The sequence below is a fragment of the Acidimicrobiia bacterium genome, assembly GCA_041394025.1.
In the GTDB taxonomy this organism is placed as follows: Bacteria; Actinomycetota; Acidimicrobiia; order IMCC26256; family JAOSJL01; genus JAOSJL01.
The window spans coordinates 511,157-568,827 of the sequence record JAWKJA010000004.1 but is presented as its reverse complement, the minus strand read 5'-3'; the positions used below and the strand labels follow the sequence as shown (position 1 = coordinate 568,827).

At 69.4% G+C, this 57,671-nt stretch carries 50 protein-coding genes, 2 tRNA genes and 2 pseudogenes (2 of these 54 running past the window's edge); 21 read left to right on the top strand and 33 right to left on the bottom strand.

All coding sequences use genetic code 11. The features are described from left to right. Window positions 1–8,743: the 5' portion of a right-handed parallel beta-helix repeat-containing protein gene (locus R3A49_14320; protein ID MEZ5171896.1), read on the bottom strand. It extends 1,598 nt beyond the left edge of the window; the window shows 8,743 of its 10,341 coding nt (coding positions 1–8,743); it begins with the start codon at window positions 8,741–8,743; its stop codon lies off the left edge, out of view. A 219-nt stretch (window positions 8,744–8,962) separates the two neighbouring features. Further along, window positions 8,963–9,036: transfer RNA gene (locus tag R3A49_14315), tRNA-Met, on the bottom strand. 155 nt (window positions 9,037–9,191) lie between these two features. Here R3A49_14315 and R3A49_14310 point away from each other — a divergent pair. Continuing rightward, entirely contained in the window at window positions 9,192–10,286 is a 1,095-nt protein-coding gene (locus R3A49_14310) for a hypothetical protein (protein ID MEZ5171895.1), read from the top strand. A gap of 24 nt (window positions 10,287–10,310) precedes the next feature. Here the strand turns inward: R3A49_14310 and R3A49_14305 are convergent, their stop codons facing one another. The 11 genes from R3A49_14305 to R3A49_14255 all read right to left on the bottom strand — a co-directional run bounded on the left by R3A49_14305 (window position 10,311) and on the right by R3A49_14255 (window position 20,347). Beyond that, window positions 10,311–10,715, bottom strand: a complete 405-nt coding sequence (locus tag R3A49_14305; GenBank protein ID MEZ5171894.1) for a type II toxin-antitoxin system VapC family toxin — start codon at window positions 10,713–10,715, stop codon at window positions 10,311–10,313. Further along, window positions 10,712–10,942, bottom strand: coding sequence for a hypothetical protein (locus R3A49_14300; GenBank protein MEZ5171893.1), 231 nt, complete (start codon window positions 10,940–10,942; stop codon window positions 10,712–10,714). Before R3A49_14300 ends, R3A49_14305 begins: the two co-directional genes overlap by 4 nt. A gap of 77 nt (window positions 10,943–11,019) precedes the next feature. Further along, entirely contained in the window at window positions 11,020–12,216 is a 1,197-nt protein-coding gene (locus R3A49_14295; protein ID MEZ5171892.1) for an endo-1,4-beta-xylanase, read from the bottom strand. Window positions 12,217–12,244: 28 nt separating this feature from the next. Next, a complete protein-coding gene (locus R3A49_14290) occupies window positions 12,245–12,568 on the bottom strand; it encodes a hypothetical protein (GenBank protein ID MEZ5171891.1) in 324 nt (107 codons plus the stop codon). 58 nt (window positions 12,569–12,626) lie between these two features. Then, window positions 12,627–13,493: a fumarylacetoacetate hydrolase family protein gene (locus R3A49_14285; GenBank protein ID MEZ5171890.1), complete on the bottom strand. Its 867-nt coding sequence runs from the start codon at window positions 13,491–13,493 to the stop codon at window positions 12,627–12,629. A 63-nt stretch (window positions 13,494–13,556) separates the two neighbouring features. Beyond that, window positions 13,557–16,169: a glycoside hydrolase family 31 protein gene (locus R3A49_14280; protein MEZ5171889.1), complete on the bottom strand. Its 2,613-nt coding sequence runs from the start codon at window positions 16,167–16,169 to the stop codon at window positions 13,557–13,559. Between the two features lie 70 nt (window positions 16,170–16,239). After that, entirely contained in the window at window positions 16,240–16,632 is a 393-nt protein-coding gene (locus tag R3A49_14275; protein ID MEZ5171888.1) for a type II toxin-antitoxin system VapC family toxin, read from the bottom strand. Beyond that, entirely contained in the window at window positions 16,625–16,852 is a 228-nt protein-coding gene (locus tag R3A49_14270) for a type II toxin-antitoxin system CcdA family antitoxin (GenBank protein MEZ5171887.1), read from the bottom strand. The genes R3A49_14275 and R3A49_14270 overlap by 8 nt, the downstream gene beginning before the upstream one ends. Before the next feature lie 63 nt (window positions 16,853–16,915). Next, window positions 16,916–17,791: a formyltetrahydrofolate deformylase gene (gene purU / locus R3A49_14265; protein ID MEZ5171886.1), complete on the bottom strand. Its 876-nt coding sequence runs from the start codon at window positions 17,789–17,791 to the stop codon at window positions 16,916–16,918. After that, window positions 17,788–18,810, bottom strand: coding sequence for a hypothetical protein (locus tag R3A49_14260; GenBank protein MEZ5171885.1), 1,023 nt, complete (start codon window positions 18,808–18,810; stop codon window positions 17,788–17,790). Before R3A49_14260 ends, purU begins: the two co-directional genes overlap by 4 nt. Before the next feature lie 7 nt (window positions 18,811–18,817). Beyond that, on the bottom strand, window positions 18,818–20,347 hold the full coding sequence (locus R3A49_14255; protein MEZ5171884.1) for a site-specific DNA-methyltransferase: 1,530 nt from the start codon (window positions 20,345–20,347) through the stop codon (window positions 18,818–18,820). Window positions 20,348–20,440: 93 nt separating this feature from the next. Between R3A49_14255 and R3A49_14250 the strand changes: the two genes are divergently transcribed. Continuing rightward, a complete protein-coding gene (locus R3A49_14250) occupies window positions 20,441–21,202 on the top strand; it encodes a class I SAM-dependent methyltransferase (GenBank protein MEZ5171883.1) in 762 nt (253 codons plus the stop codon). On the opposite strand, the gene R3A49_14245 is transcribed toward R3A49_14250, so the two are convergent. Genes R3A49_14245 through R3A49_14235 form a run of 3 tightly spaced genes read right to left on the bottom strand, consistent with a single transcriptional unit; the run spans window position 21,175 to window position 23,982 of the window. Further along, window positions 21,175–21,705 (bottom strand): DUF488 domain-containing protein, encoded by a 531-nt coding sequence (locus tag R3A49_14245; protein ID MEZ5171882.1) that lies wholly within the window; start codon window positions 21,703–21,705, stop codon window positions 21,175–21,177. The genes R3A49_14250 and R3A49_14245 overlap by 28 nt on opposite strands. Continuing rightward, window positions 21,702–22,022, bottom strand: coding sequence for a hypothetical protein (locus R3A49_14240; GenBank protein ID MEZ5171881.1), 321 nt, complete (start codon window positions 22,020–22,022; stop codon window positions 21,702–21,704). Before R3A49_14240 ends, R3A49_14245 begins: the two co-directional genes overlap by 4 nt. 10 nt (window positions 22,023–22,032) lie before the next feature. Continuing rightward, on the bottom strand, window positions 22,033–23,982 hold the full coding sequence (locus tag R3A49_14235; GenBank protein MEZ5171880.1) for an AAA family ATPase: 1,950 nt from the start codon (window positions 23,980–23,982) through the stop codon (window positions 22,033–22,035). Between the two features lie 201 nt (window positions 23,983–24,183). Between R3A49_14235 and R3A49_14230 the strand changes: the two genes are divergently transcribed. Then, window positions 24,184–24,660 carry a DUF4395 domain-containing protein gene (locus R3A49_14230; GenBank protein ID MEZ5171879.1) on the top strand — a complete coding sequence of 159 codons (477 nt, stop codon included), beginning with the start codon at window positions 24,184–24,186 and terminating at the stop codon, window positions 24,658–24,660. Window positions 24,661–24,710: 50 nt separating this feature from the next. On the opposite strand, the gene R3A49_14225 is transcribed toward R3A49_14230, so the two are convergent. The 5 genes and pseudogenes from R3A49_14225 to R3A49_14205 form a co-directional block, all read right to left on the bottom strand. Continuing rightward, window positions 24,711–25,247, bottom strand: coding sequence for a dTDP-4-dehydrorhamnose 3,5-epimerase family protein (locus tag R3A49_14225; protein ID MEZ5171878.1), 537 nt, complete (start codon window positions 25,245–25,247; stop codon window positions 24,711–24,713). A gap of 20 nt (window positions 25,248–25,267) precedes the next feature. Beyond that, window positions 25,268–25,744 carry a MauE/DoxX family redox-associated membrane protein gene (locus tag R3A49_14220; protein MEZ5171877.1) on the bottom strand — a complete coding sequence of 159 codons (477 nt, stop codon included), beginning with the start codon at window positions 25,742–25,744 and terminating at the stop codon, window positions 25,268–25,270. Then, complete coding sequence (locus R3A49_14215; protein ID MEZ5171876.1) at window positions 25,745–26,251, bottom strand: flavin reductase family protein; 507 nt, start codon at window positions 26,249–26,251, stop codon at window positions 25,745–25,747. Then, on the bottom strand, window positions 26,248–27,123 hold the full coding sequence (locus R3A49_14210; GenBank protein MEZ5171875.1) for an MBL fold metallo-hydrolase: 876 nt from the start codon (window positions 27,121–27,123) through the stop codon (window positions 26,248–26,250). The genes R3A49_14215 and R3A49_14210 overlap by 4 nt, the downstream gene beginning before the upstream one ends. Before the next feature lie 48 nt (window positions 27,124–27,171). Further along, a pseudogene (locus R3A49_14205) lies at window positions 27,172–30,005 on the bottom strand (aconitate hydratase). Window positions 30,006–30,158: 153 nt separating this feature from the next. On the opposite strand from R3A49_14205, the gene R3A49_14200 reads away from it, so the two are divergent. Further along, a complete protein-coding gene (locus tag R3A49_14200) occupies window positions 30,159–30,764 on the top strand; it encodes a class I SAM-dependent methyltransferase (GenBank protein MEZ5171874.1) in 606 nt (201 codons plus the stop codon). 146 nt (window positions 30,765–30,910) lie between these two features. Next, window positions 30,911–31,279, top strand: coding sequence for a hypothetical protein (locus R3A49_14195; protein ID MEZ5171873.1), 369 nt, complete (start codon window positions 30,911–30,913; stop codon window positions 31,277–31,279). Window positions 31,280–31,293: 14 nt separating this feature from the next. On the opposite strand, the gene R3A49_14190 is transcribed toward R3A49_14195, so the two are convergent. Together R3A49_14190 and R3A49_14185 are read right to left on the bottom strand one after the other, a co-directional pair. Next, the gene (locus R3A49_14190; protein MEZ5171872.1) at window positions 31,294–32,442 is read right to left on the bottom strand and encodes an aminotransferase class V-fold PLP-dependent enzyme; all 1,149 of its coding nucleotides are present in this window, start codon (window positions 32,440–32,442) and stop codon (window positions 31,294–31,296) included. 12 nt (window positions 32,443–32,454) lie between these two features. Continuing rightward, complete coding sequence (locus R3A49_14185; GenBank protein ID MEZ5171871.1) at window positions 32,455–32,961, bottom strand: MaoC family dehydratase; 507 nt, start codon at window positions 32,959–32,961, stop codon at window positions 32,455–32,457. Between the two features lie 66 nt (window positions 32,962–33,027). On the opposite strand from R3A49_14185, the gene R3A49_14180 reads away from it, so the two are divergent. The 5 genes from R3A49_14180 (at window position 33,028) to R3A49_14160 (ending at window position 39,506) form a co-directional block, all read left to right on the top strand. Next, the gene (locus tag R3A49_14180) at window positions 33,028–34,983 is read left to right on the top strand and encodes an ABC transporter ATP-binding protein (GenBank protein ID MEZ5171870.1); all 1,956 of its coding nucleotides are present in this window, start codon (window positions 33,028–33,030) and stop codon (window positions 34,981–34,983) included. 78 nt (window positions 34,984–35,061) lie between these two features. Further along, window positions 35,062–36,252 carry a hypothetical protein gene (locus R3A49_14175; protein MEZ5171869.1) on the top strand — a complete coding sequence of 397 codons (1,191 nt, stop codon included), beginning with the start codon at window positions 35,062–35,064 and terminating at the stop codon, window positions 36,250–36,252. Between the two features lie 99 nt (window positions 36,253–36,351). Then, complete coding sequence (locus R3A49_14170; protein ID MEZ5171868.1) at window positions 36,352–36,984, top strand: hypothetical protein; 633 nt, start codon at window positions 36,352–36,354, stop codon at window positions 36,982–36,984. 4 nt (window positions 36,985–36,988) lie between these two features. Next, complete coding sequence (locus R3A49_14165; GenBank protein MEZ5171867.1) at window positions 36,989–37,819, top strand: hypothetical protein; 831 nt, start codon at window positions 36,989–36,991, stop codon at window positions 37,817–37,819. 46 nt (window positions 37,820–37,865) lie between these two features. Then, the gene (locus R3A49_14160; GenBank protein MEZ5171866.1) at window positions 37,866–39,506 is read left to right on the top strand and encodes an acyl-CoA dehydrogenase family protein; all 1,641 of its coding nucleotides are present in this window, start codon (window positions 37,866–37,868) and stop codon (window positions 39,504–39,506) included. 20 nt (window positions 39,507–39,526) lie between these two features. Here R3A49_14160 and R3A49_14155 read toward each other — a convergent pair whose 3' ends face one another. From R3A49_14155 to R3A49_14145, 3 genes are read right to left on the bottom strand one after another with little or no spacing between them, the layout of a single operon-like run. After that, window positions 39,527–39,943: a PIN domain-containing protein gene (locus R3A49_14155; GenBank protein ID MEZ5171865.1), complete on the bottom strand. Its 417-nt coding sequence runs from the start codon at window positions 39,941–39,943 to the stop codon at window positions 39,527–39,529. Beyond that, window positions 39,925–40,155 (bottom strand): CopG family transcriptional regulator, encoded by a 231-nt coding sequence (locus tag R3A49_14150; GenBank protein ID MEZ5171864.1) that lies wholly within the window; start codon window positions 40,153–40,155, stop codon window positions 39,925–39,927. The genes R3A49_14155 and R3A49_14150 overlap by 19 nt, the downstream gene beginning before the upstream one ends. A 41-nt stretch (window positions 40,156–40,196) precedes the next feature. Beyond that, window positions 40,197–41,132, bottom strand: a complete 936-nt coding sequence (locus R3A49_14145; protein MEZ5171863.1) for a CoA ester lyase — start codon at window positions 41,130–41,132, stop codon at window positions 40,197–40,199. 29 nt (window positions 41,133–41,161) lie between these two features. On the opposite strand from R3A49_14145, the gene R3A49_14140 reads away from it, so the two are divergent. Continuing rightward, on the top strand, window positions 41,162–42,043 hold the full coding sequence (locus tag R3A49_14140) for an MBL fold metallo-hydrolase (GenBank protein ID MEZ5171862.1): 882 nt from the start codon (window positions 41,162–41,164) through the stop codon (window positions 42,041–42,043). Between the two features lie 15 nt (window positions 42,044–42,058). On the opposite strand, the gene R3A49_14135 is transcribed toward R3A49_14140, so the two are convergent. Next, window positions 42,059–42,751, bottom strand: coding sequence for a dienelactone hydrolase family protein (locus tag R3A49_14135; protein MEZ5171861.1), 693 nt, complete (start codon window positions 42,749–42,751; stop codon window positions 42,059–42,061). Between the two features lie 9 nt (window positions 42,752–42,760). Then, window positions 42,761–43,222 (bottom strand): PPOX class F420-dependent oxidoreductase, encoded by a 462-nt coding sequence (locus tag R3A49_14130; protein MEZ5171860.1) that lies wholly within the window; start codon window positions 43,220–43,222, stop codon window positions 42,761–42,763. An 87-nt stretch (window positions 43,223–43,309) separates the two neighbouring features. On the opposite strand from R3A49_14130, the gene R3A49_14125 reads away from it, so the two are divergent. Further along, window positions 43,310–43,792 (top strand): hypothetical protein, encoded by a 483-nt coding sequence (locus R3A49_14125; GenBank protein MEZ5171859.1) that lies wholly within the window; start codon window positions 43,310–43,312, stop codon window positions 43,790–43,792. Between the two features lie 8 nt (window positions 43,793–43,800). Here the strand turns inward: R3A49_14125 and R3A49_14120 are convergent, their stop codons facing one another. Further along, complete coding sequence (locus R3A49_14120) at window positions 43,801–45,198, bottom strand: class II fumarate hydratase (GenBank protein MEZ5171858.1); 1,398 nt, start codon at window positions 45,196–45,198, stop codon at window positions 43,801–43,803. A 114-nt stretch (window positions 45,199–45,312) separates the two neighbouring features. Here R3A49_14120 and R3A49_14115 point away from each other — a divergent pair, with 114 nt between their 5' ends. Further along, window positions 45,313–45,870 (top strand): hypothetical protein, encoded by a 558-nt coding sequence (locus R3A49_14115; protein ID MEZ5171857.1) that lies wholly within the window; start codon window positions 45,313–45,315, stop codon window positions 45,868–45,870. Here R3A49_14115 and R3A49_14110 read toward each other — a convergent pair. Beyond that, entirely contained in the window at window positions 45,860–46,894 is a 1,035-nt protein-coding gene (locus tag R3A49_14110) for a thioredoxin domain-containing protein (GenBank protein ID MEZ5171856.1), read from the bottom strand. The two genes, R3A49_14115 and R3A49_14110, sit on opposite strands and share 11 nt — an antisense overlap. 58 nt (window positions 46,895–46,952) lie before the next feature. Between R3A49_14110 and R3A49_14105 the strand changes: the two genes are divergently transcribed. The 7 genes and pseudogenes from R3A49_14105 to R3A49_14075 all read left to right on the top strand — a co-directional run bounded on the left by R3A49_14105 (window position 46,953) and on the right by R3A49_14075 (window position 54,036). Beyond that, window positions 46,953–48,539 (top strand): FAD-binding oxidoreductase, encoded by a 1,587-nt coding sequence (locus R3A49_14105; GenBank protein MEZ5171855.1) that lies wholly within the window; start codon window positions 46,953–46,955, stop codon window positions 48,537–48,539. A gap of 7 nt (window positions 48,540–48,546) precedes the next feature. Further along, window positions 48,547–49,188 (top strand): HAD family phosphatase, encoded by a 642-nt coding sequence (locus R3A49_14100; GenBank protein MEZ5171854.1) that lies wholly within the window; start codon window positions 48,547–48,549, stop codon window positions 49,186–49,188. 35 nt (window positions 49,189–49,223) lie between these two features. Continuing rightward, the gene (locus R3A49_14095) at window positions 49,224–49,844 is read left to right on the top strand and encodes a histidine phosphatase family protein (protein ID MEZ5171853.1); all 621 of its coding nucleotides are present in this window, start codon (window positions 49,224–49,226) and stop codon (window positions 49,842–49,844) included. Then, the gene (locus tag R3A49_14090; GenBank protein ID MEZ5171852.1) at window positions 49,841–50,605 is read left to right on the top strand and encodes a crotonase/enoyl-CoA hydratase family protein; all 765 of its coding nucleotides are present in this window, start codon (window positions 49,841–49,843) and stop codon (window positions 50,603–50,605) included. Before R3A49_14095 ends, R3A49_14090 begins: the two co-directional genes overlap by 4 nt. A gap of 61 nt (window positions 50,606–50,666) precedes the next feature. Further along, window positions 50,667–51,035, top strand: a pseudogene (locus tag R3A49_14085) (CBS domain-containing protein). Window positions 51,036–51,041: 6 nt separating this feature from the next. Then, entirely contained in the window at window positions 51,042–52,220 is a 1,179-nt protein-coding gene (locus R3A49_14080) for a citrate synthase/methylcitrate synthase (protein MEZ5171851.1), read from the top strand. 64 nt (window positions 52,221–52,284) lie between these two features. Then, window positions 52,285–54,036 (top strand): hypothetical protein, encoded by a 1,752-nt coding sequence (locus tag R3A49_14075; protein MEZ5171850.1) that lies wholly within the window; start codon window positions 52,285–52,287, stop codon window positions 54,034–54,036. Here the strand turns inward: R3A49_14075 and R3A49_14070 are convergent. Next, on the bottom strand, window positions 54,018–55,781 hold the full coding sequence (locus R3A49_14070; GenBank protein ID MEZ5171849.1) for a molybdopterin-dependent oxidoreductase: 1,764 nt from the start codon (window positions 55,779–55,781) through the stop codon (window positions 54,018–54,020). The genes R3A49_14075 and R3A49_14070 overlap by 19 nt on opposite strands. Window positions 55,782–55,940: 159 nt before the next feature. On the opposite strand from R3A49_14070, the gene R3A49_14065 reads away from it, so the two are divergent. Next, window positions 55,941–57,374: a hypothetical protein gene (locus R3A49_14065; protein ID MEZ5171848.1), complete on the top strand. Its 1,434-nt coding sequence runs from the start codon at window positions 55,941–55,943 to the stop codon at window positions 57,372–57,374. A 7-nt stretch (window positions 57,375–57,381) separates the two neighbouring features. On the opposite strand, the gene R3A49_14060 is transcribed toward R3A49_14065, so the two are convergent. Both R3A49_14060 and R3A49_14055 read right to left on the bottom strand, forming a co-directional pair. Continuing rightward, window positions 57,382–57,469, bottom strand: a tRNA-Leu gene (locus tag R3A49_14060). Between the two features lie 37 nt (window positions 57,470–57,506). Beyond that, window positions 57,507–57,671, bottom strand: partial view of a hypothetical protein gene (locus R3A49_14055; protein MEZ5171847.1) — the 3' portion only. 156 nt of this gene lie beyond the right edge of the window; only the last 165 of its 321 coding nucleotides appear in the window; its start codon lies off the right edge, out of view — the gene reads right to left on this strand; its stop codon occupies window positions 57,507–57,509.

Here is a 57,671-nt window from a genome sequence, read left to right as displayed (position 1 = left end):
TGCTCCCGTCGGGGTTGGTCGCCGTCGCGACCAGAGTCGATGCGTCGGACACGTCGGCGACGTCGAGGGTGATCGTCGCCGTGCCCGTGCCGTCGGGGTCGAGGGTGAGTGCTCCGTCGCCGAGGAGGCGGGCGCCCTCGCCGTGCTCCGAGGGGTCGCAGACCGGGCTGTCGTACACGTGGATCGCGTACGTCGGGTCGCCGTAGGAGGCGTCACTCTCGAGCGACACCTCGACCTCGAGTCCCGAGCCCGTGTCGATGAGTTGCTCCACGGTCGGGAAGTTCTGGAGGTCGTTCGACCCGCCGTCGGCATCGTCGGCGTCGTTGGGGGTCATGCCGTCGGCGTCGAGATCGATGCCGAGCCCGCCGTTGCCGTCGATGGAGTTGGCGGTGACCGCCACGCCGGTGGCACCCTCGACGATCTCGACCCCGGCGCCGCCGTTGTCGGTGATCGTGTTGCCCGAGACCTCGGCCGCACGCTTCGCCAGGACGCCCCTGTCGGTGTTGTGGCGGATCACGTTGTCGGTCACGCTGGGTGCCGAGCCGGTGCCCTCGAGGCCGACTCCGGTGTCGTTCGGCGCGGGCGTGCCCGAGCCGTCGACGCCGACCCGGTTGTGGGACACCACCGTCCCCTCGGAAGTGTTGACCGTCTCAACACCGGTGGTTCCGTTGCCGATCACGTTCCCCGTAGTGGGCGCGCCGCCGACGACGGTCCCGATCGAGGTACCGACATAGACGCCGCCGGAGCCGTTGCCGAGCGCCGCCCCACTCGACGAGAAGCCGACCGTGTTGCCCTCCACCCGCACGTCCTCCGCGCCCGAGGCGACGGTCACCGCCCAGAGATCGTTCCCGGCCAGGAGGTTGTCGTCCCCGATGAGCGTGCGATCCGCGTTCTCCACGGAGACTCCGTACTGGTTCGGCAGGGCGGCGAGGCCGTCGGCGGTCGTGCCGATGCGGTTGCCGGACACGACCGCGTCGTCGGCTCCCTGGTCGATCCGGATCCCGCGATCCGTGTTCCCCGAGATCACGTTGTTGGCCACGGTGTTGCCGTCACCGCCCTGGAGGCGCACGCCGTGCTGGCCGTTGGGCGCCGCTGTCGTCCCGTCGAGGGTGCCGGCCCACGTGCAGTGGACCAGGTTGTTGCCACCCTGTAGCCACACGCCGAACCAGGGGAAGTTGCCGATCGCGAGCCCGCGGATCTCGCTGCCCGCTCCAGCGCCCGTGACCCTCAGGCCTGAGCCCGATCCGCTGAGCGCGGACCCGTCGAGGCGCACGACGGGGCCCGCCTCGCAGGACGTGAAGTCGGGCTCGGTCGTGGCGTCGATCACCACCGGCGCCGTGATGTCGGGAAGCGGCGAGTCGACCGCGATCGTGTGCGGCCCTGCGCCCGGGATGTCGAACTCGACGCGGCCCCCGCCGCCGTTGACCTGTTCGATGGCCTCACGCAGGGTGCAGCCGGTGCCGTCGTCGGTGGTGGAGTTCACCGTGACCAGCGGCCCGGGCGTGCACTCGGCGGGCCCGGGCACCGCTCCGATCCCCAGCTCCCACAGGCTGGCGCTGGAGGTGAGCACCGTGAGGGAGACGTCGCCGTCGGGGAGGTCTTCCCGCGCGGAGACACACGGGTCGGGGTCGGCCGTGCCCGGTGTCCCCGTGCAGTCGGCGACCGGGATGCCATTGCGCAGCACGACCACGTCGGCCGCGGTCGTGCCGGCCGGGAGCAGCGAGGCGTCGACGGCGAACGTCAGCTCGAGCGGGTCGGCGACCGACGCCATGGGCGCAACAATCGACACGCGCCAGCCGAACAGCTGGAAGCCCTCGTTCGACGACTCGGCGCCCGGGGCCTCCTCGATCTGGATCTGGCCTGCGACGGGCGAGACGACGGTGGTCTCCACGGGATCGGAGCTGGTGGCGCCGTCGCCCTCGAGGTCGGTCGTCGCCGAGCCGCCCGCCGGAACGGACTGGTCGATCGCCTCGCCGAGATCGCCGGTCGACACAGTGCCGATCACCAGGCTGTGATTCACGCCGGCGGCGGCCTGCTGGGCACCGGTGACGCCGACAACCCGGGTCGGGCTCAGGTGCCGGACCGTCCCGCCGGTTCCCAACTGACCGTAGTGGTTGTGCCCCCACGCCCACACATCACCGTCGCCGTCCACCGCCAACGAGTGGTTGGCACCCGCAGCGACCGCCACCACACTCGACAGGCCCGACACCGGCACCGGCGACGTCCGCTGCGTCGTCGACCCGTCACCCAACTGGCCCGACGTGTTGTTCCCCCACGCCCAGACGTCGCCATTGCCGTCCACGGCCAAAGAGTGGTGGGCACCCGCAGCCAGGTCGGTGGTGATGCTCGGGTCATCGATCGCGTAGGCCACGGGCCGGTACACGAGCGACGCGTTGCCGAGCTCTCCGGAGGAGTTCTTCCCCCAGCCCCACACGCCACCGTCACCGTCCACCGCCAACGAGTGGTCGGCGCCCGCAGCCACCGCCACCACGCCCGAGAGGCCCGGCACCTGCACCGGCGACAACCGATCCGTCGTCGACCCGTCACCCAACTGGCCGTAGAGGTTTCTCCCCCAGGCCCACACGTCACCGTTGCTGTCCACCGCCAACGAGTGGGAGTCGCCCCCCTCGACCCCCGCCACGCCCGACAGCCCCGGCACCCTCAGAGGCGCGACCACCCGAGATGCCGTCGACCCGTCACCCACCTGGCCGTAGCCGTTGTTCCCCCACGCCCACACGTCACCAGTGCCGTCCACCGCCAGCGAGTGGAGCCTGCCGGCGGCCACCGACCCGACCTCCGACAGCCCCGGCACCTGCACCGGCGACAACCGCTGCGTCGTCGACCCGTCACCCACCGCGCCGTATCCGTTGTACCCCCACGCCCACACGTCACCATTGCCATCCACCGCCAACGAGTGGTAGCCGCCCCCCGCGACCGACACGATCCCCGACAGCCCCGACACCTGCACCGGCGACGTCCGATCCGTCGTGGACCCGTCACCCAGTTGGCCGTGGGGGTTCCACCCCCAGGCCCACACGTCACCGTCGCCGTCCACCGCCAACGAATGGTTGCCGCCCGCGCCGATCGCCACGATCCCCGACAGGCCCGGCACCTGCACGGGCGACGTGACCCTCGACGCCGTCGACCCGTCACCCACCTGGCCCTGGGTGCTGTTCCCCCAGGCCCACACGTCCCCGTTCTCGTCCACCGCCAGCGAATGACGATCGCCGACGGCCACGGCCACCACGCCCGACAGCCCCGGCACCTGCACCGGCGACAACCGCTGCGTCAGTGACCCGTCACCCAACTGGCCGTACCGGTTGGACCCCCACGCCCACACGCCACCGTTCTCGTCCACCGCCAACGAATGGTCGTAGCCCGCGGCCATCGCCGCCACCCCCGACAGGCCCGATACCGCCAGCGGTTCGACCGTCGACGGCACATAGCCGTCGCCCAGAGCTCCGAGGAGCGCGTCGCCGAACGACGCCGCCGGCCCCGACGGGAGGTTTCCGCTCAGCGGGTCGGTGCCGTTGGCCACCTCGGCGCCGTCGCCGATCCCGTCGTCGTCGGTGTCCGGGTCGAGGGGGTCGGTGCCGTGTGTGATCTCCTCACCGTCGGTCAGGCCGTCGCTGTCGGAGTCCGGGTCCAGCGGGTCGGTGCCATTGGCCACCTCGTCACCGTCCAGAACACCGTCGTCATCCGAATCGGGATCCGACGGATCCGTCCCGGCCAACACCTCGGCGCCGTCATCCAGACCGTCGTCATCGGAGTCGGGATCCAACGGATCGGTCCCGGCCAACGCCTCCTCACCATCGGTGAGGCCGTCGTCATCGGAGTCGGCGTCGAGCGGATCGGTTCCGAGGGTCGCCTCCTCGCCATCGGTGAGACCGTCGTCGTCGCTGTCGGCATCCAGAGGATCCGTCCCGGCCGTGACCTCGGCGCCGTCGTCGACGCCGTCGTCGTCGGTGTCGGCGTCGAATGGGTCGGTGCCGAGCAACACCTCCTCGGCATCGGTGAGGCCGTCACCGTCACTGTCGGCCGAGTCGATGGTGAGAAGCAGCGTGTCGCTGTCGTTGCCGGACACCGGGTCGCCGGTGGCCGCCGAAACCGTGGCGGTCGGCCCGTAGGTCCCCGCCGTGGTCGCCACCGCGCTCACGTCGGTCTGGAGCGTGCCGTCCTGGATCACCTCGTCGACCGTGCAGGTCACCACCCCAGCGCCGGCGGAGCCGTCGTGGACACACTCCGGGGCAGTGGCCTGCACGAACTCCATCTCCGACGGCAGCGTGATCGTGAGCACGACGTCGCGAGCGACATCGGGACCGTTGCTCGTCGTACCCGACGTCCAGGTGACGGTGTCACCCTCTACCGCCCCGTTCAACACGTAGTCATCCGACTCCAACTGCCACACGAACAGATCCACCGTCGCGTCGGCGACGAGTGGATCCGACCCGTTCGCCACCTCGTCGCCATCCGAGATCCCGTCGTCGTCGCTGTCTGCATCCAACGGATCCGTCCCGAGCAACGCCTCCTCACCATCCGTGAGACCGTCGTCGTCGCTGTCGGCATCCAGCGGATCGGTCCCGGCGGTCACCTCATCGCCGTCGAGCACACCGTCATCATCCGAATCGGGATCCAACGGATCCGTTCCCGCCACACCCTCGACACCGTCGGTCAACCCGTCATCGTCGCTGTCGGCATCCAGTGGATCGGTACCGTTCGCGATCTCCTCGCCGTCGAGCGCACCGTCGGCGTCGCTGTCAGCATCCAACGGATCCGTTCCCGCCAACACCTCGGCGCCGTCGTCCAGGCCGTCGTCGTCACTGTCCGCGTCCAGCGGGTCGGTTCCGAGGGTCGCCTCCTCACCATCGGACAGGCCGTCGCCGTCCGAGTCGCCGCCGAGCGGATCGGTGCCCGCAGTCACCTCGTCACCATCCGACACACCGTCGTCGTCGGTGTCGGCGTCGAGGGGATCGGTCCCGAGGGTCGCCTCCTCACCGTCCGTCAGGCCGTCGTCGTCGGTGTCGGCATCCAGAGGATCGGTCCCGTTCGCGATCTCCTCGCCGTCGAGCACACCGTCATCATCGGAGTCGTCGTCCAACGGATCCGTTCCGGCCAACACCTCCGCGCCGTCATCGAGACCGTCGTCATCGGAGTCAGCGTCGAGCGGGTCGGTTCCGAGTATCGCCTCCTCACCATCGGTCAACCCGTCGTCGTCGCTGTCGGCGTCCAACGGATCGGTCCCGGCGGTCACCTCGTCACCGTCGAGCACACCGTCATCATCCGAATCGGGATCCAACGGATTCGTCCCCGCCACACCCTCGACACCGTCGGTCAACCCGTCATCGTCACTGTCGGCATCCAGTGGATCGGTCCCATTCGTGACCTCGTCACCGTCGAGCACACCGTCATCGTCAGAGTCGTCGTCCAACGGATCCGTTCCCGCCAACATCTCGGCGCCGTCATCCAGACCGTCGTCATCGGAGTCAGCGTCCAGCGGATCGGTCCCGGCCACATCCTCCTCGCCGTCGGTCAACCCGTCGTCGTCGCTGTCGGCATCCAGAGGATCGGTCCCCAGGGATGCCTCCTCGCCATCGCTCAGCCCGTCGTCGTCCGAGTCGGCGTCCAACGGATCCGTGCCATTGGTGACCTCGACGCCATCGTCGACGCCGTCGTCATCGGAGTCGGCATCGTTCGGATCCGTGCCGAGCAACGCCTCCTCGGCGTCGGTCAGACCGTCGCCATCGGAGTCGGGCGAGCCGATCGCGAGGCACGCCGAGAACTCGGAGCTGTCTCCGGAAGCGTCGTCGACGGCCACCGCGGTCATCTGGTCGCCGAGCGGCGCGCCGATGGCTTGCGTCGAGCTGAAGCCGACGATGCCGGTTCCGTCGGTCGTGACTGACAGGTCGGTGAAGAAGGTGCCGCCCTCGCCATGGCCCGACGGGTCGCACGCCGTCGAGGTGAAGAGCTCGATTGTGTAGCTCGTGTTCGGCTCGGCCTCGAGCGTGCCCTCGACCGTCGTGGTGGTCGCTCCGTCGCTCTCCACCGACGTCAGCTCAGGGAAGTTCAGGAGGTCGTTGGCGCCCGAGTCCGTGTCGCCCGCGTCGTTGGCGGTCACACCGTCGTCACCCAGGTCGATCCCGAGATCGCCGTTCCCGTCGATCGAGTTGCGCTCGAATCGGTTGGCCGTTCCCGTCGCGACGACGATGCCGTCACCGCTGTTGTTCGAGATCGTGTTCGACCGGACGGTGTTGCCGGACGCGCTGATGGAGATGCCGTCGGCGTTGGGGCGCGGGAGGGTGCCACCAGCGTCGATGCCCACGTCGTTGCCCTCGACGATGTTGCCGGTGGCAGTGCCGGCGATCGAGATACCGGCGCCGCTGTTGCCGGAGACGACGTTCGCCTCTCCTGGGGCGACCCCGCCGACCTGGGCGTTCTCCGCTCCGGGCCACAGGGCGATGCCATCGCGGTTCGCCGAAACGGTCGTACCGTCGGCCCCGAGACCGACCGTGTTGCCGACAATGGTGACGCCAGACGTGGTCTGGCCCGCGTTGGCGGCGACGACGATGCCGTCGAACGTGCTGCCGGCCACGACGTTGCCCTCACCGCCAGCCGCTCCCCCGACTCGAGTGCCGACGGACTCGTCGACGTAGACACCCCAGTTGTTGCCGACCGCGCTGGTACCGGCCGCGTTCACACCCACATGGTTCCCGATGATCACGGTCTGGGCCGCGTCGTTGGTGACGCTCACACCGCGGTTGGAGTTACCCGAGATGACGTTCTCGGGCCCGACGGTTGTGTCGACCGACCCCCGAACGTGAACGCCGATTCCGTTGGGAACAGCGACGTTCCCGGTCGGCGTCGTACCGATGAGGTTGTTCTCGATCGTGTTGCCGGTGGACGGTGCGTTGGCCACGGAGACGCCCGTCGCCGTGTTGCCCGAGATGATGTTGCGGTCGTCGAACGTCGGACCGCCGATCACGTTGTCGGAGGAGTTCCCGACGAAGACGCCGAAGGCGTTCGGAGCGGCGGCGAGGCCCGCGTGGTTCGTGCCGAGGTGGTTGCACGTGACGGTGTTGCCGTCGGATTCCAGCTGGATCCCGGCGATCGGAAAGTTGCCGATGGCCAGACCGTGGATCGTCGACGAGCCACCACCGATGGTGAGGCCGTTCGCGGTGCCCGAGCCGACGCTCGCGCCGTCGAGCATCACGACCTTGGACGAGCCGCAGGTGGCCCATCCCGGCTGGGTCGACCCGTCGATCACCACCGGGTCGGTGGTCGTGGGAAGCGGCGAGGTCGGTGTCACCGTCCACGGGAAGCTGCCGGGCAGGTCGAAGCCGATGGTCTGGGTGCCCGCCGTGGCGTTCGACAGGTCGATCGCCTCGCGGATCGTGCAGCCGTTGCCGTCGTCCGCACCGGAGTTGACCGTGATGACGTCGACGTCGACGGAGCAGTCGGACGCGGGGACATCGGTGACGGTCACGTCGAAGGACCCGGTCGCTGTGTTGCCGGCCGAGTCGGTCGCGGTGCATTCGACGGTGGTCGTCCCGACGGCGAACAGCGATCCCGACGCCGGTGTGCAGTCGACCGGGAGGTCGCCGTCCTCGTCGTCGGTGGCGGTCGCGTCGAAGTCGACGACGGCGCCGTCCGGGCCGTCGGCCTCGACGGAGACGTCGTCGGGCAGCGAGAGGACCGGCACGGCGTCGACCTGCCACATGACCGCCCTGGGCGGGGCGCCCGCGCCCGAAGCCTCGCCGACGACGACGTCCTGGTCGTTGAGGCCGCGAGCGGTGCTCCACGGCCGACCCGGAAGACCCGGGAGTGCGACCACGGTGCCCGATTCCCAGATCACCGCACGCGACTCGGGGTTCGTCATGTCGCCGCTCTCACCGACGGTTCGACCGGCCTGGTTGATCGCCCTGGCCTGGCTGAGCGTGTGGCCGGGGAGCTCGCCGAGCGGCGTCGTCGACCCTCCCTGCCAGGCGACCGCGGTCAGCTGGCCAGGGCCCGACTGCACGCCGACGACGACGCCCGCGTCGTTGATCGCGTGCGCGGCACCCGGATCGAGCGCCGTCGGCGTGCCCCCGTTCCAGACGGCGGCGGCTTGGTTTGCGGCGCCCTGGTCGTACCAGCCGACGACCGTACCGGTCGTGTTGACGTCCAACGCCTCCGAGCTGCCGAACGGGTCACCACCGGTTGGGTGCAGATCCGTCAACGACCCCCCGTCCCAGACCACCGCGTGCTCAACCAGGCCCGAGAAGTTGTTGGACCCGACGATCACACCCGCGTCGTTGATCCCGCTCGCGCTTCCGCTGTCGAACGTGTCGAGCAGCTCGAGGGCGGTCATCGTGCCGTCGGGCGCCTCGGCGGTCCGCTCCCACAGGAAGGGCTCGATCTCGCCCGATGCCGCGGTGCTCCAGCCGACGACCTGGCCGCTCGCGTTGATCGCCGCCGCTGTGCTCGACGAGTTTCCCGGGTCGGCGCCGGGGAGAATGCCGAGGTCGGTCACGGTGCCGTCTTCCCAGAGGAACGCCCGGTACTGGCCGCCGGGAAGCAGGCGCTCGCCCACCACCTGCCCGGCGTCGTTCACGTCATTCGCTGTCGAGCCGTCGCCCAGGCCGAGGTCGACCGCCACCCAGGTGGGTTCGGCGCCCGCAGGGGCGGGCGCCGAGGGCCCCACCGGAGCAGCTGTTACCGAGGCCAGCGCGACCATCGTGACGACCACACAACGCGCCACCCGTGCCACGACGTCCTCCCAACCCGGCTACCGCGAACACTCGCAGGGAGCCGTGGCGACGGCATCCCCAATGTGTGCCAATTCGTGCTGAGCGACTGCTTCGCCCCGTCGGCTGCTACGGAGCGACCCACAGCCCGCCCCGGCCGTGCCGCGGGCCGCCTCGAGGCACGCCGGTCCCGGACGCAGCGAGGCCCCGCTCATGGCGGGGCCTCTGCTGTTGTTTCTGAGTGGCGGGGGCAGGATTTGAACCTGCGACCTTCGGGTTATGAGCCCGATGAGCTACCGAACTGCTCCACCCCGCAGGAAGAACCTACCACCGGCCTTTCGATCGTCGCCCACCGTGCAGAGTCCCCGGGGACGATCCGCAGGACATGGCGGCGCTCCACCGACCGCGCCCTCCCTGTCGTTCCACGACCAGGTCACCGCGGCAGCGAGCCCCGGTAGGATCCGCACGACCATGAGAGCTCCCAGGGTGCTGGTCGTCGTCACGGTCCTCGGAGTCCTCGCGGCCGCCTGCGACGGCGGAGGCAACGGGACCTCCGACGCGAGCGATGACGGCGGGTCTGTCCAGACGGCGTGTTCACCCGCCCGCGACGTGACACCGGGCAGCGAGACGAGAACGGTCGACCACGACGGCCTCGACCGCACCTACGTGCTGTCGGTTCCCGAGTCGTACGACGGCGAGGTGGCGACGCCAGTCATCGTGAACATGCACGGCCTCTCGTCGACCGCCGAGCAGCAGAACCTCCTGAGCGACATGCCGGACGCAGCCGGTGAGCGCGGCTACATCGTCGTTGCTCCTCAGGGAGAACCGGCCACGATCCCGTTCCCCTCCGGTGCCTTCACGACCAACTTCTGGAACGTGGCGGATGTCGTCGACTCGAGCGGTGTCGATGCCCAACTGGAGGGTGCTGTCGACGACATCGGATTCCTCGGTTCGGTCATGGACGACCTCGAACAGGAACTGTGCATCGACACGGACCGCGAGTACGCCACGGGCCTGTCGAACGGTGCGGCGATGGCGGTGGCACTGGCCTGTGTCGACTCCGAGCGGTGGGCAGCGATCGCCCCGGTCGCCGGTGCCAACTTCGTGACCGAGTGCGACCCGTCGACTCCGGTGTCGATGGTCAACATCCACGGCACCGCCGACATGCTCGCTCCCTACGAGGGTGGCGGAACCCTCGGCTTCGACCTCGGGCTGCCGGGCGTCGTGGACGAGACCGCCGGGTTCGCCGAACGCGGTGGCTGTGCCGCCGAGCCGACGGTGGAGCAGATCGGAGAGGATGTCGAGTTCCGGCAGTGGCCGGACTGCCGAAGCGGGATCGGCGTCGATCTGTACACGGTTCTCGAGGGTGGCCACACGTGGCCGGGTGCGGACGTGCTCGACGACGTGTCCGCCGGTGACGACGGATCCGTGTCCGACACCGTCGACCAGGACGTCCCGGCCGAGTTCGACCTTCCCCTCGATGAGATCATCGGCCACACGACCGACACGATCGCGGCAACCGACGTGATCCTCGACTTCTTCGACGCCCACACGCGCACGACCTGAAACGACCTCGGCGAGGACCTTTCGTCAGGTCGACACCGACTCGAGCAACTCGATTGCGCACCCGCTGCCGGGAGCCGAAGCGAGGCGTCGGTCGGCAGTCAGGAGAGTCGTAGCCAGGAGTTCGGCTGCGGCCACGTACGCGGCGTCATACACGGTCAGCTTCTCCCGTAGCTCCCAGCAGCGTGGGAGAAGCGGCCGGTGAGGGATGCGCTCGAGGCGAAGATCATGAAGGTCTCCCATTGCGAGGTCGGCGCGCCGCAGCTCGAGGTCCCCGGAACTCGTCAGGCGGCGCCACACGGACAGCACTTCCAGGTCGATGAGGTGCGGAGCGGCGAGGCTCTCCCCGCGCAGCCGATGCCGGGCGTGGTCCCCATCGGTCGTGTCGTCCGCCAACGCCGTGACGACGACGCTCGCATCGACGACGATCACCGGGCGTCGCGGTCCGATCGCACCGCGGCCACAGCCGTGTCGAGGCCGGCACGCCCACCGGCGCGCCCGCCGGCCCGGTCGAGAACCTCGTCGAGGGTCGGGGTACGGGCGTCTTCCACGAGACGCTCGAGCAGGTACTCCTGCAGGGACTGGCCGGCGGCCGCGGCGCGCCTGCGGTGAACGGCGTGGATGTCGTCGGGCACGCCCTTGACCTGGATACTGGGCATGCCACCACTGTAGCGCCAAAGTGGCGGGGAACCAAGTGATATGGCGCCACTCCATCCCTGCGCGATGCCGGCTCGGGTCAGCCTCCGCCCGTGTCGGGCCGGCCGGCGAGGAGGGCGTCACGGACGGCGAAGGACGCGGGCTTCGGTTTCCCGTCCGCGTCGAACAGCAGTGCGTCGGCGTCCTCGTACCCGATGAACCCGGCCGTGAGCGGGTGGTTCCAGAGGGGTCGCTCGTCGGCGACACCCCAGATGAGGATGTCGGTACAGCGCGAGACCGCCAGGCAGGCCTCGACGACCGCCCGGTAGTTGTCGGCCTGGTACTCGAAGCGGTCGGGCGTGCCCGGTTCCACGGGGTTGTCGAGTTCGGAGACCCACACGTCGACACCCAGGTCGGCCACCTCCTGCATCGTGGCGCGAAGCAGATCGATGTCGGGCTCGCGGTCGAGGAGCTCGGTGAACATCAGGTGCCCCTGGAATCCGACCGAGTCGATGGGCACGTCCTCGGCCACGAGATCGCCGACGAGATCCACCAGCGCCTCGGCCTTCAGCGGGAAGTACTCGACGTAGTTCTCGTTCAGGACGAGATCGACGTGGTCGGGAGCTTCCGCGTCGACGATCTCGAAGAGCTCCGCGATGTAGTCGGGACCGAGCACCTCGAAGAAGTGGTTCGGGTACAGGTCCGGTGACTGCCCGAGCGTCCAGAGCGGTTCGTTGATGACGTTGATCTTGTCGATCTCGGGATACCGCGCGAACAGCTCACGCGCTCGTATCCGGAGCACCTCCCGGAGCTCGTCAGGATCCGTCACCTCCTGCACCCAGCCGGAGTCGGGCAGGTCGTCGAGAAATTCCTGGTCCCACGCGAAGTGGTACGCCGCCTGGTCCAGATCGTTCTCCTCGGCGAAGCGGTACTGCTCCTCCGCCGCCTCCCAGTCCGGCTGATCCCGCTCGGGCCAGGTGTCGCGCCAGGACACGGCGTGGTTCGACGTCAGGTTCCCCTCGTCGAGGGCGATCCGGCGGACGGAGTCGGCCGAGTCGGCCGGGATGTGGAACCCGACGCCGATGCCGGCGATCTCGCCCGCCTGCCAGAGACGGCACTCACCGTCGGCACAGGCCTCCTCCGGCGTCTCGTCCGGGGTCGTCCCGGAGGCGTCATCCGTCTCGCCGTCGACCGAGCTGTCACACGCCGCAACGATCGCCAGTAGGAGCACGACAACCACGACGATGGAGCGACCGGCACAGCGACGCAGCCGATGGTATGCCGGCAGCTCGAACATGACAGCCGACCGTGACAACCCGAGTGGTTCAGTACGTGCCGAGGAGCTCGAACTCGGCGAACATCGCATCGGCGTTCGGAAGGTCGGCGAGCGTTCCGTACGTGGAGCACTCCTCGTGGCGTGCCCACATGGCGAGGACGTCGGGGTGCTCGTGCGCCTGCTGGATCGCGGCGGGGCTCTCCCACTCGAAGCTCTCGACGATGGTGCCGTCGGGAGCCCTCAGCGCCCGGGCCGGAGCGTCGGTCGCGAATCCGAGGCTCCGCAGGAGGGGAACGTGGCGCGCCGTCTCGGCCTCCAGATCGGCCTGCCTGCCGCTCCTGGGTCGGTACACCGCCAGCACGTGCACTCCCATCGCCGACCGGTCTACCCCACATCGTGAAGCGATGCCACACAACGAGGAGTCGTCCCGATCAGTCGACGACGCAGTGGTTGGTGAGCGAGCCGATGCCCTCGATGGTGACCGTGACGTCGTCGCCGTTGCGCAACAGCCGGGGGGTGTCACGCGAGAACCCGACACCCGCCGGCGTGCCGGTGGCGATGATGTCGCCGGGCTCGAGCGTGAGATTGCGTGCCACGTAGCCGACGAGCTCCCGGCAGCCGAAGACCATCTCGGCCGTCGAGCTGTCCTGGAGACGCTCGCCGCTCACGTCGCAGGTGATCGCCAGGCGCTGGGGGTCGGGGATCTCGTCGGCGGTGACGATCCACGGCCCGAGCGGGCAGAACGAGTCGAACGACTTGCCACGGGTCCACTGGCCGTCGCCGAACTGTGCATCGCGCGCCGACACGTCATTGGCACACGTGTAGCCGAAGACGGCGTCGAGCGGATCGGAGACGCCGTCGTCGGCGCCGCCACGGTCGATCCTGTCGCCCGACACGCGGTTGCCGATCACGATGGCGAGCTCCGCCTCGTAGTCGACGCTCGACGACTGGTGCCTCGACCAGTGGATCGGGTCGCCCGGGCCCCGGATCGTGTTGGGAGTCTTGGCGAAGAGCAGCGGCTTGTCGGGGACCTCCCCGCCGGTCTCGGCGGCGTGGTCGGCGTAGTTGAGTCCGACCGCGACGAGCTTGGAGGGCCGGATGACGGGGGCGAGCAGCGTGACGTCGCGCTCACCCACCGTCGCGTCGCCTCCGGCGCCGAGGTCGTCGCCGGCTGCAAGCGCCTCGCGCAACGCGTCGGCGCCCGGATGATCCGACTCCCGGCGGAGCAGCACCCAGCCGTCACCCTCGCCGCGGGCCAGGTGCACGGCGTCGCCGTGGCGCACCCGGGCGATCCTCACGTGCGGTGCTCCATCGCCGCCGAGCCTACCGGTGCCCCGCTGCCACGACCCCGTGACCGCCGGCTACACGAACACACGCATCGTGTAGGTGCGCTCGAGCGGTGCGCCGTCGATCGACAGGGTCGCCTCACCGCCGTCGGACCCCGTGATCGTGAGGTCGGCGCTGCCGAGCTCGCCCGTCTCGATGACGTGCGCAGCGTCGTCGTCGGTGCCACGGATGCTGTCACCGTCGATCGACACCGTGAGGTCGCCGGCGATGTCGTGGTCCCCGGAGAGCTCGAAGCGGGTCCCGTCGGCCAGCTCGAAGGTGCCGTCAGCACCGAGGAAGACGTCGACGACGAGGCGATCCTCCACGTCGGTCTGGTCGACGACGTCGGGGTCCTCGGTGGGAACGAGCGTCTCGACACCGTCGGGGAGCCGGGGCACGATCGCACCCGCCGGTGAGAAGACGGGGATCTCTCCCGGTGCCGCCTCGGCAATGACGGTCGTGGGGCCCTCGAACCTCTCCCCGGTGGTGATGTCGTACCAGTCGCCCTCGGGGAGGTAGACCGGCCGGCTCGTCGCCCCCGCGTCGACGATCGGGGCCACGAGGAGGTTGTCGCCGAGCAGGTACTCGAACATCTCGTCGGTCGGGCGACCCGCCTCGGCGAAGGTGTCCCACTCCGCTCCCTCGGGGATGCCGCGCTGCACGTTCGGGTCGTCGGGATAGCGCAACAGCAGGTGGCGCATGATCGGCAGGCCCCGCTCCACCGACTCCTCCGCGTACGCCTTCTGGTACGGGTAGAGGGCGATGTGGGTGGAGGCGAGCTCCTTCCACGCCTGGAGCGTCTCGGGATCCTCGATCGGCTCCACCGGGTTGTCGGGGTCGGGGGCGCCCTCGAAACTCCAGTTCTCGCCGTAGGCGCTGCCGTGGTGCGTGCGCATCATGGGCGTGTAGGCACCGAGGGCGGCCCACCGCAGGAACAGCTCCTTGGTGGTGGGGACGTTCGACACACCCTCGATCTCGAAGGCCGAGTACCCGGCGATGTCGGACCCGAAGAACGACACGCCCGACAGGCCGAGGTTCGTGCCCATCGTGACGACACTGCCGAGGCCGTCGAGGCGGTCGAAGGTCGTGTTCTGGTCGCCACCCCAGAAGGCGGGTGCGTGCTGCTGTGAGCCCGTGTAGCCCGAGCGCACGTAGAAGAGGTAGTCGCCGTCGGGACGTGCGTCGTCCCAGAACTCACGATTCGCCTCCTGCCAGAGGAGTGGGTACTCGTTGTGCACCTCGGCGCCGGTGCGGCCGTCGTCGAAGACGGCGTCGAAGGGGACCCATTCACCGAAGTCGGTCATGGAGCCGTCGACGCCCAGCTCCTCGGCGTCGGCGAGCCACCCCTTGTACCACTCCACGGCCTCGTCGTCGGTCAGGTCGAGGCCCGCCCCGCCGGGATTCACGAACGGGGGTGTGAGCATCAGGTACGGCTCACCCTCGGGGTCGTGGAAGAAGTAGTCGCCGGCGAGAGCCTCGTTCCACTTCTCCTGGTTGTGGGGCTGGAGCACGATCGGGTTCCCGTCGGAATCGACGCTCGGGCCCCCCGGCGTCGTGTCCTCGTGCGGGATGAACGGGCTGAAGTAGCCGAGGAACCGGAAGCCCTCCTCGTGCAGCTCACCGGTCATCGCCGCCAGGTCGGGGTACTCGGTCTCGCTCACGTCCCAGTCGTGGCTCAGGCGGAACCCGGTGACCTGCGAGCCGATGCCGATCCAGTCCTCGGTCCACATGACCGACGACGGAATGTCGTTGTCGCGGATCTTCTGCGCCACGCGCAACACGTTCTCCTGTCCGCGCACGGCGTCGTTCATCGGCGCGAAGAACCAGTCGGCGGGCACCGTCGCGGGTCGGCCCGCGATCGACGTGTAGCGCTCGACGAGATCGACCGGCTCGGGCCCGGTGAACACGAAGAACGACAGCTCGTCGTCCCAGACCTCGACCCGCCAGGAGTCGGGATGCTCCTCGGTGCACATCTCGAAGGTGGAGTAGTTCGTGGTGTCGAGCGAGATGCCGTAGCCCTCCGAGGAGAAGAAGTACGGGATCGGGATGTAGGAGTCGTAGGGCTCTCCCATCACCGACGGGGCGGGCAGGGGCGTCTCGGGCGTGATCTTGCCGAGGCCCTGCTCGACGACCCAGATGGGAACGGTCTCGCCGCGGTGCTGGGTGGCCCACGTCTGCGAGCCGAACCCGTAGAAGCGCTCGTCGTCGGCGCACGCGAACGACAGGGAGAGCTGCGTGGCCTCGTCGGGCGCCTCGACCGTGACGCGGGCGACGCCGTCGCCGACGTCCTCCACCGTGGTCGGCGCGGTGTCGCCGGAGGCGGCCTTCGAGTCGGCGGGGGCCGGGGTGACGGGCGTCCACGGGATCTCGCTGTCGTCGGGGGTCGAGAGCAGCTCGTGGCCGAGATAGGCGTCGCCTTGCTTCGAGACGACCTCGTAGGGGGCGTCGCGCCACGACACGGGCGCCTCCCGACCGTTTCCGTCTGCCGGGTCCACGAGCGTGTCGCCGTCGGACGTCACGACCAGCCCGGCCGGCGTCACCTCCACCTCGACCGGTGGCGCGTCGGACACCTCGGAATCGCCGGAGCTGCCGTCGTCGCCGTCACCGGTGCATCCAGCGGCCACGAGCGTCGCGACCACGAAGGCCATCCCCGCTGTCCGTACCCCTACGCGCATCCCACCCCCCTCGACCGAACGGACGGTACCGGACGTCGTCACGTCACGGTTGGGGAAACTCGGCTCCGTCGTAGGCACGGGCGAGTGCCGCATCGGTGGTGACGAGGACAGCCGAGAGCCGCTCTGCGAGCGCAACATAGAGCGCATCCACGAGGCGAAGGCTCTCTCGGCGTCGCCAGACGTCCGTGAGCAGGAGTGGCAGCGAATGGCGCTCGATGGGCGCCGCTGCGAGGTAGTCCAGGTTCTCGGAGACGTCTGGCGCCGAGATCTCCCCGGCGCGGTGCAGACGACCGAAAGCCGAGAGAACCTCGGAGTCGAAGTGCGCCGGGGAGTGGAGCTCGAGGGAGCTGAGCCGATCGTGCACGGCCGCCGCGCGCTCGTTGTCGATCAGCACATCGACCATGGCCGACGCGTCGACGACGGCGGAATCAGTCAAGACCCTCCAACTCGTCCTTGGCGGCTCTGATCGCCTCATCGACCGCGGCGGCGGTCACGCCCGTCGGTGGGCGCGACCGGACCTCGTCGAGCCAGGCGTTGGTACGCGCACCGGCGAGGGCGGCACGCACCGCCTCCTGGGTGAGCTTCGACACGTTGAGGTCGGCCGTGCGCGCCTCGGCGGCGAGGTCGTCGGGCAGGTAGACGTTCACGCGTGCCATACACACAGTATACACACACCACCGGAGGCCCTTCCCGCGCAAAGGATCCGGCCGTGAACGGTTCTAGTCGAAGACGACGGTGCGGCGGCCGTGCACGAGGACGCGGTGGTCGAGGTGGAGGCTCACCGCCTTCGCGAGCACGGTCTTCTCGATGTCACGTCCTTTGCGCACCAGGTCGGAAACGGCGTCGCGGTGGCTCACCGGGATGACGCCCTGGGCGATGATCGGCCCTTCGTCGAGGTCTTCGGTCGCGTAGTGCGCCGTGGCCCCGATGACCTTCACGCCGCGTTCGTGCGCCTGGTGGTAGGGCCGGCCACCGGCGAAGGCCGGCAGGAAGGAGTGGTGGATGTTGATGATGCGGTCCTGCCACTCGCTGACGAACTCGCCGCTCAGGATCTGCATGTAGCGGGCGAGCACGACGAGGTCGACATCCTGTTGCGCGAGCAGCGCCCGGACCTGCGCCTCCTGGTCGGCCTTCGTGGCCGGCTCGACCGGCAGGTGGTGGTACGCCACACCGAAGTAGGCCGCGAGCTCCGCGTGGTCGGGATGGTTGGAGACCACGAGCGGGATGTCGGCGTTCAACTCGCCCGTCCCCCACCGTGCCAGGAGGTCGTGCAGACAGTGCGGTTCGCGTGACGCCAGGATCGCAACCCGCGGGGCCGGGTCGGAGAAGTCGACCTCGGCCTGCATGCCGAAGCGTTTCGCGATGCCGGAGAACGCAGGAGCGATCTCGTCACGGGCCAGGGCGAAGCCATCGAGCTCGAACTCCACCCGCTGGAAGAACACGTTCTCCTCGAAGTCGGTGTGCTGCTCGGCGTGGACGATGTTGCCGCCGTTGTCGGCGATGAACTCAGCGACCGACGCCACGAGGCCGGGCTGGTCGGCACACGACAGGCGCAGCACCGCGGTCTCGGAGCGGGTGTCGGGTCGCGGCGTCACAGGGGCTCCCCACCGGGGAGTGTGAAGTAGCCCGGAACCCGGTGGTGCAGCGTGTCGAGATAGACCTTGGCCTCGGGGGGCTTCGCGAAGCGGCCGTGCGACCACCGCACCTCGACGTGGCCGTCGACGGGGACATCGCTGTCGGTCTCGTTGTCGCGTATCGACGCCTGCCACCGGACCGTGGGCTGGCCCGCTTCGTCGCCCCACACCTCGAAGCTGCGGAGGTCGTAGCGCTGCTTCCAGTCCCACGGCGTTGCGATGCGCAGCCGCAGCGTGCGCCCCGCCGACGCGCCGAGCACGAAGTAGGGCGCGTTGGCGATCCGCAGCAGCCTCCACAGCATCTGCTCGCGATCGCGCTTGCGTGCCAGTTGCTCCCGCCACCGTGCGGCCGATACGCGAGCCACCTCGGCGGCGAACTTGCGCGCCACGAGCGCCGTGGAGGACGACCAGTCGCCCCGGAGGTGCTCCCGCAACGTTGCCCGGTGCTCGCGCGACAGATCGGCCACGAAGGGGGGAAGCCCGAGGTCGCCGGGGAGCTCACGGCGCACCGTGTCGTAGAGCTCCTGGTAGGCGTCGGCGGCCGCTGTGAGGTACCAGTCGGGCGACGTCGCCTCGGGAGCCCGCCGCAGCGCGTGGTCGAAGAGCGACACGGGCGAGGCGTTCACGAGGATCTTCGAGAGGTACTTGCAGCTCACGAGGTAGACGTGGTCGATGCGCAGGTCGGCGGGCACGGGATCCTCCCCCGGGACACGCTGGTTGCCCTTCCACTCGACGATGCGCGGGTGACGCCCCGCCAGGGCGTCGGGACTGGTGAGCAGCGCCCGGCCGTTGGCCCATGCCGCCTGGAACTCGGCGGCGTACTCCCCCGCCGCGCGGAGCCCGGTGAGCCGGGACCACACGTCGCTGCCGACGTTGACCAGTTGGGCCGGCTGCGATGTGAGCGCCTCGTCGAGCGTGGCGGAGCCGAGGGTGGCCAGACCGGTGACGACCTCGGTGATCTCGGTGCGCTCGGCCGGCACGAGTTCCCTACGACACGCCGGTGGGGCGCGACGGATCGAGGAGCTCCCCGACCGGGCGACCGTCGCTCGCACCCGTGGCGTACTCGGCGAGGCGGCCACGTCCGGCCGGAGAGAGCAGCTCCACGGCATCGACGATGAGCTCGCCGCGCGCCTTGCGCAACGCGGCTCCTCCCGCGCTGGCGGGCACGGGCAGGTCGGTCGTGAGCAGGATCAGGGGAGCGGTGCCACCGTCGGCGAGGCCCATCACGGCGGCACGGCCGAGGGCGTTCCAGAGCACGTCGGAGCGGCGGAGCCCGCCGTGGCCGGTGGTGAACCCGCCGGACAGGTCGAAGTGCCACGTGCGTCCCGCGGCGTCGCGTGCCTTGAGATCGGCGGTCGTGCCGGGTGCCTGGCGGCGGGTGACGACGACGTCGTCGAAGCCGGCGACCCGGAGGAGTTCCTCGGCCACCTCCTTGGCGGCGCGCCCCTCGCGCACCATCCGGGCGATGGGATCCTCGTGTGCATCGAGGGGCGTGGGGACCGCCGGGAGCTCCACTCTCTCCCGATCGAGCTCCGGTGCCTCATGGGCCCGCGACGCGACCTCGTTGCGCACGCGCTCACGCGCCGCCGCGACGTACTCGCCGTCGGTGTCGTAGCCGACGTAGTGGCGGTCGGTGCGCACGGCGGCCACCGCGGTGGAGCCCGAGCCCATGAACGGGTCGAGGACGAGATCGCCGCGGTATGTGTAGAGCTCGATGCAGCGCTGCGGCAGCTCCACCGGGAACGGCGCCGGGTGACCGACCCGCGTGGCGCTCTCGGCGGGGATCTCCCACACGTCGGTGGTGGCCTCCATGAACTCGTCCTTCCAGATCGAGTCCTCCGAGGGGAGATCGGCAGCGGAGCGCTCCCGCCGGTTCTTCGCCCGGTCGAAGCGGCCCTTGCTCGCCACGATCACCCGCTCCGTGAGGTCGCGCAGCACCGGGTTGGCGGCACTCTGGAACGACCCCCAGGCGCAGCTCCCGGCCGCACCCCTGGCCTTCATCCACACGATCTCACCGCGCAGGAGCAGGTGGAGCCGGTTCTGGAGGATGTCGATCACGTCGGCGGCGAGCGAGCGGTACGGGCGCCGCCCGAGGTTGGCGACGTTCACGGCGATGCGCCCACCCGGCTCCAGCTTGTCGACGCACTCGGCGAACACGGCCGTGAGCATGTCGAGGTACTCGAGGTAGCTGGCGGGGACGTGGCCCTCGCCCATCGCCTCCTCGTACTCCTTGCCGGCGAAATAGGGCGGTGACGTGACCACGAGCGCCACCGACGACGGCGCCACGGCATCCATCGACCGTGAGTCGCCGACGATGATCGTGTCGACCTCGCGTGGCGTCACGACGGTGTCGTCGTCGGAGATGTCGGGCTCGGAGAACCGCTCGTAGAAGGCCGAGGCGTCGTGTGCCTCCCGCCGACTCGCGCCGAACGAGGACGTCGAGGTGGGGCGGCGGACACGGGCGCCATCGGCGCCCCTTGCCTCCACGGATTCGAGTTGTCCGTCCGGTGCTGCCATGCCCGCCCCGCGTCGCGTGGTCCGATGTTCGCACACGGCCCCGGAGGGCCGTGCCATGGACACCCTCGCGGCCGGGTGTGACACTCTCCCGCTGTGGCCGACACTCCCCGTGGCAGCGAGTCACCCGAGTACTACGACCAGATCTACGGTGAGAAGGACTACGCCGGCGAGGCAGCCCGGATCGTTGATCTCATCGAGGCACGGGTGCCCTCCGCCACCACACTGCTCGACGTGGCGTGCGGCACCGGGCGCCACCTGGAGCACCTCTCGACGCGCTTCACCTGCGAGGGCGTCGACGTCAGCCCCGACCTCCTCGAGCGGGCACGGCACCGATGCCCGGACGTCCCGTTCACCGTCGGGGACATGGCGACCTTCGACCTGCAGCGAACCTTCGACGTCGTCACGTGTCTGTTCTCCGCCATCGGCTACACACGAACGCCCGACGGTCTCCGGGCGGCGGTGTCGGCGATGGCCCGACACGTCGCGCCCGGTGGTCTGCTCGTCGTCGAGCCGTTCGTGCAGCCCGACGAGTGGAACGACGGGCGGGTGTCGGCAGAGACACCGGTCAACGACGGTGACCGGGCACTCGTCCGCCTCGTCACGAGTGGGCGCGACGGCGACATCGCGATCCTCGACATGCACTACCTGTCCGCTCGGGGCACCGACGTGTCGTACTCACATGAGCGTCTCCACATCGGGCTGTTCACGTGGGACCAGATCGTCGAGGCCTTCGAGGAAGCCGGGCTCGATGACGTGACGCTCGACACCGAGGGCCTCATCGGCCGCGGGCTGGTGGTGGGTTCGCGACCGCAGCACCGAACGCCGGCTCACAACCCGAGTGTTCCCCCGTCGTAGACGACGTTCCCCTCCTCGACGCGTGCCTCCGCCAGGGGCGGGTGCTCGGTCACCGTTCCGGTGTGCATGATGTGGAGGACATCGACGCCGTGCACCAGCACGAGGTGGTCCGCCAGCAGGCGCCGGTGGCACCGCCACCACACCGACTCGCTGCACATGACCACCACCGTGTCCTGCGCGGCGACGATCAGCAGATCGTCGACCCCGGCCCGGAAGGCGTCCGTCTCCATGTAGTCGGCGTAGGCGCGAAACGCCGGATGGCGCAGCGCAGGGTGGCGCGACGGCGTGGTGCCCTTGCGCCGCCCACCGAGGCGCTCGTCCCACGTGTAGGCGATACCGGCCTCGGGGAGCCACCGCTGCATCTCGGTCCGTCGGTACTGCGGGTTGTGACGGCTCCCCGGATAGGACCGGATGTCCACCGCGTGGTCGACGTCCCGGTCGCGGAGCAGACCGGTGAACTCGTCGGCCGGCAGCGTCCCGTGGCCGATCGTGTGGACCCTCATCCGTCAGGGTAGATCTCGGCCACCATCTCGACGAGCGCCGCGGCGTCGGTCGGGTCATCGGGATCGCCCACGAAGGCCACCGCCACCGGTGCGCAGCGACCGGTGGCACCGCCCGCCGTCGTGTCGGAGGAGTCCGAGGCCGTGGCGTGGATCTCCGCAACGGTGGCCGCCGCGGCGTCGGCGTCGATGTCGACCGCCACGACGGCCGCACCCTCGCGGGCGAGTGCCACCGCGCCGGCGCGCCCCTGAGGTGTGCCCGTTCCGGTGACGACCACCACGCGACCGGACAGGCGGCCGGTGTTCCGGTTGTGGGACATGCGCCCGAGACTAGAGGTCGCCGCCCACGTCGAGCCCGAGTTCGTGGGCCGCGTCCGCCTCCTCGAGGACGTCGATGATCTCGTCACCGATCAGCTCGTCACGCACGAGCAGCTCGTCACGCAGCGCGGCCACGAGGTGCCGGTTGCGGTCGAGCGTGGCGCGCACGGTCTCCTTGGCCTGGTCGAGGAGGCGCTCGACGGCGCTGCGGGCCTGCTTGTCGGCCAGCACCTTCGACACGAGGCCCTGGGAGATCGGCCCACCCTCGACCGCCTCGAACGACACGAGCGACCCCGACATCCCGAGCGCTCCGACCATCACGGCCGCGATTCGAGTCGCCGTGGACAGGTCGCCGCCGGGCCCGGTGCCCGACTCGCCGAGGAAGATCTCCTCGGCGGTCATTCCCCCGAGCGCGATCTGGATCTGCGAGGTGAGCTCGCTGCGGGTCTTGGTGAAGCGCTCCTCCAGGTCGGAATGTGCCAGGAGGCCCAGCGCGTCGCGCCGTTTGATGATCGAGAGCACCTCGAGCTTGCGGTCGACGCCGACGAGGTGGGCCATCACCGCGTGTCCGGCCTCGTGGGTGGCGATGGACCGCTTCTCCTCGTCGGTGTACTCCACGGGCTGCTTGAGGCCGATCTCCTCGGTGAACTTGGCCTGCTGGATGTCACCCCAGTCCATGGCGTCGCGGTCGTCGCGCAGCGACCACACGAGTGCCTCGTCGAGGAGGTGCTCGATCATCACCGGCGAGTACCCGAAGGTCATCGCCGCGAGCTGGTCGCGGCGTTCCTCCTTGTCGAGCTCGGGAACGTGCGCCTTCCTGTCGAGGTAGTAGTCGACGATCTCGCGCCGCCCCGACCGGCCGGGGAGATCGAAGTGGATGGATCGGTCGAAGCGGCCCGGACGCAGCAGCGCCGGGTCGAGATCGGACGCCCGGTTGGTGGCACCGATGACGAGGATGTTGGAGCTCGTGGGTGGGCGCCGGCGGATCTGGCGGGACTCCGGCAGCCACCGGTTCACGGCGTTCACGAACGCACCGCGGAACCGCTGCCCGCGTGTGGGCTCGTCGAACGACTGGAGCTGCACGAGCAGCTCGTTCACGACACCGCTGATTCCCTCGCGCTGGGCCGATGCCTCGACGCTCTGTCCGCGGACCACGCTCGTGTCGGAGCCCTCGAGCGCGCTCCGAATCGACGCGTCGACGCCGTCGGGGAGAGGTGCGGCCCGCATACCACTGCGCGCACCGGCGATGGCGTCGATCTCCTCCAGGAAGCCGATCGCACCGCCCTCCTTGCGAGCCGCCTTGCGCAGCTCCTTGAAGAAGGAACGGATCTTGCGGTTGGTCTGGCCGTAGTACATCGACTGGAACGAGCTGGCGGACGCGAACATGAACGGCACGCCGGCCTCGGCCGCCATGGCCTTGGCCATGTAGGTCTTGCCCGTTCCGGGAGGGCCCTCGAAAAGGATGGCGCGTCGCGGTGTCCCACCCATCCGGTCGCGGAACGTCTTGTAGGCGAGGAACAGGTTGAGTGTCTTGACGACCTCCTCCTTCACGATGCCGAGGCCGCGCACGTCGTCGAAGCGCACGTCGATCTCCGACGGGCGGTACGTGATCGCCGGGGAGCGCCCGGCGAAGAGCATGGGGACGGCGAGGACACCGACGAGGATCGTGCCGAGCACGATGACGGGCAGGTACTCGGGAAGCCACTCGGGCGCGCTCGGGAGGCCGAGTTCCACGGGACGCCCGAAGGCCCAGCGCAGGTAGACGAACGCGGTGACGGCGCCGAGCGCGACGAGCACGGCCACCAGGCGGTTCCGCCGGTGTCGCTCGCGATCGCTCGAGACGTCGGCGCGCCCGCGGAGCACTTCTGTCTCGCGCAGCGCCGCCGTCTCGTCGACGTCGTGTGCCGACGTGTCGACGGACGTGTCGGCGGACGTGTCGTTGGTCGGATCCAGGGCACTCATGGTGATCCTTCCGATGGCTGGTGACCACAGAGAGTAGTCGATGTGACCGGGCTCGTTCGACCCTTTTGCCGGGTTTCCTGGATGGTCTCCCGGGACGACGGTCGGCGGTGCCCGACGGACGGGTCCGGGAACCCCCGGGCAGGGGACGATCAGGGCACGAAGATCGAGAAGACCGGCCGTGCCCCCTTTACGATGGGGACGGTGACGGCACCGCACGACCTCCAGCCCCGCGGCCCCCGGTGGCGCCGTGGACCACTCGACGCTCCCCGTCCGATCGATGCCCGCGGCCCACGATTCACCCAGAGCGTGCTGGCCGTCGTGCTGCTCGCCGGGTTCGTCTTCCACGGCGACATCGTGATCCCGGTCCTCGCCGTCGTGCTCTTCCCCGCCGCCGCGTTCGGCCCCTCGTTCGACCCACTCCAGGCCCTGTTCCGTTTCGTCATCGCGCCACGGCTCGGCCCGACAACCGAGATGCAGGACCCCCGACCCCAACGTTTCACCGCGGCGCTCGGCGTGGCGTTCCTCGCGGTTGCCACCGTCGCGCTCGCCGTCGGGCTCGTGGCCGTCGCCTGGGTGTTCGCGCTCGTTGTCGCGACGACGGCCGCACTCTCGGCCACGACGGGAATCTGCGTCGCGTGCGAGATCTACCTCCGACTCCGGGACCGTCGGGTGGAGTGAAGCGCGCGATCGTCGACGCTGTCGCTCCCCTCGGGGACGGACTCGACGATCTACGCCGGCCGGAGATCGTCGGGGATGTCGGCGCGCATCGGGTTGGCCTGATCCCGCTCGGACAGCACGGGTGAGTCGTTCGGCCAGTCGACCTCGATCGCCGGGTCGTTCCACGCCACCCCGAGCTCGTCGTCGGGGTCGTAGTAGCCGTCGACGAGATAGGTGATCGTGAGATCCGTCATGGCGTAGAAGCCGTGTGCCACGCCCTTCGGGATGTAGACGCCGCGGTGGTCGTGCTCGCCGATCTCGAGCGAGAGGGTCCTGCCGTCGGTGGGCGACGACTCACGCAGGTCGTGGAGCACCACGAGCGCCCGGCCGAACGGCACGTACCAGTAGTCGGCCTGTCGGCGGTGGTAGTGGAGCCCGACGAGCGATCCCTCGGTTCGGTCAGCGCGGTTCGCCTGGATCATCGGCTCCGCACCCGGGATCCACTCGTGACGCCACGACTCGAGGAAGAACCCGCGGTCGTCGGAGAAGATCTTCGGCTCGACGATGAAGACGCCGTCGATGACATCGGATGCTGTGACGGTGGCCATGGTCATGAAGCCTGACCTCCTCAGCCGAGCGCTCGCAACACGAGAAAAGTGACCGCTCCGAGAACCGCGGTGAGCGCGGCGACGGCGAGGCCCGTGGCGCCAGCGACCGAGCCGGTTCCGACGATGCCCAGCGCGACGAGCCAGGCGTTGCGCACGATCGTCCGGGCCGAGATCGGCTCGGCGGACGCCCCGCCGAAGCACGCGCATTCAACCTCGACACCGCGGGAGAGCGAGGAGGCGACGATGATGGAGAAGAGCACGAGCAGCCCGAGCGCCACGCACACCGGGATGAGCGACGACGTCCACGCGACGAGCCCGACCGCCACGACCAGTTCGACCACGGGCAACGCGACCGTCACGGACGGGACGGCCTCGCCCGGAATTCCCAGCGCGTGGAGGCGCGCGGGCATGGCCTCGCGGTCACGCAACTTGGTGACCGCCGCGGCGACGAGGACGCCCGCCAGCACGAGCCGGGCGGCCCATGCGAGTGCGGCCATTCAGGTCGCGAGTCGGGGGTACACGCCGCGGTGGAAGAGGAGCGGGGGAAGCTCCTCCTGGAACTGCCCGAGCTCGACAACGCGCCCGACGACGATGGTGTGGTCGCCGGCGTCGTGCTCCGCATCGATGCGGCAATCGACGAACGCCACGGAGTCACTGAGGATCGGTGATCCCGTCGCCGCCGTGTGGAACGCCACGTCCCGGAACCGCTCCCCGGAAGGCGCCGTCGCGAAATTACGGCAGACCTCGGCCTGGTGCTCCCCGAGGATGTTGACGGCGTAGGAGCCCGTCGTGTGGATCTTCGGCCACGTGGAAGACGACTTGGCCGCGCAGAAGAGCACGAGCGGGGGGTCGAGCGAGACCGACGAGAACGCGTTGGCGGCCATGCCCACGGGCTCGTCGTCGACCATCGCCGTGACGATGGTGACACCGGTGGCGAAGTGCCCGAGGATCCTGCGGAACTCGTCGGGGTCGACGACGGGATGGTCCTGAACGGTGTCGGTCACGACGTGGCTTCCTCGGTGAGATCGATGCTGTATCCCTCCGAGGCTGCCAGAACGCGGTCGACTCGGCGAGTCGAAGCCAGCTCACGTGTGTAGTCGAGGAGCCGGTCGACCGTCGGATCATCGTGGTAAGGGTCGTGGTGGAACATCGTGAGGCACGTCGCTCCCGCCTCGGAGGCGACGTGGACCGCGTAGTCGACCGTCGAGTGTCCCCAGTCGCGCCGTTTGGCGAACTCGGCCGCCGTGTACTGCGCATCGTGGATCAGCACGTCGGCGCCGTCGGAGAGCTCCAACACGGCGTCGGGGATGAAGTCGTCGGGGAGGTCGGGCGTGCACCCCGGCCCGTGGTCGGGGATGTAGGCGACCGTGCAGCCCCCCTGCTCGACCCGGAAACCCAGCGTGGGCCCGTTGTGGCGAACCCAGCGCGACCGCACCTTGGCGCCACCGACCGCGAAGTCGTCGTCGCCGATGTCGTGGAAGTCGACGGTGGAGCGCAACTGCTCCGTCGTGATCGGGAAGAACGGAGGCCCCATGAAGCGTGCGAACACGTCGACGAGCCTGCCCTCGCTCTGGCGCGGCCCGTAGATGTCGAGCCCCCTCCCCGAGTGCAGCGGCGTGAAGAAGGGCAGGCCCTGCACGTGGTCCCAGTGGAGGTGCGTGAGGAGCACGTTGGCGTGGTAGTCGGAACACTCCTCGATCTCCTCACCGAACGACTTGACGCCGGTGCCCAGGTCGAGAACGAGCGGTGGCTCACCGGGTGACGACAGCTCCACGCACGACGTGTGGCCGCCGAATCGCTCGAAGCGCGCTCCCTCACACGGCGTCGACCCCCGCACGCCGTGGAACCGAATCGACAGTCCCCCCTCGGACTCCATCGCCCGTGAGGTTACCGGCGGATCACCTCCGGGGAAACGGGGGGCGGATCAACCGACCTGTGCTCCCGTCGTAGCGAGGTCGCGCAACACGTAGTGCAGGATCCCACCGTGGCGGAAGTAGTCGGCCTCCATCGGGGTGTCGATGCGGACTGTGACCGTGAACTCGACAGACGTTCCGTCGTCGTCCTCGGCGCGCACCGCCAGCTCGTCGGGGAGGTCGTCCTCCTCGCCGACGTCGCCGAGGCCCGCGATCGTGTAGCGCTCGGCGCCGGTGAGGCCGAGCTCGTCGGCACACTCACCGTCGCGGAACTGGAGCGGCAACACACCCATGTCGAGCAGGTTCGACCGGTGGATCCGCTCGAAGCTCTTGGCAATGACGGCCCGGACGCCGAGGAGCATCGTCCCCTTGGCGGCCCAGTCCCGTGACGACCCCGAGCCGTAGTCGGACCCGGCGAGAACGACGAGGGGAACGCCGTCGGCGCTGTAGCGCGTCGAGGCCTTGTGGATGGTCATCTCCTCGCCGTCGGGCTGATACCGGGTCCAGCCGCCCTCGGTACCCGGCGCCAGCTGGTTGCGGAGACGGACGTTGGCGAACGTCCCGCGGATCATGACCTCGTGGTTGCCGCGGCGCGACCCGTAGGAGTTGAAGTCCTGCGGGTCCACGCCGTGGTCGACGAGCCACCGGCCGGCGGGGCTGTCGGGCGCGATCGACCCGGCCGGCGAGATGTGGTCGGTGGTGATCGAGTCGCCGAGCCTGGCGAGGCAGCGGGCGTCGAGGATGTCGGTGAGCGGCTCGGGCGTGGGGCCCATGTCGTCGAAGAACGGTGGCCGGTGCACGTAGGTGGACGTGTCGTCCCATTCGTAGCGGTCCCCGCTCGAGATCTCCAGGCTGTTCCACGTGTCGTCACCGTCGTAGACGGAGTCGTAGACGTCGGTGAACATGTCGGAGCGAAGGGCGTCCCGGATGACCTGCTGGACGTCGTCGGGGCTCGGCCAGATGTCGCGTAGGTGAACGCCGCTCCCCGACGGGTCGGTGCCGAGCGCGCCACGCGGAGGTCGATGTCCATCGTGCCCGCGAGCGCGTAGGCGACCACGAGTGGCGGCGACGCGAGGTAGTTCATGCGCACGTCGGGGTTGATCCTGCCCTCGAAGTTGCGGTTGCCCGACAGCACCGCCGCCAGGGCCCGCGGCTGGGCAACAGCGGAGATCGCAGGGTCGAGAGGCCCGGAGTTCCCGATGCAGGTCGTGCAGCCGAAGCCCACCAGGTGGAAGCCGAGCTTCTCGAGGAAGGGCATGAGGCCGGAGCGCTCGTAGTAGTCGATCACGACCCGTGAGCCGGGCGCGAGCGAGGTCTTCACCCAGCTCGCGACACCGAGCCCGCGTTCGACGGCGTTGCGGGCAAGCAGCGCCGCGGCCACCATGACGGCCGGGTTCGACGTGTTCGTGCAGCTCGTGATGGCGGCGATCACCACGTGCCCGTTGTCGATCGTGCACACGGTTCCGTCGGCGAGCGTGACCTGGACCGGGTTCGAGACCCGCTCCCCGCCGGCGGATGGTTCCTCGTGGGCGCCTGTGGCATCCGTTTCCCAGGGATCGAGCTGGGCGGGGTCGCTCGCCGGGAACGAATCGTCGGAGGCGGCATCGACCAGTCCGGACGGCCCGTCGTGGGGCGCTGTGCCGTTCGCCTCGGGTAGCACGGTGGGCAACGCCGCGCGGTAGGCGTCGCGTGCGTGGCTCAGGGCCACCCGGTCGTGTGGGCGGGTCGGCCCCGCGATGCTCGGCTCGACGGTGCCCAGGTCGAGCTCCAGGTGCTCGGAGAACACGGGCTCGACGTCGGGATCGTGCCAGAGGCCCTGGGTCTTCGCGTAGGCCTCGACGAGGTTGACGCGCTCCTCGCTGCGCCCGGTGAAGCGGAGGTAGCGCAGCGTCTCGTCGTCGATGGGGAAGATCGTGACCGTCGATCCGTACTCGGGTGACATGTTGCCGATCGTGGCGCGGTTCTCGAGGGGGACCGCCGCCACCCCCGGCCCGTAGAACTCGACGAACTTCCCGACGACACCGTGCGCGCGGAGCCTCTCGGCGATGGTGAGCACGAGGTCGGTCGCCGTGACACCCTCGGCGAGCTCACCGTGGAGCTTCACGCCGACGACGGGTGGCACCAGCATCGTGATCGGTTGACCCAGGATCGCCGCCTCCGCCTCGATGCCACCCACGCCCCACCCCACCACACCGAGGCCGTTGACCATCGGCGTGTGGGAGTCGGTTCCCACGAGGGTGTCGGGGTAGACGAGACCGTCGTCGGTCGAAAAGACCACACGCGCCAGGTACTCGAGGTTGACCTGGTGGCAGATGCCGGTGTCGGGCGGCACGACGCGCAGCTTCTCGAACGCCTGCTGGCCCCACCGGAGGAGCTGGTAGCGCTCACGGTTGCGCCGGAACTCCATCGCGGCGTTGATGTCGAACGCGTCGCGGGTCCCGAAGCTGTCGACGATGACCGAGTGGTCGATCACGAGCTCGACGGGGACCGTCGGTTCGATGGCGGCCGGGTCACCGCCCAGGGCCTCGACGCCGTCGCGCATCGCCGCCAGGTCCACAACGGCGGGTACACCGGTGAAGTCCTGCATCAGCACCCGCGCCGGCGAGAAGGCGATCTCCTGTGCCGACGTCGAGGTGTGGTCCCCCCTCGCCACGGCCCGGATGTCGTCGGCGGTGACCGACACGCCGTCCTCGTGGCGCACCATGTTCTCGACGAGCACCTTCAGCGAGAAGGGCAGCCGATCGATGTCGGGACTGTCGAGGGCGGAGAGGGCGAAGTAGGTGTAGGTGCAGTCGCCCACGGTGAGTTCGGTGCGGGCGGCGAACGAACCGGCGTCGTTGGCCATCGGTCCTCCCTCGGCGTCACGTGCGTTTCCTCATGTTGGCAGAGGCGGACAACGAACTGCTCTCCGGCCGCCGATGAGTTGCAGGACCCGACTCCCAGTTGCATACGCCACCCGCACCCCGACCCGAGCCGGTCATGGGGTACAACAGGTGTGATGGATCGACAGGCGTGGAACGAGCGCTACCGGAGCAGGGACCTCGTGTGGTCGGCCGAGCCCAACGGGACTTTCGCCGAGGAAGCGCGGTCTCTGCCCGTGGGCCGCGCACTCGATCTCGCCGCGGGCGAGGGTCGAAACGCCGTGTGGTTGGCAGAGCGCGGATGGGCGGTCACCGCTGTCGACTTCTCCGATGTGGCACTGGCAAAGGCCGCACGGATGGCCGCGGCGGCGTCCGTCGACCTGACGACGGTCGTCGAGGACCTGGCCACCTACCGACCACCGGCCCGGTCCTTCGACCTGGTCGCCGTGATCTACCTGCAACTTCCGAGCAGCCTGCGCTCTCGCGTCTATCGCCGCGCAGCTGAAGCCGTGGCTGCGGGCGGGACGCTCGTTGTTCTCGGCCATGACACGACAAACCTCGTGCACGGCTACGGAGGCCCGAGCGACGTCGACGTCCTGTTCTCACCCGACGACGTGCGCGCCGACGTCGACGGTACCAGCCTCACCGTGGAGAAGGCGGTGAGGGTCGAACGCCGCGTCGACACGTCCGACGGTGAGCGCACCGCCATCGACGCTCTCGTCACGGCGCGACGGGCTCCATGAGGTCGACCCTTCTCCGGGCGTGATCACGGGGCCGCGACCCCCGATGGCGCCGGGATGGTGACGGCGGGGAAGGAGCCGGATAATATTTCTGTTACACACCAGATAAAAGGAGTGGTGTGGGCAGGATGGACCACAGGACGACGGCGATGACCCCGGAATCCGATTCGCAGGCCTCCCATCTCCGTCTGATGCAGCGGGCGCGCCTCCTCTCGAGTAGCGCACTCGACCACGATGTCGACGCCTTCCACGACCAGTTGACCGAGCTACGCACCGTGCTCTCCGCCCACATCGAGGAGGAGCGCGGCATGCTCGACGGGTTGTCACCGGCCGTCGGGCGCGTCGTGGCGCGGGGGCAGCAATCGCTGGTGGCGCTCGTCGACGACGTGCTCCGCGATCATGAGGCCGACGAGGGCCGGTGCGCGTGCCTGCGGCGGGCCAACGAGTTGGCCGCGCTGCTCGCGCGCCAGGCCCGGTTGGAAGGTGACGTGCTCGCCGACCGCTCACCCATCCGGTAGACACCGGCGGTCAGCTACGTGCCGAGGTGTCCGTCCAGGACATCGAGGAGGCGGTCGACGTCGTTGGTCGTGTTGTAGATGTGGGTGCTCACCCGGATGGAGGTCCCCCGCACGCTCACATAGACGCCGGCGTCGTGGAGCCGGGTGCCGATCTCGCCGGGGTCGACGCCGTCGGGCAGGCCGAGGCCGGTGAGGTGCGGCGACCGCAACCCAGCGGGTGGCACACGGAGGCCGAGACGCGACGCTCCGTCGAGCAGCCGGTCCATCAGCGATCGCGAGTACTCCGCGATCTCGTCGACGCCCAGCTCCACAACGAGGTCGATCCCCGCAATCGCCGCCGGTGTGAGGGCGAAGTTGGAGACCTCGCCCATGTCGTAGCGCCGAGCGCCGGGGCGGAACTCGTCGGTGTACTCCACGAGTCGGGCGAAGTCGTCGCTGCGGGCGCGTTCCTGCCAGCCGTACTCGAGCGGCGCACCGTCTCGACGGTCGTGCGCCGCCCAGAGGTAGCAGACCGAATAGGGGCCCAGGAGCCACTTGTAGGCCGCACCGACGACGAAGTCGGGCCGGATCTCGGCCACGTCGAAGGGAGCGGCGCCGATCCACTGGATTCCGTCGACGACGAAGACAGCGCCGACGGCGCGGGCCGCCTCACCCACGACACGGAGGTCCACGGGCGCGCCGTCGGACCAGTGGCAGGCGGGCACCGCGACCACGGCCGTCGCGGTGTCGATCTCCTCGAGCAGCGCGGCGGTCCAGTCGTGGTCGCGGGGGCGCGGGACCGTGCGAACGTCGCCCCCGTCGCGTTCGGCGACGGCGCGCCAGGGGTAGACGTTGGAGGGGAACTGCTCCGCCAGGACGAGGATCGAGCGGCCTGCGGGAACCGACACGGCATTGGCGGCGATACCGACGCCGTAGCTGGCGGCCGGGATGATCGCCGTCCCCTCACCGTCGGTGTCCCCCACCAGGCGCCCGAACTTCGTGCGCAGCTCCTCGGGCGGATCGAAGAAGTCGTCACCGAGGATGTTCCAGGGGTGGAGCTTGTCGGCCAGGCCCTCACGCCCGGCTTCGAAGACCGACAGCGGGAGCGGCGACATGTACGCGGTGTTGAGGTACGCGACACCGTCGGAGATGTCGAACAGGTCGCGCTGACAGGCGAGCGGCATCCCGGAGCGCGTCTACTCGGGTGACGTGTAGGGGCGTTCGCGTTCCTTGGCCGCCTCACGGGTGAGGACCATGACCTTCCGGCGGAAGTAGCAGACCTCGTCGCCGTGCTGGTTGAAGCCGCGGCTCTCGACGGTGACGATGCCGCGGTCGGGCTTCGACGACGACACCTTCCTGTCGAGCACCTTCGTCTCGGCGTAGATGGTGTCGCCGTGGAACGTCGGCTTGCGGTGCAGCAGGCTCTCCACCTCGAGGTTTGCAACCGCCGCGCCGCTCACGTCGGGCACGCTCATGCCGAGCACCAGGGAGTAGACGAGGTTCCCCACCACCACGTTCTTCCCGAACTGGGTCTGCGTCTCGGCGAACCAGGCGTCGGTGTGCAACGGGTGGTGGTTCATCGTGATCATGCAGAACAGGTGGTCGTCGTACTCGGTGATCGTCTTACCGGGCCAGTGCTTGTAGATGTCGCCGGGCTCGAAGTCCTCGAGGTACCGGCCGAAGGGGCGCTCATGTGTCGTCATGGCCGTCCAGCATTGCAGAGCAACTGATCGGGCCTCACACCGCGTCACCGGTACCGTGGACGCTGCATGGCAGCACCTCACTGGCAGACCGTCGCCGGGTTCCGGCGCGACCCCGACGTCGTGCGCGACAAGCGTCTCGACCGCCACGTGCTCCGGAGGGTCCTCACGTACGCACGGCCCTACCGGTGGCTCCTGGTCGGCTTCATCGCCACCGTCGTCGCCGGGGCGGTCGTCACCGTCCTCCCGCCGCTTCTGCTGCGCGCCCTGCTCGACACCGCGGTCCCCGACGAGAACACGGCGCTGGTGGGGTGGCTGGCCCTGGGTGCCGTCCTGCTGGCGATCCTCGCCGCGGTTCTGTCGCTCGCCCAGCGCCTGTTCTCGGCCCGGGTGGGCGAGGGCCTGATCCACGACCTGCGGGTCAGGCTCTTCGACCACGTCCAGCGGCTCCCGCTGTCGTTCTTCACCCGCACACAGACCGGGGCGCTCCAAACACGCCTCAACAACGACGTGGTCGGGGCGCAACAGGCCGTCACCGGCACGCTCGGGACGGTCGCCTCCAACACGATCAACATCGTCGTGACGCTCGTCGTCATGTTCGCGTTGGAGTGGCGACTCACACTTCTGACCCTTGCGGTGCTCCCCGCGTTCGTGATCCCGGCCCGCCGTGTGGGTCGGAAGCTCCAGAGGGCCACGCGCGAGTCGATGGAGCTCAACGCCGAGATGAACACCACGATCACCGAGCGCTTCAACGTGTCGGGTGCGTTACTGGTCAAGCTGTTCGGTCGGCACGACACCGAACGCGACCGCTTCGACGATCGGGCGGCACGCGTGGCCGACATCGGTGTGCAGACCGCGATGTACTCACGCACGATCTTCGCCGCACTGGCGTTCGTGTCCGCCGTCGGAACGGCCATCGTCTACTACCTCGGCGGGCGGCTCGTGATCTCCGGCACGATCGAGATCGGGACGCTCGTGGCCTTCGTCGTCTATGTCGGACAGATCTACACGCCGCTCACGCAGCTCACGAACGCACGCGTCGACGTGATGACGGCCGTCGTCTCGTTCGAGCGGGTGTTCGAGGTGCTCGACTTCGAGAGCCTCATCCCCGACGCCCCCGACGCCGTCGGCCTGGAGAATCCCAAGGGACACATCGAGTTCGATCACGTGTGGTTCCGCCACCCGCCGGGATCCCTCACGTCGATCGCATCCCTGGAGGTCGATGACTCGGCCCACGCCGACGACGACACCCTCGTCCTCAAAGATGTGACGTTCTCCGTCGACCCGGGCGAGACGGTGGCGCTCGTCGGCCCGTCGGGCGCGGGCAAGACCACCATCGCCATGATGGTCCCGCGGATCCACATGGTGACCGACGGTCGTGTGCTCTTCGACGGCCACGACGTCGACGGGCTCACGCAGGAGTCGCTGCGCGCGGCGATCGGGTTCGTCAGCCAGGACCCGCACATGTTCCACGAGACGATCCGTGAGAACCTCACCTTCTCGAAACCCGGCGCCACCGACGAGGAGCTCGTGGCCGCGTGCAGGGCCGCGCGCATCCACGACCTCATCGCCTCGTTGCCCGACGGCTACGACACGCTCGTCGGCGAGCGGGGCTACCGGCTCTCAGGCGGTGAGAAGCAGCGCATGGCGATCGCGCGTGTCCTGTTGAAGGACCCGGCGGTGGTGATCCTCGACGAGGCCACGTCGCACCTCGACTCGGAGTCGGAGGCGATGATCCAGCGCGCCCTCGCCGAGGCACTCGAGGGCCGGACGGCGCTCGTGATCGCCCATCGCCTGTCGACGGTCGTGTCGTCGGACCGGATCCTCGTGGTCGACGACGGCCGGATCGTGGAGTCGGGAACCCACGACGAGCTGCTCGCCGCGGGCGGCCTCTACGCCGAGTTGACCCGGACCCAGCTGGGGGACCACCGGGAGCGGCCCTCCCCGAACGCCGACCCCGGCGAGTCGGCCGCCGACCCCCTCGACGCCCTGCTCGGCGGCGAGGCGCCCAGACCCACCCTGTAGAAGCCCGACCGGTAGAATCGCGGCGACGGGCCTCCGCCCGGTTCGATCCTCGTCTCCTCCGGATTCCGGATCTCCTCTATGCCCGACGACTCCGACGCGCCCCTCACCCGTTCGGAGCGGCGCGTCGCGCGCGAGCGGCGCCGCCGACTCCGGTACCGCGTCTTCGTCGGCGCGCTCACGGTCGTCACCGTCGTCCTCGTGGGCCTCGTGACCACCGACACGCTGCGCCTGCCGGGAGGACCCTCGCCGAGACTGGCCGACGCCAGCGTCGACGCCGGCGAGGCCGTTGTCGGCGACGCGCCCGACGTGGAGGACGCGACCCGGCCGTTGAGCGTCGAAGACCCGTTGCGCCTCTGGGTCGGCGGCGACTCGCTGGCCGGAGCACTCGGTCCGGCGCTCGGTGAGTACGCGTCCGGGAGCGGCGTCGTGCGCACGTGGTACGACTCGCACACCTCCAGCGGCCTCGTCGACCAGACCATCATCGACTGGCCCGAGGAAGCCTCCCAGCAGATGATCGAGGTGAACCCCGAGGCGGTCGTGTTCATCATGGGCGCCAACGACCACTCGGTCGTCGACGACGCCGGCGACTGGCGTGACGACTACGCCGCGAGGACCGGCGAGATGATGGACATTCTCACCGGCTCCGAGGGGCGGCCGGTCTACTGGATCGGCTCGCCCGCCATCGGTGACGACGAGATGAGCAGCCGGGTCGCCCAGGTCAACGAGGTCTTCGTCGAGCAGGCCGGGGAACGCCCGACGGTGGCGTACGTGAACGCGTACGACCTCTTCTCCCCCAACGGCGTGTACTCGCAGGCGTTCGAGAACCGTGAGGGCGAGGTCGTCACGATGCGTGACGGCGACGGTGTGCACTTCACCGGAGAGGGTGCCCGCTACCTGGCCGGGTTCGTGTGGGACCTGCTCGACGCGGCGTTCGAGATCTCGACGTACGCCGTGCCGGGTGAGACACAGCCCGTCGAGGAGTCGGGGACGCCCTCGCGTTTCGAGAACCCCGGGTCGGGTGCGACCACATCGACGGGTTCGACGGGGTCCTCGGCGACACAGAGCGCACCCGTGGCCACGTCCCCCCCGGTGACGGAGCCGGCGCCAGTTGCCACGTCGCCGCCGGCGCCGACCGAGCCCGTCGTCGAGCCGACCTCCCCACCTGTGGAGCCGACCCAGCCCACCAGCCCGCCAGGCGGGGGCGGCGGTGGTGAGAGTGGCTCCGGTGGGACCGGTGGCGGGGGCTCCGCCCAGGGCGGCGGCCCCTGACGGTCCCGCGGGACCGTCTTTTCCACAGGCCACGGTTCCGCGGAACCGTTTGTGAAGTGCCTCTTGTCCCAATAGAGCGGTACCGGTAGGTTCGGCTCCATGGGAGTGGGGGACTCTCGGCGGACACGCACCGTCGCCGTCGCGCTGGTGGGCGCGCTCTTCGTGACCGGTTGCAGCGGCGGCGGGAGTGACGACGCCGATGCAACCTCGACGACTCGCGCCGATGCGTCGGAGCCCTCGTCCACGACGACGACTGCGGACCCCACGCCGACGACCACTCCCCCCGGCCCCGAGGTCCCCGCCGACGCCCCCGAGATCATCAACACCGGCGACGACTTCGAGGCCATGTACCGGAGCTTCAACGAGTTCATCAACTGGCTCGCCGCGAATCCGGATCCCACCATTGAGATGGTTGATGTGATCTACAGCCCTCGCGGGCCGGCGTACGAGATCCAACACGACCAGTTGGAGGAGAACATCGCCGGCGGATATCACGCCGCCGACCGGATTCAGGAGATCGTCTCGATCGAGGACCGAGGCCCGCGCGATGGCCCTGCGGGGTCCGTCATCTATGACTTGGTGGTTACGCATCGGTTTCCGCCGGTCGACTTCCTCGACCGCGATGGGGCAGTGATTCGGTCAAGGCGCGAGCCCTACGAGACTCGTTTTCTCATCTCACTTCTCGAGGACGAAGGACGATGGAGGATCGGAGACAGCGTTGACCTCATCTAGAGGCGTGAGCCTCCGGCTAGTGATTGTCGTTGCCGCGTCAGCACTGTCGCTTCTCCCCCTGTCAGTTCCAGCAAAGGCCGACTGCTCGGGCGGGCTCGGCCCCGACCTCGGCGCAGGCTGTGAGACGCCCGGCGGCGGTACCGGTGGATCCGGAGGTGGAACAGGGGGTGGTGGGTCCGGAGGTTCGGTGCAACCCGCCCGCTACTACTGGCAGCACGTCGTCCCGGGAGAGGTGGGGGACCCCACGAGTCTCCTGTGCCAGGTCAGCGCCGATGAGGTGGGCGTGGAGTACTGGGAGGAGCTCATCGACCGCACGACCGGTGAGGCGCTCGTCACACGCGTGCGCTGCGTCCCACTCGACGCCGACGCTCCGGAGCCGGAACCGACGCCGGATCCTCCGTCGCCCGCCGAGATCTGGGACTCCGTTCCGGTGCCCGACCCGTCGGTGTCGGTGAACCCGGCGGGCGAGGGTGTCACCGGCCTCGAGACCTGGCTGTGGCTCGACGGTACGACGGACCTCGAAGTCGGGCCCCTGACCCTCGACGGGTGGAGCGTCACGGCCACGGCGACCGTCGAGCGCATCGTGTGGAACATGGGTGACGGCCACTCGGCGTCGTCCACCCGGCCCGGCAGCGAGGCCCACCCGGCCGCCACCTACACCTACGAGACGAAGTCGGGCGCCGAGCCCTACACGCTCTCGGTGACGACCCACTGGCACGGCACCGCCACCATCACCGGCTTCGGAACCACCCTCACCCAGGACCTCGGCTCCGTGACCGTCGGCGGCAGTCGCCCCTACGACGTCGACGAGGTCCGCTCCGTCCTCGTCGACTAGAAGCCCGGCTCGGGGGGTGAAGTGACCCGTCGGTAGCATCCGGGCCATGCCCGAGAACCAGACCTCCCCCGCACTCAGCGCCGCCGCCGACGCCGTCGCTCTCGCCGCCGACCTCGTCGACTCGGCGGCCGACCACCTCGCCGCCGAGTCGAAGGACGGCGACAGGATCTCGGTTTCCAAGCTCGACGAGCACCAGGTCCTCGCCTACGACCTCACCCACGCCGCGGCGGGAGTGGAGGCCTGTCGGGCGATGCTCGACTACGCCGGGCACGGCGATCTCGAGGCTCGGATGGCCTGCGCCTTCGTGGCCGACGTGGTCGCCGACCTGGGCGCCAAGGTCATCGGCCGGGAAGCCGTGTGGGGAGCCGATGCCGGCGACCTCGCTCCTGCTCTCCCCTTCGTGGAAGCTCACCGCGACCCGGCCTTCCTCGCCGGGATCGCCGACGACTGCGCCACCCGGGGCACCGGGCCGACGCACCTCGACGACGACTTCTCCCTCGTGAGCGAGACGTTCCACCGCTTCGCCGAGGACAAGGTCCGGCCCGTCGCCGAGCACGTGCACCGCACGAACGCCGACGTCCCCGAAGACGTCATCTCGGGTCTCGCCGAGATCGGGGGCTTCGGCCTGTCGGTTCCCGAGGAGTACGACGGCATGGCCGCGGGCGGCGAGTCCGACTACCTCGGCATGGTCGTCGCCACCGAGGAGCTCTCGTGGGGCTCACTGGGCCTCGGCGGATCGCTCATCACACGGCCCGAGATCCTCACCCGCGCCATCGTGAAGGGTGGCACCGAGGAGCAGAAGAAGCGCTGGCTCCCCCGCATCGCCAGCGGTGAGCTCATGGTCGGCGTCATGGTGACCGAGCCCGACTACGGCTCCGACGTCGCCGGCCTCGGCGTGACCGCCACGCCCGACGGTGACGGCTACCGGATCAACGGCGTCAAGACCTGGGCCACCTTCGCCGGGCGTGCCAACGTCCTCATGCTCCTCGCCCGGACGGATCCCGACCGCAGCGCCGGCCACAGGGGCCTCTCGATCTTCGTCGTCGACAAGGAACCGGCGGAGGGGCACTCGTTCACGTTCAAGCAGGACGACGGCGGCGTGATGGACGGCCGGGCCATCGACACCATCGGCTACCGCGGCATGCACTCCTTCGAGGTGAGCTTCGACAACTGGTACGTGCCCGCCGAGAACCTGGTGGGAGAGGAGGACGGGCTCGGCAAGGGCTTCTACCTCCAGATGGAGGGCTTCGAGAACGGTCGGCTCCAGACGGCGGCCCGGGCCGTCGGCCTCATGGAGGCGGCGTTCCAGGCCGGCCTCGAGTACGCCCAGGAGCGCATCGTTTTCGGGAAGAGCGTCTTCGACTACCAGCTCTCCAAGGTCAAGATCGCCCGCATGGCCGTGCTCATCCAGGCCGGGCGCCAGTTCGCCTACTCCGTGGCGAAGCAGATGGCCCGCGGCGAGGGCGCGCTGGAAGCCTCGATGGTGAAGGCCTACGTGTGCCGCGCCGCGGAGTGGGTCACCCGTGAGGCCATGCAACTCCACGGCGGCATGGGCTACGCCGAGGAGTACGCCGTATCGCGCTACTTCGTCGACGCCCGGGTGCTGTCGATCTTCGAGGGCGCCGACGAGACGCTCTGCCTGCGCGTCATCGCCCGCCGCCTCGCCGAACAGGCCCTGGAGTCGTAGGTATCGTTCGAGCAGCGGTATCAGCGTGGCACGACGTCGATCGTGTCTTCCCGGGCAACGACGTCGAAATCCCGTCGATCGAGCGTCAGTACCCGTCGCCCGTTGCGCTCCGCACAGGCCACCACGGCGGCGTCGACGAACCCCAATGGCAGGTCGCGGTATCGGTGCACCAACTCGCGAGCACGGGGCAGATCTTCGTCGCCACAATCGAGAGTCAAAGCGCCGTCCGCGAGATCGGCGAGGAACGCGTCGAGAATCTGAGAGCCCAGACGTCGTTCGACGAGGTACGTGATCTCTCCGAGGGTGGCGACAGGGACCAGGTAGGGCCCCGGATCCGCGAACAGCGCCTCGCTCACGCGTGGCTGGTCCGGGTCGCTGCCGTCGAGCAAGGCGAAGAGCGCGGAGGTGTCGAGCGTGATCACACCGGGTCTGACCACTGATCCTCGAGCCATTCCTCGCTCGACGCGCCGGTGACCTCGCCGTCGGAGCGGCCCATCCCGATCGAACGCGGAACGGCCCGCGGCGCTCGGGCGCGCAGTTCCTCCAGCGCGGTGCGCACCAACTCGGCCTGCGAGCGACGGGTGCGCTTGGCCTCGGCCCGCAGCCACTGTTGGATCTCGTCGGGCAGGTACAGAGTGGTCTTGTTCACCAGGCCAGAATACCACCTGCCATATATGGCAGGTGGTAGATTCAGCCGGAGGAGCGGGTGAGTCCGGCGCGCTCGCCGCGGCTGACGAACTTGGTGGCCATCTTGCGGCTGGCCTCGTCGATCATCTCGTCGCCGAACATGACCGCGCCACGGCGTTCGGTGCCCGTGGCGTGCTCGTAGGCCTCGAGGATGTCGTGCGCCCGGTCGTACTGCTCCTGGGTCGGTGAGTAGACCGTGTTGCACGCCTCGACCTGGGTGGGGTGCAGCGCCCACTTGCCGTCGTATCCGAGCGTGCGCGTGCGGTTGGCGTAGTCGTAGAAGCCGTCGAGGTCCTTGATCTTGAGGTACGGCCCGTCGATCACCTGGAGGCCGTTGGCGCGGCCCGCCATGAGGATCTTCGAGAACACGTAGTGGAAGTGGTCGCCGGGGTACTCGTCGATCTGCACACCTCCGGTGAGGACCGGCATCTCCATCGACGCCGCGAAGTCGGCCGGCCCGAAGATGATCGTCTCGAGACGGGGCGACGCCGCACAGATCTCCTCGACGTTGATGAGGCCGCGGGTCGTCTCGATCTGCGCCTCGATACCGACGGCGGCCTCGCGGCCCATGTTCTCCTCGATCTGGGTGAGGAGCATGTCGAGCGCCACGATCTCGGCGGCCGACTGGACCTTGGGGAGCATCAACTCGTCGAGTCGCTCCGAGGAGTTCTCGACGACGTGGATCACGTCGGCGTAGGTCCACTTGGTGTCCCAGGCGTTGACGCGCACGCAGAGCACGCTGTCGCCCCAGTCGGAGTCGTTGATGGCCTTCACGACGAGGTCGCGGGCGGCCTCCTTCTCGAGCGGCGCCACGGAGTCCTCGAGGTCGAGGAACACCATGTCGGCGCCGAGCGTGGGTGCCTTGCCGAGCATCTTCTCGCTCGAGCCGGGAACGGACAGACAGGAACGACGGGGCAGGTCTCTGGAGCGTTCGGACATGATTTCGAGGCTACCGATATGCTCGCCGCGTGCCCCAACCGAACGATTCCACGGGTTCACCGCAGGGCGGCCGGCACCCGGATCCGACGGTCGAGCAGCTCGGAGACGGCGTCTTCGCCTGGCTCCAGCCGGGTGGTGAATCGGGAGTGTCGAACGCCGGCGTCGTCGCCGACGACGACGGCCTCACGGTCATCGACACGCTCATGGTCCGCTCGCAGTGGGAGACGTTCGCCCGCTCGGTGGCGCAGCTCGGGAGCCCGGTGCGCCGGATCGTGCTCACCCACGCACACATCGACCATGTCGGCGGCACGAAGGCGCAAGCGTTCAAGAACGCCGCCATCTACGGAGCGCCCCAGACGAGCGAGGTTCTCGACGAGGCAATGCCCGTCGACGCCTACAAGGCCTTCATGCCCGCGTTCGAAAGCGAGTTCGACGACCTCGCGGCCACCGGGACGCGCCCGGTCACCCACGTCGTGGACGGCCCGGCGCAGCTCACGCCCCGGGTCGAGGTGATCCCGGCGAACGGCCACACGGCAGGCGACCTGATGGTGCTCGTCGAGGACAGCGACGTCGTCTTCGCCGGTGATCTGTGCTTCTTCGGCGTGACTCCGTTGGCCTTCCAGGGCGACCCCGCGACCTGGGCGAACGTCGTCGAGACTCTCGTCGACCTGGCATCGACCATCGTGCCCGGTCACGGCCCGGTCGGCGGCGCCGACGAGGCCCACGACCTGGCGGCCTACCTGCGCGCGTGCGTCGAGGCGGTCGGCGATCCCGAGGCGATTCCACCCGGACCGTGGGACCGGTGGCTCGAACGGGACCGCGATGCGATCAACGTCGAGCGGGCGGCCATGCTCGCCCGGGGCGAGGACGCCATCCCCCCGTCGATGCTCAAGGCCCTCGGTCTCCACTGACCCCGGGCGTCGCGGTCAGGTGACGTGCTTCCGGAAGAAGTCGATCGTGTCGGCCCAGGCCCGGGCGGCGTCCTCGGGATGGTGGGCGTCCTCGCGTGTGTCGTTGAAGAACCCGTGCTCGCGACCCTCGAAGATCCGCAGGTCGGCCTGGAGGCCGTGGCCCCGGAGCTCCGCCTCCAACTCCCGTACGGACTCCGGCGTGGCGAAGGTGTCGTTGCCAGCGTAGTGGCCGAGCACCGGGGCGTCGATCCTCGAGTAGTCGGGAGCGGCGGCCTCCCACGGCAACACGCCGTAGAAGGGCACGACGGCGCTCACCGCATCGGGGCGCAGCGAGGCCAGCCACAGCGCCAGGCCACCGCCCATGCAGAACCCGGTGACACCGACGGACCCCGAGCTCACCGCGTCGGAGCCCATGAGGTAGTCGACGGCGCCGACCATGTCCTTGGCTGCCTGCTCGATGTTGAGCGACATCATCAGCTCGCCGGCCTTGTCGGGATGCGCGTTGTCGACCGTCTCCCCACCGAAGAGATCGGGGGCCAGCGCCACGAAGCCCTCGGTGGCGAACCGCTCGCACACGTCCTTGATGTGGGGGACGAGACCCCACCACTCCTGGATGACGACGACCCCGGGGCCGGCGCCCGAGTCCGGAACCGCCAGGTAGCCGTCGGCCGTCCGGCCGTTGCTCGCGAACGTGACAATCTCCCCCATCGGTTCCTCCTAGTAGCCGCCACCGAGTTTCCGGTGGTCCCACGACACTGTCTCGTCGGGCCGTACGACAACGACCGACCGCTTGGCGCCCATGGTGCGGACGCTCTCGCGCACGGTGTCGTCGGTGATCGGGCCCCAGTAGCGCACGTAGATCCTCTCACCGATGGCCAGGACCTCGTCGATGTCGTCGATGATCTCGGCCCGTCCCGAGATCGACACACCCCGGAGCTCCTCGTAGGCGTCGCCGGCCTCCACCATCACGGTGATACGCGGATCGCGGCGCAGGTTCACGATCTTCTGACTCTTCGAGTAGGTCCAGAAGGCCGGTGCACCGTCGATCACGACGAACCACATGGGGACGAGGTGCGGTGAGCCGTCGGCGTTGATCGATGCGACCTGCAAGGTCCTACGCTCGTCGAGAATGGCCGCCACCTCGTCGTCGGACATCCGGATCTCGTCGCGCCTGGTCATCGATGCTCCCGCACATATCGGTGGATCCACCGGACGCTACCCGCACAACCGGCGGTGGCGCACCGGAGCGCGCTAGCTTCCCAGCCCGTGGCGAAGAATCCGGACCCCACCATCCAGGTCGCCGGCCTGTCGGGCACGACGCGCTCGCTCGACGACTGGATGACGATGTTCCACCTCTGCCTGGTGGTCCTGCCCGACGACCCGGTCGCTGCGCGCTTCCTACCTGTGGCCGACAACATCTTCCGCGTGCTCGGCGACTCCGACGCCCGGACGGCGGTGCTGTGGCCGTCGACGGCGTCGCTCGCCCGGAGGGTCCTGGGCGACTTCGCCGACGAGAACCTCGTGTTCGTCGACCCGCAGAAGGAGTTGATCCGGAGCCTCGGCATCGAGACGCTTCCCGCGCTCGTGCATCTGCGCCAGGACACGACGCTGGCCGGTGCCACCGAGGGATGGGACGCCACGGAGTGGCAGACCGTCGCCGACGGCGTCGCCGACGCCATGGCCTGGTCGAGGCCCGAGGTCGACGCCGGCCGGGTTCCCGCCGGCACGGTGGCGTTCCCCGTCGCCTGAGCGTCGACTCAGCCCAGGACTCCTCCGCGGGCCATGGCCTCGACGTCGAGCACGCGGTCGAGCTCCTCCTCGGGCACGAGGCCGCGGTCGAGCACGACCTCCCGCAGCGTGCGGCCGGTGCGCATGGCCTCCTTCGACACGTCGGCACAGGTGTCGTAGCCGATCACCGGGACGAGCGCCGTGACGATCGGCAGTGACAGCTCGGCGTTGCGACGGCACGTCTCGACCTCGGCCTCGATTCCCCGCACGCACGTGCGCGTGAAGGTCTCCGACGCTCCGGCGAGAAGGGTGATCGACTCGAGCAGGTTGCGGGCCATGACCGGCATCATCACGTTGAGTTCCAGGTTTCCGGCCGCGCCGCCGAACGCCACAGCCGCGTCGTTGCCCACGACCTGCGCGCACACCTGCGCGAGAGCCTCAGCGGCGACGGGATTCACCTTCCCGGGCATGATCGAGCTCCCGGGCTGGAGCTCGGGCAGCCGGATCTCGCCGATGCCGGTACGCGGGCCCGAGCCGAGCCACCGCACGTCGTTGGCGATCTTCGTGAGAGACACGGCAACTGTTCGCAGCGCACCGCTCGCCTCGACGAGCGCGTCGCGCGCTCCCTGCGCTTCGAAGTGGTTGCGGGCCTCCTGGAGGTCGGGCAGGTCACCCTCCCGCTCCCGGATCAACGCGATCACCGACGCCGCGAAGCCCGCCGGTGCGTTGAGCCCGGTACCCACCGCCGTGCCCCCGAGAGGCAGCTCGGCCACGCGGGAGTAGGTGGCCTCCACGCGCTCGATTCCGTACCGGACCGCGGCGGCCCACCCGCCGAACTCCTGTCCGAGCGTGACGGGCGTGGCGTCCATGAGGTGGGTGCGCCCGGCCTTCACGACACCGGCGAACTCGTCCGACTTCTCCTCGAGCGCCCCGGCCAATGCCTCCAGTGCGGGTACCAGTGTGCGCCGGAGCTGGGCGTAGGTCGCGAGGTGGATGGCGGAGGGGAAGATGTCGTTGGAGCTCTGGCCGGCGTTGACATGGTCGTTGGGGTGAACGGCCTTGGCCCCCAGCTCGTGGCCGAGGATCTGCGACGCCCGGTTGGCGAGGACCTCGTTCGTGTTCATGTTCGACGACGTTCCCGAACCTGTCTGGAACACGTCGACAGGGAAGTGGTCGTCGTGGTCGCCCGCCGCCACCTCGGCCGCTGCGTCGCGGATCGCCTCCATGTACTCCGTGTCGAGCGTGCCGAGGTCGTGGTTGACCTCCGCGGCTGCGCCCTTCAGCGTCGCGAGCGCCCACACGAGCGATCGGTCGACGCGGAAACCCGAAATCGGGAAGTTCTCGACGGCGCGCTGGGTCTGCGCACCCCAGAAGGCGTCGTCGGGAACCTCGACGTCGCCCATCGAGTCCTTTTCGATGCGTGCCATGGCGGTGCTCCTGTCGGCCTGCGGATCGACGTTCTGTCTACCGCCCGACCCGCCCGGACACCCAATGCAACGGGGCTCCACCAGAGTGGCCGTCGAACTCCCTAGGCTGCCGGGGTGCCGAGACGCCGAGCCCTCCGTGGCCCCGCTGCCTTCTCCGTCGTTCTCGTCGCCGTTCTGCTGGCCGGGACCGGGCCTGTGCGGGGCGGCGAGCCCGACGAGGAGCTGCCGGGGTTCACGGTCACACCCGACGAGGCTCCCGCCGGCGCCGAGATCGTCGCACGTGGTGAGGGGTGCGGCACCGGCACCCGTCTCGTGGAGGTCGCGTTCAGCGACCTCGGAGCCGAGCGCGCCGCCGGCGAGACAACCGCCGACGGGACGGGCGCGTGGGAGGTGACACTCTCTGTTCCCCCCGACATCGTCCCAGGGGACTACGCCGTCGTCGCCACGTGCTCGGGCGAGGAGGTCTACGCGACGTCGCCGTTCCGGGTCCTGTCGGACGACGGGTCCCTCGACATCTCCGACGAGGACGACTCCACCGACACCCGTCTCCTGATCCTCGGGGCGCTGGGAGCACTGCTGCTCGTCGGTGGCGGCGTGATGGTGTTCGTCACCCGGCGCGGTCCTGGCGGCAGCGGAGACGACCCCGACGGCAGCGGCGACGTCACGGGATGACGAGCATGCCGAGCTCGGCCTCGATCTGCGGCCGCGGCTTGGCACCCTGCACCTGACCCTCGAGGGCTCCGTTGCGAAACAGCCCGATCATCGGGATGCTCTGGACCTCGAACTGCTGCGCCAGGGCGGGCTCCTCGTCGATGTTGACCTTCACGACCCGGTACGAGCCCTTCCGCATCGCGGCGATCTGCTCCACGATCGGTGACACCTGACGGCACGGCTGGCACCACGGCGCCCAGAAGTCGACGATGACCGGAAGCTCCGACTGGAGGACGTGGATGGCGAACCCGGCCGTCGTGACCGACGGAACGAGCTCGTTCTCGTCGAGATCGGGCACGGGCCCGGCGGGCTCCGCGGCGGGGGCCGCGGCTCCGACGGGCTCGCTCGGGGTCTCCCCCGCGACGACCTGTGCGAGCCACGAGCGCGCGTCACTGATGCTCTCCGGGGAGATCTGGTGCTCCATCGGGTAGTCGCGATACACGACGGGAACACCGTGCTCGGCGAGCATCGTCGCGAGCTGCCGGCTCGCCTCCACGGGGATCATCGGGTCACGCGAGCCGTGCTGCACGAGCACCGGCATGTCGGCCGCCCCTGCCCAGTCGAAGGTCTGCTCGATCCCACCCGGCACGAGGCCGCTCATCACGAGCACGGCCCTCGGGTGCGGGCGGTCGCCCCTCATCGCCAGGGCCAGTGCGAGGCCGGCACCCTGGGAGAAGCCGCCGACCACCGCTTCCTCGCGCGACAGGCTGTGCTCGGCGGCGGTCTGGTCGAGCAAGGCGTCGAGTGCTTCGACGGCCGCGAGGAAGCCCTCCGTCATCGTGCGGGGGTCGCCGCCGATCTCGTACCACGAGTATCCGGGTGGGGCGCTCAGGGGCCCGCGGGGCAGAACGGTGAGCAGTTCCCCGTCGGGATCCAGGTACGGCATCACACCGCCGAGGTCCTGTTCGTCGGCGCCGAAGCCGTGGGCCAGCAGCAGGATGCGGTCGCGTCCTTCCCCGTGGATGACGTTCGCCGTGAGCTCCATGCCGAAACGGTATCCCGGGCGTTGGCCCGCCGACTGCTCGACGTGCGACAGTCCGGAGATGACTCGCGGCCGCAGCTTCTGGGGGTGGGGCGACACCGACGCGGCACTCGACGCATCGGAGCAGCGGCACCTCGCCGAGCGGATCGGCGAGCTCTTCGAGATCCCGACACCGGCCATCGGCCCGGAGCCACGCCTCGACGACATCGCCCTGCGTGATCCTCGCGTGGCGCCCCCCGACACGCTGGCGGCGCTGACGACCACCGACCGCTTCGAACGCGCCCTCCACGCGTACGGCCGATCGTTCCGCGACGTCGTGCGCGGGCGTGCCGGTGACTTCTCCCATCCCCCCGACCTGGTCGCGCTTCCCCGGAACGCCGACGACGTGGCCCGCCTCCTCGACTGGTGCAGCGACGCCCGGGTCGCCGCCATCCCGTTCGGGGGTGGCAGCTCGGTGGTGGGCGGGGTCGAGCCCCTCGTCGACGACCGCTACCGGGGTGCTGTCTCACTCGACATGCGGCTCCTGGACCGCGTCCTCGACATCGACCACGAGTCGCGCGCCGCCCGGATCCAGGCCGGGGTCTACGGGCCGGCACTCGAGGACCAGTTACGTCCGCACGGCCTCACGCTGCGCCACTACCCGCAGTCGTTCGAGTTCTCGACACTCGGCGGCTGGATCGCCACCCGGTCGGGCGGCCACTACGCCACGCTTCACACGCACATCGACGACTTCGTCGAGAGCATCACCACCGTGACACCCCGAGGCCTCCTCGAGAGCCGTCGGCTCCCCGGCAGTGGAGCAGGGCCGTCCCCCGACCGCCTGATGCTGGGCTCCGAGGGGGCGCTCGGCGTCATCACCGAAGCGTGGATGCGCCTCAGCGAGCGCCCCGTGTTCCGGGCCAGGGCCTCGTTCCGGTTCCCCGACTTCACAACGGGCGCCGCCGCAGCCCAGGGCATCGCACAGAGCGGGCTGCACCCGTCGAACTGCCGTCTCCTCGATCCCGTCGAGGCGATGGTGGCCGGCGCGGGCGACGGCAGCTCCGCCGTGCTGCTCGTCGGGTTCGAGTCCGCCGACCACCCCGTCGACGTACTGCTCACGCGTGCAGAGGAGCTGTGCTCCGACCACGGCAGTACGCGCGCTGACAGCACCGATCGTGGCGAACGCGACGAGTCGTCCGACGCCTGGCGACGCACGTTCCTGCGCGCGCCCTACCTGCGCGACGCACTCGTCGGCATGGGGATGCTGAACGAGACGTTCGAGACCTCCGTCACGTGGGACCGCTTCGACGACCTCCACCACGACGTGACGACGACCGTGCGTGCCGCCCTCGACGAGGTGGGCGCATCCCGCGGTGTCGTGACGTGCCGTTTCACGCACGTCTACCCCGACGGCCCGGCCCCCTACTTCACCGTGATCGCCCCCGGGCGCCCGGGCGCACAGCTCGAGCAGTGGGCGACGGTGAAGGCAGCGGCGTCCGAGGCCCTACTGCGCAACGGTGCCACCATCACCCACCACCACGCCGTCGGCCGCGACCACATGCCCTGGTACGAAGAACAGCGTCCGCCGCTGTTCGGAGAGGTCCTGCGCTCCGCCAAGGAAGCTCTCGACCCCGACGGCGTCCTCAACCCCGGAGTCCTCGTCCGGTGACGGAAACATGAGAGCCGTGATCTTCGATCTGGGTGGTGTCGTGCTGCCGTCTCCACTCGACGCGTTCGCCGAGTACGAGTCGACACACGGGCTGCCGGGTGGGTTCATCAGCGGTGTGGTGATCGGAACCGGTGACGCGGGGGCGTGGTCGCGCCACGAGCGCGGTGAGCTCTCCTTCGAGCAGTTCTGTGACGAGTTCGACGCCGAGGCGAGATCTGCGGGTGGGGAGGTCGACGTCGCCGAACTCCTCGACGCGATCACGCGCGGGTCCGAGCCCCGTCCCACCTATCTGCGGGCGATCGACCGGATCCGGGCTGCGGGCCTCGGAACCGCTGCACTCACGAACAACTGGGCGGGCCCCGACCGAGCAGCGTCGTCGGATCCGACGGCCGATGCCCTGAACGCGCTCGCCGACCGCTTCGACGTGGTCGTCGAGTCCGCCGTCGTAGGTCTCCGCAAGCCCGACCCCGCCATCTACGAGCTCGTGTGCTCCCGGCTCGACGTGTCGCCGGGCGAGGCCGTGTTCCTCGACGATCTCGGGCCGAACCTGAAGCCCGCCCGGGCCCTCGGCATGCACACGATCAAGGTCTCGGACCCTGCGGCAGCGCTCGCGGAGTTGGCCGACGTCCTGGCACTCGACCTCGACTGACACGCGGACGTGCCCGGCCGGTAACTTCGGCCGCGATGGATCTCATCCTGGTGCGGCACGGCCAACCCGAGCGGGTGCACGCGGACACCACCGACGGTCGGCCCGCCGACCCGGGCCTCACGCTCCAGGGGCGGATGGAGGCGAAGCGCGTCGCCGAGTGGCTGCGCCACGAACACGTCGACCACATCGTGTCGAGCCCGATGCTGCGCGCCCTCCAGACGTCGGAACCACTCGCCGACGCGCGCGGTCTGGAGCCCGAGATACTCGATGACCTCGCCGAGTACGACCGCCACGCCGCGCACTACACACCGTTCGAGCAGATGAGCGCCGAGGAAGTCCAACGCCTCGCGGAGGCGGCGCTGGGCTCCGTCGACCTCAACGAACTCGCCAACGAGACGTACGCCGGCAGCCACGTGGAGGAGATCGGCGAGTTCGCCGGGCGTGTCGTGGCTGCGGTCGAAGGCATCATCGAACGCAATGAAGACCATCGAGTCGTGGCGTTCTGCCACGGCGGCGTCATCAACGCCTACCTCGCTCACATCATCGGGCTCGACCGGCAGCTGTGGTTCTACCCGGAGTACGCGTCTCTTCACCGGGTGTCGGCGGCGGCGGGCCTTCGGATGATCACGACGCTCAACGAGATCCCCCGCGTATGAGCGTCCGGGTCGAGACCGACGGTGCCGTCACGACGGTGACCATCGACCGACCCGGCGTCCGAAACGCCGTCGACGGCCCGACCGCCGCTGCGCTGGCTGCCGCCTTCCGTGCCTTCGAGGAGGACGACGCCACCGCGGTCGCCGTGCTCACGGGTGCCTCGGGCACGTTCTGCGCCGGGGCAGACCTCGGCGCCATGAGCGGCCCCGACCGCAACGTCGTCACTCCCGACGGTGACGGACCGATGGGCCCGTCGCGCATGCTCCTCTCGAAGCCGGTCATCGCCGCCGTCGAGGGGTACGCCGTCGCCGGTGGGCTCGAGCTCGCGCTGTGGTGCGATCTCCGTGTCGCGGCGTCCGACGCCGTGTTCGGCGTCTACTGCCGTCGGTGGGGCGTACCGCTCATCGACGGTGGCACGGTACGGCTCCCGAGAGTCGTCGGACAGGGCCACGCTCTCGACATGATTCTGACGGGTCGCGGCGTGAGCGGCGACGAGGCCGTCGCCATGGGGCTCGTCAACCGGCAGACGAAGCCGGGCGGGGCGCTCGCGGGCGCGATGCGCCTCGCGAACGAGCTGGCCACCCTCCCCCAGGAGTGCATGAGGGCCGACCGGCTCTCCGCCCACGAGCAGTGGGGTCTCCCGCTCGACGAGGCGCTCGCCAACGAGTTCTCCCACGGCCACACGGTCCTCGCCGGGGACGAAATTCGCGAGGGGGTCGGGCGCTTCCGTGGCGGCGCAGGGCGACACGGAGCCCCTTCCTGACCTCTAGACTCGCCTGTCGGGCACGACCACGCACACCCACCACACGAGGAGATCCGCTGAGATGGCGCACACGTCGGGTGCCACCGCACGCACCGTCGCCGACATCATGAGCAGCCCCGCCGTCACCGCGACGGCCGCGGAAACGGTCTCCGATGCCTGCGACCGAATGGACGACCTGGGTGTCGGCTCGGTTGTCGTCGTCGACGGCGACCGACCGGTCGGCATCCTCACCGAACGCGATCTCGTGCGCTTCGCTGCCGCAGGTGCCGACCCCTCGGCGACGAAGGTGGCGGAGTGGATGACCGAGGACCCCTACACCGTGGCTCCGGACCGTGCGGTGTCGGAGGCCTTCCAGTCGCTGTCGGAGAAGGGCTACCGCCACATCCCCGTCGTCGAGGACAACGTGCTCCAGGGGATCGTGTCGATGCGCGATCTCATGAAGATCGCACAGATCCAGCCGGCGGGCCGCCTCGCCGGTGACGTGCCTCCCGGGCTCGAGGGTGTCGTCGTGGCCGAAACCCACATCGGCCACGTCCGCGGTCAGGAGGGCTTCTACCACTACCGCCAGTACAACGCCGTCGAGCTCGCCGAGAAACGCTCGCTCGAGGACGTGTGGCACCTCCTCTTCAACGGCACCCTCCCCGCGTCGCTCGACGAGCGCCGGGCGTTCACCGAGGAGGTGAAGCCCTACCGCGACATCCCCGACGGCGTGATGGCCCTCATGCCCGACGTCGCCCGCCTCGGTGACCCCTTCGTACCGCTCAACGGGCTGCGGAGCGCCGTCTCGTTGCTCGGCAGCTCCCTCGACTTCCGCCCGTCACTCGACCTCACGAGCGACGAACTGCGTCTCAACGCCATGCAGGTGTGCGCGGTGGTTCCCACGTTCCTCACGACCCTGTACCGGCTCAACAAGGGCCTCGATCCGATCGCTCCACACCCCGACCTGCCGTACGCCGCGAACTACCTCTACATGATGCAGGGCAAGATCCCGTCGTCCGAGCATGCCCGAGCGGTCGAGCAGTACCTCATCTCGACCATCGACCACGGTTTCAACGCATCGACGTTCACTGCGCGTGTCATCACCTCGACCGGCGCCGACCTCGCCGCGGCGGTCGTGGGCGGTATCGGCGCCCTGTCGGGACCACTGCACGGTGGGGCGCCCAGCCGCGCGCTCGACATGCTCGACGCCATCGGCGAGGTCGACAACGCCGAGCCGTGGATTCGCCAGAGCGTCGAGCGGGGCGACCGGCTCATGGGGTTCGGCCACCGCGTCTACAAGACCGACGACCCCCGCTCCGTCATGCTCCGAGGAGTCGCCGAACGTCTCGGTGGCGACAACGTGGAGCTCGCCAAGGAGATCGAGGCAACGGCCGTGCGGGTGCTCGAGGAGCTGAAACCGGGTCGCAAGCTCTACACCAACGTCGAGTTCTACGCCGGGATCGTGATGGACCGGTGCGGCGTTCCCCGCGAGATGTTCACCCCCACATTTGCGTCGAGTCGCGTCATCGGGTGGACATCGCACATCCTCGAGCAGGCGGCCGACAACAGGCTGATCCGCCCGAGCGCGGAGTACGTCGGCGAGCCACCGCCTCAGCCCGTCCCCACCATCGACTGACCGGTCTTCCACGACGCTGGAGGGGTCGACCACCTCGGCGCCCTGCGTCGGTACTGTCCGGCACATGGACACATCAGGACCGCCTCCGGCCGCGGGCGTGCGCGTCGGCCATCTGCTCCTCGGCTCGCTGCTCGCCGCCATCGGAGCCGCCGTGTTCCTCGTACTGAGCTCGGGACCCGCATCGGCCCAGGAGGCCGACGGGGACGGCGACGGCACGCCGGTCACGCTCGACACGCAGATCGTGGACGACAGCGTCGGCACCGACGAGGAGGTACCGCCACCCGCCGACGAGGCGGAGGATCCCGGGGAGATCACCGACGACGACGGTGACAGAGACGCCGTTGCGCCCGACGCCGTCGTCGAGGACGTCGACGACACGGGGCCCGCTGTAGGGACCGACGCAGGTGCCCCCCTCACGCTCGACGCACAACCCGACGCGGGCCTCGACACCGGGGCCGCGGTCCCGGAGGCTCCCGACTGCGGAACGTGTCGTTCCACGATCGACCAGGAGCTCGTGGACCGGACCTTCGACACGGACCACTGGACGGTCGTCATCGAGGCGACCCTCGACTCGAACGTGGTGTGCCACCTGTTCCTGTTCCAGTGCGTCGTCCAACCCGAGCAGGCACCCACCGACATGGCGCTCGTGAGCGTCGAGTGCCTGTCCCCCGGGTGGGCCCACGTCTACATCGACGTACTCGGTTTCACACGCAACGTCTGCGCGCGTTTCGACCACCACCACGCGGGCACCGACCAGAGGTTCCGTTTCACCTACCGCACGGATCCCGGTGTCGTGTCGGGAACCGTCAGCGAGAAGGTCGTCTTCTACCGGTTCCCCGAAGAGATCTTCTTCGTGCGAGCCTCCGACACGATCACGATCGACCTGGATGTCGAGCTCGACGTCACGAAGACGTGTCCCGACGTCGTCACCGCCGGAAGTTCCGGCTCGTGCACCATCACGCTGAGCTACCCCGGGCAGGGGCCGGCGCTCACCCCCGTCACGGTGAGCGACACGCCACCCGCCGAGTTCCTCAACGGCACCCTGGTCCATGTGTCGGGCTCGGGAACGTGGAACTGCATCGGCCTCACCTGCACCCTCGTCGGCAGCTACTCACGCGGTGACACCACGACCTTCGGCTTCTCGTTCAACGTGGCGTCCTCGGCCGACGGCGAGGTCTCCAACACCGCGAACGCGTCGTGGAACACGGGATCGGCCTCCGACGACGCCGTCGTCACGGTCCGGCAGCCGACCGACACGACCCTCTCGATCATCAAGGTGGTCGAGGGAGGGACCGTTCGACCCGGCGACCCGGTCGCCTGGCGGATCATCGTCACCAATGAGGGCCCGGTCGACGCCGTGAACGTACGAGTCGCCGACATGCCCGGTGGGTTCGTGCAGCGGGCGGTCATGGCCTTCGAGAGCGGCGTCGGATCGTGGGCGTGCTCCGATCTCGAGTGCACGACGGCTCTGATGCCGCTCGGCGACGCCGTGTTCGTGGTGAGGGGGTTCGTCGCAGGCGACGCGCCGCCGGGAACCGTCATCACCAACGAGGCCGAGGTCGAGTGGGACAACGATGTGTTCGGCCCGGACTTCCCGATCCGGGTCGGCGCGCAGGTGATCGTGGCGGAGGCACCTTTGCCGCCGGAACCTCCCGAGCCCCCTGCCCCTCCACACGGGCCGGCCTCGGCACGGACACTCCCGGTCACGGGCTCCGGTGACGTCCCGACGCTGCTGCTCGTCGCCGGGATCCTGCTCCTGGCGGGTCTGACGCTTCAGAGGGCCGGAACGCGGGACCCTCAGATGGGCATGCGGTAGCCGAAGAACTCGTGGTCCTCGTTGTAGCCGCCCTGGCCGCCGCCGAGATGCGCGTAGTCGTCGATGAACTCGATGGCTCGGACCCACTTCACCATCTTGAACCCGAGCTCGACCTCGTTGCGGAGCCGTAGCGGCGCACCGTGGACGAGACCGAGAGGCTCGCCGTTCATCTCGTCGGCAAGCAGCGTGAGCTCGTGGCCCATGTGCTCGAGGGAGTGGACGTCGTAGTACACGCCACCGTCGGGACCACCGCCGAACGAGTAGAACGCCACGTACCTCGCCTCGGGCAGCGGTCTCACCGCCTCGCAAATGGCGCTCATCGGGACACCTCCCCACTTGGCCACGCCCGACCAGCCCTGGATGCAGAAGTGCTGGGTGATCTGCTCGCTGCGCTCCATGGCCGCGAGGTCGTCGAGGCTGAGCTCGCAGGGTTCCTCCACCAACCCGTCGACGCGGAGCCTGAAGTCACGAAACGCGTTCTCGGCCAGGGCGGCGTACTCGTCGGAGTCGGGCATCGTCCCGTTCGGCCAGAGGTGGGGCGAGATGTCGGCCTCGGTGTACGCCCCGGGCTTCGGGTCGACGTGCTCGAGCAACCCCTTCAGTGGGCCGACCAGACGCCGCCCCACACGCTGGACGATCCGCGGGTACCGGAGCGTCACCGGGCTGGCGAGTGCCCAGGCGACCACGACGACGGCCATCGCCACGAGGTAGATCCAGAATCCGGTCCAGGCGTTGCTGTCCTTCCCCGTCGTGATGTGGTTGAGGTTCCCGAGCAGGCCCGTCGTCCACACCATCACGGTGTGCATGATGATGAAGCCCACCATCCAGACGAGCACGCCGACGTGGATTGATCGGGCGAGCTGGCGGTTCATCGCGCGACCTGCGAACCGGAGCCTGTTGGCGATCGCCGGTGACTGCATGAGACCCGTCACCAGAGCGAGCGGCGCCGCCACGAACACCGTCAGGAAGTAGGCGAGGAGTTGCAGGCCGTTGTAGGCCACCCACCCCTCGTTGGTCGGGAAGTCCAACGACAGGTACTGGATCAGCGCCGAGAGGGCGTTCGGGAACACCGAGAGCGACGTGGGGACGATCCGCTCCCACTGCGGTGTGGCGAAGAGCAGGACGTAGAGAATCACGCCGTTCACCAGCCACAGTAGGTCGACGCCGAAGTGCCACCAGCGGGCCAGCCCGATCGAGTGGCGGATCCCGGGGATACCGAACCAACGCGGCAGGCTGACGGAGTCCTGTTTGGCGGTCCAGATCCGGTCGGTGGGGACCGGCTTCTGGAAGCGGAACCACTCCGTGCCCGGTGTGGAATGCCGGTTCCAGTAGAGCCGCGGGTGGTCGGCGAGGATCTGGAGCCCGGCGCGCACGATGAAGATCATGAAGAACAGATTGAAGAAGTGCTGCCAACGCAGCCACCAGGGGAACCCCGTGTAGGGAGGCTCGGGTGTGGTGACGGTGCCCGGGTTCGTGGCGATGAAGTTCTGCACGGGCTTCGTGGCCCGGAGCCCCTGGGCCACGGCCACGGCGATGACCATCACGGCCGCGAGCACGGGGAGGATCCACAGCAGGTTCACCCAGCGGCGGCCGATCCGCACGTGCGGGGGTGTCCCGCCGACCTGGGGGATCCCGCCCGCCCACTCGGACACGTCGATCGTGTCCGGTGCGGGGGTGAGGTCCGCCTCGGCCGGATCGCTGCGGGCGCCGCCGGGCGCCGTGGTCGGCTCGGGCGCTTCGGTCATCGTCGCTCCCTTGGTCTCACCGGCTCGTCGGCGACTGTACCGGCGTGGTGCCGGACGCCGACCGTTCCCCGTTCTAGTGCATTCGCACCATACAGCGGCCGCGGAAGCCCGCCGATGGAGAGGCGACACGTCCGATCCGCCCTTCGAGGTCCCGCGCCCATGCCTCTGTCCGCCCGCCCACGCTCAGCAACCGTTGCCGCTCTCCTCGCAGCCGTCCTGTTCGCGGCCGGCCTCACCGTCGCCGGTGCACGCCCCGCGGCCGCGGAGTACGACGAGTACGTCGGGTCCCGCTCCCCGATGACGCTGCTCGGAACCGACTACGCCGATCCCGAGCCCGGCCACACGAACCCGGGCTCGTGGTACTGGGGCTTCGACGAGGGCAACCTCGAGTCCGTCTTCGTCGATTCGAACACGCAGGACATCCACGGCTTCAGCGGCGACTCCGACATCGACGTCGCGCTCGCCACGCTCGACTTCGGCGCCCAGGGAACGCGCATGATGACCGTCTACGTCGACTCGGAGGCCTTCTCCAACGCCGGAGGAGGACCGTACGCACGGGACTGCACCGGTTTCGACTCCCTGGCGAGCGACGTCACTGCCGCCTGGGTGCAGGCCTCGACGTGCGTGGCGTTCCGCTCCTCCGTGCTCCAGGCACACGGTCACGGCAACGACTTCACGTTCACACCGAACCCCGCAAGTTTCGACGGCTTCACCGACGCCTCCGGGGCGCCTCTCGCGGACGGCAGCGTGTGGGTCACCAACGGGTACGTCGACCCGACCGAGGTGGTCTACGACGCCCCACCGATCGTCTACCAGGGCACAGCGTCGCCCTTCGAGTACGACGGTACGACCTTCGACGCCGACATCCCGCCCGAAACCGGCTCCGGCGGAGCGGCCTGGTGGGCGCCACACGACGGGCCGCCCTTCTACATCAACGGCGCTCCCACGGGCATTCCCCTGTGGCCCAACCCTCCGGATGCTCCGTACCGTCCGGTCCACGCCATTCTGGGGAGTGCCGGCGGCGCCGATCTGACCATCTACGTCGACTCGGTCGTCTTCGGCATGCTCGACCCACACAACCCGTTCCCCGCCGACTGCCCGGGCTTCGAGGCCCTCATGGACAACGTGACCGGCCCCGGTTTCGTGACGTGCACGGCGTTTCGGGCCGACATGTGGGCTCCCCCCGACGTACTGGGTGAGCAGTACACGTGCGCGTCGGACTGGCAGACCGGCTGGACCGGTAGCGACGGGAGCCCCATCGCCGGCGATCAGCCGAAGCTCGTGGACGGGGCGCCGAATCCGGCGCTGACGCCCGTGGGTGTGAACGACGGACCGGGTGTATGCCTGTCGTCGGCACCGCCTCCCCCCGACCCTCCGACACCGCCCGGTCCGGACCCGACAGGGCCAGGCGGCGGGTCGGGCGGCAGCGGCACCGGAGGCAGCGGCACCGGGTCCGGCGCGCCGGGTGGGTCCGTCCCGACACTCCCGGCCACCGGCATCGACCTGTCGGCGGTGCTCGCCCTGGCGGTCCTGGTCGCCGGCACCGGGTTGGGACTGACGGCCCTGAGCCGTCGGCGCCGTGTGACCTCGTGACCGTCGGTGCCCGGGGAGGGAGTCGAACCCCCACGCCCCCCGAAGAGGACCGGCGGGTTTAAGCCGCCTGCGTCTACCGGTTCCGCCACCCGGGCCGGAGCCGAGGCTAGCGGCGCCGATCGAGGGTGCGGATCAGGCGACCGCCCGCCGTTCGTCCGCGACGGGCGGGCTGCCCTCGTGGAGAAGCCTCCGCCGCAGTGCCTCCCTCTTTGTGTCGGGGACGTCGTTGGCCACGAGGACGCCTTCGACCATGTCGGCCAGCACGTCGGACACGAGCCGGTCGCGGAAACGGACCGA

Coding starts and splice junctions, on each gene's coding strand:
- R3A49_14180 (MEZ5171870.1), top strand. CDS start 33,028: ATGGCAGCACCTCACTGGCAGACCGTCGCCGGGTTCCGGCGCGACCCC.
- R3A49_14300 (MEZ5171893.1), bottom strand. CDS start 10,942: ATGCCCAGTATCCAGGTCAAGGGCGTGCCCGACGACATCCACGCCGTT.
- R3A49_14195 (MEZ5171873.1), top strand. CDS start 30,911: ATGACCCCGGAATCCGATTCGCAGGCCTCCCATCTCCGTCTGATGCAG.
- R3A49_14290 (MEZ5171891.1), bottom strand. CDS start 12,568: ATGGGAGTGCACGTGCTGGCGGTGTACCGACCCAGGAGCGGCAGGCAG.
- R3A49_14200 (MEZ5171874.1), top strand. CDS start 30,159: ATGGATCGACAGGCGTGGAACGAGCGCTACCGGAGCAGGGACCTCGTG.
- R3A49_14225 (MEZ5171878.1), bottom strand. CDS start 25,247: ATGGCCACCGTCACAGCATCCGATGTCATCGACGGCGTCTTCATCGTC.
- R3A49_14100 (MEZ5171854.1), top strand. CDS start 48,547: ATGAGAGCCGTGATCTTCGATCTGGGTGGTGTCGTGCTGCCGTCTCCA.
- R3A49_14270 (MEZ5171887.1), bottom strand. CDS start 16,852: ATGGCACGCGTGAACGTCTACCTGCCCGACGACCTCGCCGCCGAGGCG.
- R3A49_14075 (MEZ5171850.1), top strand. CDS start 52,285: ATGGACACATCAGGACCGCCTCCGGCCGCGGGCGTGCGCGTCGGCCAT.
- R3A49_14070 (MEZ5171849.1), bottom strand. CDS start 55,781: ATGACCGAAGCGCCCGAGCCGACCACGGCGCCCGGCGGCGCCCGCAGC.
- R3A49_14245 (MEZ5171882.1), bottom strand. CDS start 21,705: ATGAGGGTCCACACGATCGGCCACGGGACGCTGCCGGCCGACGAGTTC.
- R3A49_14210 (MEZ5171875.1), bottom strand. CDS start 27,123: ATGGAGTCCGAGGGGGGACTGTCGATTCGGTTCCACGGCGTGCGGGGG.
- R3A49_14235 (MEZ5171880.1), bottom strand. CDS start 23,982: ATGAGTGCCCTGGATCCGACCAACGACACGTCCGCCGACACGTCCGTC.
- R3A49_14130 (MEZ5171860.1), bottom strand. CDS start 43,222: ATGACCAGGCGCGACGAGATCCGGATGTCCGACGACGAGGTGGCGGCC.
- R3A49_14110 (MEZ5171856.1), bottom strand. CDS start 46,894: ATGGAGCTCACGGCGAACGTCATCCACGGGGAAGGACGCGACCGCATC.
- R3A49_14295 (MEZ5171892.1), bottom strand. CDS start 12,216: ATGTTCGAGCTGCCGGCATACCATCGGCTGCGTCGCTGTGCCGGTCGC.
- R3A49_14170 (MEZ5171868.1), top strand. CDS start 36,352: ATGGGAGTGGGGGACTCTCGGCGGACACGCACCGTCGCCGTCGCGCTG.
- R3A49_14240 (MEZ5171881.1), bottom strand. CDS start 22,022: ATGTCCCACAACCGGAACACCGGCCGCCTGTCCGGTCGCGTGGTGGTC.
- R3A49_14280 (MEZ5171889.1), bottom strand. CDS start 16,169: ATGGCCTTCGTGGTCGCGACGCTCGTGGCCGCTGGATGCACCGGTGAC.
- R3A49_14220 (MEZ5171877.1), bottom strand. CDS start 25,744: ATGGCCGCACTCGCATGGGCCGCCCGGCTCGTGCTGGCGGGCGTCCTC.
- R3A49_14160 (MEZ5171866.1), top strand. CDS start 37,866: ATGCCCGAGAACCAGACCTCCCCCGCACTCAGCGCCGCCGCCGACGCC.
- R3A49_14175 (MEZ5171869.1), top strand. CDS start 35,062: ATGCCCGACGACTCCGACGCGCCCCTCACCCGTTCGGAGCGGCGCGTC.
- R3A49_14190 (MEZ5171872.1), bottom strand. CDS start 32,442: ATGCCGCTCGCCTGTCAGCGCGACCTGTTCGACATCTCCGACGGTGTC.
- R3A49_14090 (MEZ5171852.1), top strand. CDS start 49,841: ATGAGCGTCCGGGTCGAGACCGACGGTGCCGTCACGACGGTGACCATC.
- R3A49_14080 (MEZ5171851.1), top strand. CDS start 51,042: ATGAAGATCGCACAGATCCAGCCGGCGGGCCGCCTCGCCGGTGACGTG.
- R3A49_14065 (MEZ5171848.1), top strand. CDS start 55,941: ATGCCTCTGTCCGCCCGCCCACGCTCAGCAACCGTTGCCGCTCTCCTC.
- R3A49_14120 (MEZ5171858.1), bottom strand. CDS start 45,198: ATGGCACGCATCGAAAAGGACTCGATGGGCGACGTCGAGGTTCCCGAC.
- R3A49_14095 (MEZ5171853.1), top strand. CDS start 49,224: ATGGATCTCATCCTGGTGCGGCACGGCCAACCCGAGCGGGTGCACGCG.
- R3A49_14185 (MEZ5171871.1), bottom strand. CDS start 32,961: ATGACGACACATGAGCGCCCCTTCGGCCGGTACCTCGAGGACTTCGAG.
- R3A49_14135 (MEZ5171861.1), bottom strand. CDS start 42,751: ATGGGGGAGATTGTCACGTTCGCGAGCAACGGCCGGACGGCCGACGGC.
- R3A49_14105 (MEZ5171855.1), top strand. CDS start 46,953: ATGACTCGCGGCCGCAGCTTCTGGGGGTGGGGCGACACCGACGCGGCA.
- R3A49_14255 (MEZ5171884.1), bottom strand. CDS start 20,347: ATGGCAGCACCGGACGGACAACTCGAATCCGTGGAGGCAAGGGGCGCC.
- R3A49_14310 (MEZ5171895.1), top strand. CDS start 9,192: ATGAGAGCTCCCAGGGTGCTGGTCGTCGTCACGGTCCTCGGAGTCCTC.
- R3A49_14145 (MEZ5171863.1), bottom strand. CDS start 41,132: ATGTCCGAACGCTCCAGAGACCTGCCCCGTCGTTCCTGTCTGTCCGTT.